This is a genomic window from Kocuria palustris (genome assembly GCF_007666205.1).
Classification (GTDB): domain Bacteria; phylum Actinomycetota; class Actinomycetes; order Actinomycetales; family Micrococcaceae; genus Kocuria; species Kocuria palustris_A.
In genome coordinates this window covers 196,722-254,392 of sequence record NZ_VDOR01000003.1, presented here as the reverse complement: position 1 = coordinate 254,392, position 57,671 = coordinate 196,722, and the positions used below count along the sequence as shown (strand labels likewise).

The following is a 57,671-nucleotide window of genomic DNA, read 5'->3' as shown; positions in this document are numbered from 1 at the left end:
AAGGACGCGCAGGTCGGCGAGACCACGTTCTCCTGGCCGCCGGCCCTCGATCTGGCCGGCTATCGCCCGATCGCCCGCGGGCACGCCAAGCAGATCCGCGAGGCCGCCCGCCTGATCCGCGAGTCGACCCGACCGGTCATCTACGCCGGCGGCGGCACGATCAAGGCCGAGGCCGCGCAGCAGCTCGCCGAGCTGGCCGAGCTCACGGGCGCACCGGTGGTCACCACGCTCACCGCCCGCGGCGTGTTCCCCGACTCCCACCGCCAGAACCTCGGCATGCCCGGCATGCACGGCACGGTCCCCGCGGTCTACGCGATGCAGCAGGCGGACCTGCTCATCACGCTGGGCGCGCGCTTCGACGACCGCGTCACAGGGGTGCTCGAGTCCTTCGCGCCGAACGCCCGGGTGATCCACGCCGACGTCGACCCCGCGGAGATCTCCAAGAACCGCGCCGCCGACGTCCCGATCGTGGGCGATCTGGCCACGGTGATCCCGGACCTGACGGAGGCGCTGCGCCTCGACGTCGAGAGCCTGCCGGACCTCTCCGACTGGTGGACCCTGCTCGACGGCGTGCGCGAGACGTACCCGCTGGGCTGGACGCAGACCGACGACGGCCTGCTGTCCCCGCAGTACGTGATCCAGAAGATCTCCGAGATCAGCGGCCCCGAGGCGGTCTACGCCGCCGGCGTGGGCCAGCACCAGATGTGGTCCTCGCAGTTCATCCGCCACGACCGCCCGCGCCAGTGGCTGAACTCCGCCGGCCTGGGCACCATGGGCTTCGCCGTGCCGGCGGCCATGGGCGCCAAGGTCGCCGAGCCGCAGCGCACGGTCTGGGCCATCGACGGCGACGGCTGCTTCCAGATGACCAATCAGGAGCTGGCCACGTGCACGCTCAACGACATCAACATCAAGGTCGCGGTCATCAACAACTCGTCGCTGGGGATGGTGCGGCAGTGGCAGACCCTGTTCTACGACGGGCGCTACTCGAACACGAGCCTGAACACGGGCCACGAGTCGCGGCGGGTCCCCGACTTCCTGAAGCTCGGGGAGGCCTACGGCTGCGCGGTCTTCCGCTGCGCCCGGGCGGAGGACGTCGAGGACACCATCCGCGCGGCCATGGAGGTGGACGACCGCCCCGTCGTGATCGACTTCGTGGTCTCCGCCGATGCCATGGTCTGGCCCATGGTGCCCTCGGGCGTGCCGAACGACCTCATCCAGATCGCCCAGAACATGACCCCGGATTGGAACGAGGACGATGCCTGAGACCTCCCGCCACACCCTCTCGGTCCTCGTCGAGGACAAGCCGGGCGTGCTGACCCGCGTCTCGGCCCTGTTCGCCCGCCGCGCGTTCAACATCGACCAGCTCGCCGTGGGCGGCACGGACCAGGAGGGGCTCTCGCGCATCACGGTCGTCGTCGACGCCGATGCCCACGCCCTCGAGCAGGTGACCAAGCAGCTCAACAAGCTCGTGAACGTCATCAAGATCGTGGAGCTGGTCCCCGAGGCCTCGGTCTCCCGCGAGCACGTCATGATCAAGGTCCGGGCCGACGCCGCCACGCGGCTGCAGGTCACCCAGGCCGCCGATCTCTTCCGCGCCTCGATCATCGACGTGTCCCCGGACTCGGTCGTCATCGAGGCCACGGGCTCGTCGAACAAGCTCGACGCGCTGCTCGAGGTCCTCCAGCCCTTCGGCATCCGCGAAATCGCCCGCGCCGGTACGCTGGCGCTCGGGCGCGGATCGAAGTCCATCACCGACCGCGCGCTGCGCCACTGACGGCCGCCGCGAGCCGCTCGCCGGCCCGCGGGGCCCTCGGCCCGCCGCAGACGCGGCCCCGAACCGCCCGCACCCACCCTGCGGGACACCCACCAAGGAGATGCGAACAACCATGGCAGCAGAGATCTTCTACGAGGACGACGCGGACCTCTCGATCATCCAGGGCCGCAAGGTGGCCGTCATCGGCTACGGCTCCCAGGGCCACGCCCACGCGCTGAACCTGCGCGACTCGGGGGTCGACGTCCGCATCGGCCTGGCCGAGGGCTCGACGTCCCGCGCCAAGGCCGAGGCCGAGGGCCTGAAGGTCCTGACGGTGGCCGAGGCGGCCGCGGAGGCCGACGTCATCATGATCCTGACCCCGGACCAGGTGCAGCGCACGGTCTACGCCGAGTCGATCCAGCCGCACCTCGGTGACGGCGACGCGATCCTCTTCGCCCACGGCTTCAACATCCGCTTCGACTACATCGAGGCCCCGCAGGGCGTCGACGTGGCCATGGTCGCCCCCAAGGGCCCGGGCCACACCGTGCGCCGCGAGTTCGAGGCCGGCCGCGGCGTCCCGTGCCTGGTCGCCGTCGAGGTGGATGCCTCGGGCGCGGCCCAGGACCTGGCGCTGTCCTATGCGAAGGCCATCGGCGGTGCGCGGGCGGGCGTCATCAAGACGACGTTCACGGAGGAGACGGAGTCCGACCTGTTCGGCGAGCAGGCCGTGCTCTGCGGCGGCATGTCCCAGCTGGTCCAGTACGGCTTCGAGACCCTGACCGAGGCCGGCTACCAGCCCGAGATCGCGTACTTCGAGGTCCTGCACGAGCTGAAGCTGATCGTCGACCTCATGGTCGAGGGCGGCATCTCCAAGCAGCGCTGGTCCATCTCCGACACCGCCGAGTACGGCGACTACGTCTCGGGCCCGCGCGTGATCGACCCGTCCGTGAAGGAGAACATGAAGGCCGTGCTCTCCGACATCCAGGACGGCACCTTCGCCCGGCGGTTCATCGAGGACCAGGACAACGGCGCGAAGGAGTTCCAGCAGCTGCGCGAGAAGGGCCAGGGCCACGAGATCGAGTCGGTCGGCCGCGAGCTGCGCAAGCTCTTCGTCTGGTCGGACAGCGACTCCGACTACAACGAGGGCTCGGCCGCGCGCTGATCCCCGGGCGCGCACCGCGCGACGACGGCCGCCCTCCTCCCGCTCGGGGCGGAGGGCGGCCGTCGTCGCCGCCCGGGCTGGGCCCGGGCCGCCGCCGCGGGAGTGCTCAGCTGCTCGTCGTGATGACCGGGACGCCCTCGGAGGGCTGGACCACGACGAAGCCCGGGCCGTGGAAGGCCAGCTGGAAGGCCTCGCCCGAGCCGCCCCGGAACATGCCCGAGAAGTTGAAGTCGTTCTTGATGCTCGGCGAGAGGTTGGTGGACCAGCACACCGCTGCCTGGGGATCCACGAAGGTCGGCTGCGTCGAGGCGTCGAGGACCATCGGCTCGCCGTCGCAGCACACCGCGATGAAGCCGTGCCCGCTGAGCTCGAGGTTGAACAGGCCGCCGGCCATGAAGCCCGCCCCCTGGATGCGCCTGATGTCCCACGACAGGGAGCTGTCGAAGGCCAGCAGGGAGTCCGAGTCGACCGTGATGGACTCGCCCTCGAGCTGCACCAGGAAGATGTTGCGGGCCTGGCGGGCGAAGAACACCTCGCCGCGGCCGGAGACCCGCATCATGGCCCCGCCCTCGCTGGTCATGGCCTTCTTGAGGAACTTGGCCACCGAGCCGGAGCCCTCGTGGCTGAAGGACATCTCCCCCTGATAGGCGACCATGGCGCCCTTGGTCGCGATGATGTCCTGGGTCATGTTGACGCGGAGCATCTTGGAGGACTGGAGGGCCCACTGGTCCTGGGTCTGGCGCTCCATGTGGTCCGGGGCGAACAGTTCGCTGCGCATCGCGTGCCTTTCGTGACGAGGGGCGCCCGGTGAGGTCCCGGGCACGCACAGAGTCTCATATGCAGTTGCTTATGTGAACACTGTGCCGCGGCATGTCGAGCGCGGTCCGTCGGCGGCTGGGGCGGGGCCCCGATCCGCGCCGCTACGATGGTCCGCGTGACTTCCGATCAGACCGCCGACCCGAGCGCCGAGATCCCCGAGCCCGAGACCGTGACGAGCGAGCGCCCGGCGTTCTACCTCACGACCGCCATCTCGTACCCCAACGGCGTCCCCCACATCGGCCACGCCTACGAGGCGGTCGCCGCCGACGTCCTGGCCCGGTTCAAGCGCCTGGACGGCTTCGACGTCCGCTTCCTCACCGGGACCGACGAGCACGGCCAGAAGATGCAGCAGACGGCCGACCGGGAGGGCATCGCGCCCAAGGCCCTGGCGGACCGCAATGCCGCTGCGTTCCGGGCGATGGACGACGAGCTGCAGGTCTCGTACGACCGCTTCATCCGCACCACCGATCCGGATCACCGCGAGGCCTGCCAGGAGATCTGGCGGCGCATGCAGGCCCGGGGCGACATCTACCTGGACTCCTACTCGGGCTGGTACTCGGTGCGCGACGAGGCGTACTACGCCGAGGACGAGACGGAGGTCGTCGACGGGGTCCGGCTCTCCAAGGGCACCGGCACGGAGCTGACCTGGACCGAGGAGTCCTCGTACTTCTTCCGGCTCTCCGCCTACCAGGACCGCCTCCTCGCCCTGTACGACGAGGGCCTCGTGGGCCCGGAGACGCGGCGCAACGAGGTCGCGGAGTTCGTGCGCGGCGGCCTGCGCGACCTGTCGATCTCGCGCACCACGTTCGACTGGGGCGTCCCGGTCCCGGACGATCCCGACCACGTCATGTACGTGTGGGTCGACGCCCTGACCAATTACCTCACGGGCGTGGGGTACCCGGACGTCGACGGCGAGCTGTTCCGCAAGTTCTGGCCGGCCGACGTCCACGTCATCGGCAAGGACATCATCCGCTTCCACTCCGTGTACTGGCCCGCGTTCCTGATGTCGGCCGGCCTGCCGGTCCCGCGCACGGTCTTCGGCCACGGCTTCCTGTTCAACCAGGGCGAGAAGATGTCCAAGTCCATCGGCAACGTCATCGATCCGCACGCGCTGATCGGCGCCTACGGCCTGGACGCCCTGCGGTTCTTCCTCATGCGCGAGGTCCCCTTCGGCCAGGACGGCTCGTACTCGCACGACGCGATCGTCTCGCGCATCAACTCGGACCTGTCGAACGACCTCGGCAACCTGGCCCAGCGCTCGCTGTCGATGGTCGCCAAGAACCTCGAGGGCCGGGCGCCGCAGCCCGGCGAGCTCACCGACGAGGACCGGCGGATCCTCGAGGCGGCCCACGGCCTGCTGCCGATCGTGCGCGAGGCCTTCGACGGGCTGCAGTTCCACCGCGGGCTCGAGAGCATCTGGCGCGTCGTCGCGGACTGCAACCGCTACTTCAGCTCCCAGGAGCCCTGGGTCCTGCGCCGCAGCGACCCGGCGCGCATGGCCACCGTGCTGTGGACCGCGCTCGAGGTCGTGCGCGTCGTGGCCCTGCTGGTCCAGCCGGTCATGCCCGACTCCGCGGCCCGGCTGCTCGACGTCCTCGGCCAGGCGGCCGAGGACCGGGAGTTCACGGCGATCGGGAAGCGGCTCGAGCCGGGGACCTCGCTGCCCAAGCCCACCCCCGTCTTCCCGCGCTACGAGGAGCCGGCCCAGGGGTGACCGGTCGAGGCCCCTCCGGATCATGGACATCGCGTCCGCATGGTGAGACGGGGGGCGCGACCCGGGAATCCGCACCCGCTCGGTCGTATCGTGAGGGCATGACCGCGCAGAACACCGCCTCCGCCCCGACCGCCGCGTCCGCCGAGGGAGCCGCCCATCGCATCGCCGTGATCCCCGGCGACGGGATCGGCCCCGAGGTCGTCGCCGAGTCCCGGAAGGTGCTCGCGGCCGTGTGCGCACCGGCCGGCATCGACCTGCAGGAGCAGCACTTCCCGCTCGGGGCCCAGCACTGGCTGGCCACGGGGGAGGCCCTGCCCGACGAGACGCTCGAGCAGCTGCGCGGGTTCGACGCGATCCTCTTCGGAGCGGTCGGCGCGGCCCCCGGGGACCGGCGGATCCCGTCCGGGATCATCGAGCGCGAGCTGCTGCTGAAGATGCGCTTCGGCCTGGACCACTACATCAACCTGCGCCCCTCCGAGCTGCTCCCGGGCGCGGTCTCGCCGCTGCGCGAGCCCGGCGAGATCGACTTCGTCGTGGTCCGGGAGGGCACGGAGGGCCCGTACGCCGGCAACGGCGGCGTGCTGCGCGAGGGCACCGGCCAGGAGATCGCCACGGAGGTCTCGGTCAACACCGCCCACGGGGTCCGCCGCCTGGTCCGGTACGCGTTCGAGCTGGCCGCCGGGCGCGAGCGCCGGAGGCTGACGCTGGTGCACAAGCACAACGTGCTGGTCAACGCCGGTCGGCTCTACCAGCGCATGGTCGACGAGCTCGCCGCCGAGTACCCGCAGGTCGAGGTCGACTACCTGCACATCGACGCCGCGACCATCTTCATGACCACGGATCCGGCGCGCTTCGACGTCATCGTCACCGACAACCTCTTCGGCGACATCATCACCGACCTCGCCGGCGCCGTCTCCGGCGGCATCGGCCTGGCGCCGTGCGGCAACATCAATGCCGATCGCACCGCGCCGTCCATGTTCGAGCCGGTCCACGGATCGGCCCCGGACATCGCCGGCCAGGGCGTCGCCGACCCGACCGCCTCGATCCTGGCGGGCGCCATGATGCTGGAGCACCTGGGACACCCCGACCAGGCCCGGCAGATCCGCGACGCCGTGCGGGCCGACCTGGCCGCCGCCGGCTCGCTGTCCCGCAGCACGCAGGAGATCGGCGACGCCGTCGTCGCCGCGCTGGCCTGACCCCCGGCCCGCCCCGACCCACGACCCGCTCCCGGGACCAGCCCGGGACGCACGCCGCGCGCGCAGCCGCGGCAGAATCGAAGAGCCCCATGAGCACCGAGTTCCAGCGCACGCCGAATCCGAGCCCCGCGACCCCGCAGCAGCGCGAGGAGATCCTGGCGGATCCCGGCTTCGGGCAGCACTTCACCGATCACATGGTCACGATCGAGTGGACCGGGGACGTCGAGACGGGGACGGGCTCATGGGGCCGGCCGCAGCTGCGCCCGTACGGCCCGCTCAGCCTCGCCCCCGCCGCGGCCGTGCTGCACTACGGCCAGGAGATCTTCGAGGGCCTGAAGGCCTACCGCCATGACGACGGCTCGGTGTGGACCTTCCGCCCCGAGCGCAACGCCCGGCGCCTGCAGGCCTCGGCCGATCGCCTCGTCATGCCGCAGCTGCCCGAGGAGCTCTTCCTGGACTCGCTGCGCGAGCTCGTGGCCGCGGACGCCGAATGGGTGCCCTCGGGCGCCGGGCAGTCGCTGTACCTGCGCCCGTTCATGATCGCGACCGAGTCCTACCTGGGGGTCCGGCCCTCGCGCGGATACCAGTACTGCGTGATCGCCTCCCCGGCCGGCACCTACTTCGGGACCGTGGACACCGTCGACATCTGGCTCTCCGAGCACTACGCCCGAGCCGGCGTCGGCGGCACCGGGGCGGCCAAGTGCGGAGGCAACTACGCCGCGTCGCTGATCGCCCAGATGGAGGGCGAGTCCCACGGCTGCGCGCAGGTGCTGTTCACCGACCCGAACCGCGATCACGCGATCGAGGAGCTCGGCGGCATGAACGTGTTCTTCGTCTTCGACGACGGCCGCCTGGTCACTCCCGCCCTCACCGGCACCATCCTCGAGGGGGTGACCCGCTCGTCGGTGATCGAGCTGGCGCAGGCGCGCGGGCTCACGGTCGAGGAGCGGCGCTTCACGCTCGACGAGTGGCGCGAGGGCGTGCGCAGCGGGCACCTGACCGAGGTCTTCGCGTGCGGCACCGCCGCCGTGATCTCCCCGGTCGGCCGGCTCATCTCCTCGACCGAGACGATCGGCCCGGACGACGCCCGCCCCGGCGAGGTCACGATGGCCCTGCGCGAGGAGCTGCTCGGCATCCAGACCGGCGCGGTCCCGGACGCCCGCGGCTGGCTCACCCGTCTGGCCTGAGGCCCTGCCGTGGCGCGGCGGCCGCCGCGCGGGCTTAGGGTGGTCGCATGCGCATCAGCCGATTCACCGTCGACAACGAGATCCACTACGGCGTCGTCCAGGGCGAGGGGGCGGACCAGGTGGTCGTCCCGATCGCCGGCGACCCCTTCTACAACGGGATCCAGCCCATCGAGGGGACGTCGTGGAAGGTCGAGGACGTGCGCCTGCTGGCACCCGTGATCCCCCGCTCCAAGATCGTGTGCGTGGGGCGCAACTACGCCGATCACGCCGCGGAGATGGGCAATGAGGTCCCGGCCAGCCCCATGCTGTTCTTCAAGCCGAACACCTCGGTCGTCGGCCCGGGCGATCCCGTGACCCTGCCGTCGTGGACCGAGCGCGTCTCCTACGAGGCGGAGCTCGCCGTGGTGATCGGGCGGATCTGCAAGGACGTCCCCGCGGAGAAGGCCGACGACGTGATCTTCGGCTACACGGCGGCCAACGACCTGACCGCCCGAGACGCCCAGGAGACGGACGGCCAGTGGGCCCGTGCCAAGGGCTTCGACGGCTCCTGCCCCCTGGGGCCGTGGATCGAGACCGAGCTGGATCCCTCCGACCTGCGCATCGCCTCGCGGGTCGGAGGGCAGACCAAGCAGGACTCCTCGACCGCGCAGATGGTCTTCTCCGTCGCGGATCTCATCGCCTTCGCCTCCTCGGCGTTTACGCTGCTGCCCGGCGACGTCCTGCTCACCGGCACGCCCGCCGGCGTCGGCCAGGTGGACGAGGGCGATCGCATCGAGGTCGAGATCGAGGGCATCGGCACGCTGGCCACCCTGCTGCGCCGCTGAGGGCCCGGCCGCCGCCTCGCCCTAGACTGGCGTCATCATGACTGACGCATCCACGGACGCCCCTGAGGGCGCAGCAGAGATCACCCCCAGTGCACCCGCGACCGGAACCGACATCCGGGTGCGGTTCTGCCCGTCGCCCACCGGCACCCCGCACGTCGGCCTGGTGCGCACCGCCCTGTTCAACTGGGCGTGGGCCCGGCACACCGGCGGGAAGCTGATCTTCCGGATCGAGGACACCGACGCCTCCCGCGACTCCCAGGAGTCCCTCGACCAGCTCGTCGAGGCCCTGCAGTGGCTCGGCATCGACTGGGACGAGGGCTACGGCGTCGGCGGCCCCCACGGGCCGTACCGGCAGTCCGAGCGCGGCGGCATCTACCAGGACGTCATCGCCCGGCTCAAGGACTCCGGGGCGATCTACGAATCCTTCTCGAGCCCGGAGGAGGTCGAGCAGCGCCACCGGGAGGCCGGACGCGATCCCAAGCTCGGCTACGACAACTTCGACCGGGACCTGAGCGACTGGCAGATCGCGGCCTTCCGGGCCGAGGGTCGCGAGCCGGTCCTGCGCCTGCGGATGCCGGACGAGGACATCACCTTCACGGACCTGGTGCGCGGGGAGATCACCTTCGCCGCCGGCTCCGTCCCGGACTACGTGGTGGTCCGCGCCAACGGGCAGCCGCTCTACACCCTGGTCAATCCCGTCGACGACGCCCTCATGGGCATCACCCACGTCCTGCGCGGCGAGGATCTGCTGTCGTCGACCCCGCGACAGATCGCACTCTACGACGCCCTCGTCAAGGCCGGCGTCGCTTCCCGGATCCCCGAGTTCGGCCACCTGCCCTACGTGATGGGGGAGGGGAGCAAGAAGCTGTCCAAGCGGGATCCCGAGTCCAACCTCTTCCACCACCGCGACGCCGGCTTCATCCCCGAGGGCCTGCTGAACTACCTGGCGCTGCTGGGCTGGTCGCTGTCGGCCGACGAGGACGTGTTCACGACGCGGCAGTTCGTCGAGGCCTTCGACATCCGCGACGTCCTGGCCAACCCGGCGCGCTTCGACGTGAAGAAGGCGACCGCGATCAACGCCGATCACATCCGGATGCTCGATCCGCAGGACTTCCGGGATCGGCTGGTCCCGTACCTGCAGGCCGGGGCAGTGCTGGGCGAGAGCCTCACCGAGCGCCAGGAGCAGATCCTGGACGAGGCCGCCCCCCTCGTGCAGACCCGCATGGACCTGCTCGGCGATGCGGTCGAGCTGCTGGACTTCCTCTTCGCCGAGGACGCCGCGCTGGTGCACGACGAGAAGGCCGTGGCCAAGCTCAAGGACTCCGCGCCGCAGGTCCTCGCCGCCGCGCGCTCGGCGCTCGAACGGGTGGAGGACTTCACCGCCGAGCCCATCGAGGCCGCGCTGCGCGAGGCCATCGTGGACGGCCTCGAGATCAAGCCCCGCCTGGCGTTCGGCCCGGTGCGCGTGGCGGTCTCGGGGCGGCAGGTCAGCCCGCCGCTGTTCGAATCGCTCGAGATCCTCGGTCGGGAGTCATCGCTGGCGCGCATCGACGCGCTGGCCGCGCGACTGGCCTGAGCGGCGCAGGCCGGCGCCGCGGGGGATTTGCTGCGGGGGTCGGCCTCGGGTATAGTTTCAGCCTGTTGCGCGCAGGAATGCGGGGCGGACCGAGAGGAACGCGTCACGGACTTGCGCGAACAGTGGGGTATGGTGTAATTGGCAACACAGCGGTTTCTGGTACCGTCGTTCTAGGTTCGAGTCCTGGTACCCCAGCGGCCCCATCGTATAGCGGCCTAGTACTCCGCCCTCTCACGGCGGCAACACCGGTTCGAATCCGGTTGGGGTCACGTCCGCTCATGTGCTCCGCTGCGTCGACGCGCAGCGGAGCACATGCACGAAGAACCTGCCGACGCCCGTCGTCGGCGCACCGCTCGCGGCTTCTCCGAGGCCGCGGCACCTGCTCGGCAGCGAGCATCTCGGCCCCATCGTATAGCGGCCTAGTACTCCGCCCTCTCACGGCGGCAACACCGGTTCGAATCCGGTTGGGGTCACACCGAGGCGAAGGCCCCGGACCGCACGGTCCGGGGCCTTCCTGCATCTGCCGGGCCAGGTCGGCTCCGGCTCCGGTGCCGCCTCAGGCCCGCACGGCTCGTCGTGCGGCATGATGGGGCTTCGTGAGCATCCCCCGAGAGCCCGCCCCCGAGACGCCCGGTCCGCTCGGCGGCGACGACCGCCCCGCCGATCCCGTCTCGGCGCCGTGGTCCGCACCAGCACCGGCACCCGCACCGACCCGCGCCCCGGCCGAGGCCGAGGCACCCGATGAGATCGCGTCCGCGCGGTCCGCCGGCCCGAGACCGTCCGCCGGCACGCGGCCGTCCGCGGGCTCGACGCCGGCGGGGAAGACCGACGGCGAGCGGGCATCCGCCGCGGTCGACGCGCTGCGCGATGTCCTCTCGCAGCTGCATCTGCCTCTGGACACGCCCCCGGCCGTCGCCGGGCGCGAGACGACGCGGCAGGCGCTGAACCAGATCGACGACTACATCCTCCCGCGCGTGCGCCATCTCGATGCCCCGCTGCTCGCGGTGGTCGGCGGCTCGACGGGTGCGGGCAAGTCCACCGTGGTCAACTCCCTCGTGGGACGGCCCGTCACCCGCTCGGGAGTCGTGCGCCCCACCACACGGCAGCCGATGCTCATCCATCACCCCGACGATGCCGCCGCCTTCGAGGGGACCCGCGTGCTGCCGCACCTGGCGAGGGTGCGCGGCCGCCTCGCGCGGCCGTCGGAAGCCGACGGCTCGGCCGAAGCGCGGCCGGAGGACCGCACGGCGGAGGACCGCGGCGCCCCGGAGACCGCGATGGCGGGCTCGAGCCTGGTGCTGCTGGCCGACCGCGGCGTGGACAGCGGCATCGCGCTGCTGGACGCCCCCGACATCGACTCCGTCTCCGAGGACAACCGCAGGCTGGCCGGGCAGCTGCTGGCCGCAGCCGATCTCTGGCTGTTCACGACCACCGCGAACCGCTATGCCGACGCCGCGGCCTGGGAGCTGCTCGTCGAGGCCGGCCGGCGCTCGATCACGGTGGCCGTGATCCTGGACCGGGTCCCGCCGGGAGCCGCGGGAGAGATCGAGCCCGATCTGCGCCGCATGCTCGCCGAGAAGGGCCTGGGCGAGGCGCCGATCTTCGTCATCCCGGAGTCCCCGCTCAATGCCGCCGGGATGCTCCCGGCGGGGACCGTGGACCCGCTGCGCACCTGGCTGGGGGACCTGGCGGCCGATGCCCAGGGCCGCTCGGACGTCGCCCGGCGCACCCTGGGCGGGGCCCTGCGCCAGATCAGCGACCGCACCGACGAGGTCGCCGCAGCCGTGGCCGCGCAGGACGAGGTCCTGACCCAGCTGCGCACCGACGTCGAGGAGGCGTACCGAAAGGCCCTCGAGGCCATCGACGACGCGACCCGCGACGGCTCCCTCCTGCGCGACGAGGTGCTCTCGCGCTGGCAGGACTACGTGGGCACCGGCGAGTTCTTCCGCTCGCTCGAGAGCACCATCGGCCGCTGGCGGGACCGGGCCGGCGCCGCGCTGCGCGGCAGGCCGGCGCCGGAGATCCAGGTCGAGCAGGCCCTGGAGACCGGGCTGCAGGCCGTGATCATCGAGGAGCTGGCCAAGGCCGGCGAGGAGGTCCAGCGCCGCTGGCGCGCCGATGCCGCGGGCCGGGGGCTGCTGCGCGGCGACGACCTCGGTCGTCTGCCCGAGGGCACGGCAGATCGCTCCGCCGAGGTGATCCGCGCCTGGCAGGGCGATGTGATGGGGCTGATCCAGCAGGAGGGCGCGGGCAAGCGCACCCAGGCGCGGCTGATGTCGATCGGGCTGAACATCGTGACGGTCGGCCTGATGGTCGTCGTCTTCTCGATGTCCGCGGGCCTCACGGGAGCCGAGGTCGGCATCGCCGGGGCCTCGGGCGTCGTGGGCACCCGGCTGCTCGAGGCGGTCTTCGGCGAGGACGCCGTCCGCCGGATGGCGGAGCAGGCCCGCAGGGATCTCGAGCAGAGGATGAGGACTTTCGTGGACGAGCTGAAGCACCCGTGGACGCAGCGGCTGGACGCCGTCCACGACCCCCGGGCGAGCGAGCTGCGCGACGCGGCCGCCGCCGTCCGCACGGCGGGGGAGAACCTGTGATGCGGCTGGGGCGCCGCCCCCGGCGCGATCCGGACGCGGATCTCGACGAACGGCTGCAGGCGCTGAGCCAGGCCGCGGACCTCGGCCGCGGCCGGCTGGACGAGGACGCGCTGCAGCGGGCCGACGACGTCCTGGCCCGAGCCTCCGGACGCCGCGCCCTGTCGGCGGATCACACCGTCGTCGGATTCTTCGGCGCGACGGGCTCGGGGAAGTCCTCCCTGCTCAACACCGTGCTCGGCCGCCAGATCGCCCGGGCCGCGGTGCAGCGGCCGACGACCTCCGAGCCGCTCGCGGTGCTCGGCGGCCTGCCCGGCGCCGACCCGCTGCTCGACTGGCTCGAGGTGAAGGACCGCCGCGTGGTCGAGGACCTCTCGCTCGAGCCGTGGTCCCAGGGGCCCGCGGGCGTCTGGAGCCCGGTCCCGGAGGGGCTGATCCTGCTGGACCTGCCGGACGTGGACTCGGTCGCGCGCGAGCACCGGGAGATCGCCGCGCGGCTGGCCGGGATGGTCGACGTCGTCGTGTGGGTCGTCGACCCGCAGAAGTACGCCGATGCGGTGCTGCACGACCACTTCATCGCCCCGCTGTCGCGCCACGCCTCCACCACGCTCGTGGTGCTCAACCAGGCCGATCGGCTGGCCGCGGGCGAGGTGCCGCGGGTGCTCGCCTCGCTGCGCGACGTCCTGGCCCAGGACGGGCTGCGCACCGAGGGCCGGTCGGCGCCGATCGCCGCCTCCGCCGCGCTCGGCACGGGGATCGGCGAGGTCCGCGCCGCGATCACGGAGGTCGTCGAGGCGAAGGCCGCCGCCTCCGAGCGGCTGGCCGGGGACATCGACGACGCCGTCGACGCGCTGGAGGCCTCCCACGGCGAGGGCCGGGCGGAGGGCGTCACCCCGTTCGCCCGGGAGTCCCTGGTGGACGGGCTGAGCACCGCGGCCGCCGCCGACGGGATCGCCGACGCCGCGGCGCGCAGCTACGTGCTCAGCGCGTCGAAGCGCACGGGGTGGCTGCCGGTGCGCTGGGTCGGCTCCTTCCGCAAGGACCCCCTCAAGCGCCTGCATCTGCAGGGGGCGGACAGCGGAAGCCAGGGCCGGGACGGCGACCCGTCGCTGCATCGGTCCTCCCTGCCGCCCATGAATGCCGCGCAGCGCGCCGCGAGCGACACCGCGGTCCGCCGCTTCGCGGAGGAGGCCGCCCAGGGAGCGGCCCCCGCGTGGGAGCGCTCGATCCGCGATGCCGCCCGATCGCACCAGGACGTGCTGCCGGACGCGCTCGACCAGGCCCTGGCGCGCACCGATCTGCGGCGCGGGGCGCGGTCGTGGTGGTGGACCCCGTTCGGCATCGCGCAGTGGCTGCTGCTGCTCATGGCCGTGGCCGGGCTGCTGTGGCTCACCGGGGTCTTCGCGCTCGACTACCTGCAGATCCCGGTGCCGCCCGTCCCGACCGTCGAGGGGACCGACATCCCGGTGCCGACCCTGCTGGTGGTCACGGGTCTGGTCGCCGGACTGGTCCTCGGGCTGCTCTCGACCGTGCTGGCCCGGCTGTCGGCCTCGCGACGGCGGGCGGCCGTGCGGCGGCGGCTGCGCGAGGAGATCGCCCGGACCGCGCAGTCCCACGTGATCGAGCCGGTCGAGGACGAGCTCTCCCAGCAGGAGCGGATCACCGAGGCGCTGCACCGGGCGAGAGCCTGAGCAGAGGCGGCGCGGACGGGGCCGCATCCGACCCGGAGCACGGGCGGATGCGGCCCCGTCGTCCGTCCGCTCCCGGGGCGCACCGGGCGCGCCCAGCCTCCGGAGGGCCGGGGCCTCAGGCCCCGGGGCGGATGGCCTGCGTGAGCTGCCGGGCGGCCGCGACCACGGTCTCGGCATGCAGGCGGCCAGGCTGCCGGGTGAGCCGCTCGATCGGGCCCGAGATGGACACGGCGGCGATGACCCGCCCCGATGGCCCTCGCACCGGCGCGGAGACGGACGCGATGCCGGTCTCCCGCTCGCCGATCGACTGCGACCAGCCGCGCCGCCGGACCCCCGCGAGCATCGTCGCGGTGAAGCGGGCCCCGTGCAGGCCCTCGAGCAGGCGGCCGTGATCCTCCCACGCGATGAGCACCTGCGCGGCCGATCCGGCCTTCATGGACAGCTGCGTGCCCACCGGGATCGTGTCCCGCAGTCCGATCGGGCGCTCCGAGGAGGCCACGCACACGCGCCACTCGCCCTGCCGGCGGAAGATCTGCGCCGATTCTCCCGTGGCGTCGCGCAGCTGGACCAGGGTCGGGCCGGCGGCCGCGATCAGCCGGTCCTCCCCGGCGGCCGACGAGAGCTCGACGAGCCGCGGCCCGAGCACGAAGCGGCCCTGCATGTCCCGGCCCAGCAGCCGGTGGTGCGCCAGCGCGGAGGCCAGCCGATGGACGGTCGGGCGCGAGTACCCGGTGGCCGAGACGAGCTGGGCCAGCGATGCGGGGCCGGCCTCGAGCACGTCGAGGATCTCGGAGGCCTTGTCGATCACGCCGACCCCGCTGGGGGAGAACGAGGATCCGGCCTCTGCGGGCGGGAGGGCGGCGTGCCGGCCGGTGAGCGGAGTGCTGTCCATGTTGCGATACTACGTCTCAGAATCCGAGATGACCGCCAGGACTGTGGCGGGATGGGGGCCGCGGGCGGATCCTGGAGTCACGACGCGCCGCGACCCGGAGGCCGCCGAAGCCGCCCGCGGGCTCTGACCGGGAGCCGCGGACCCTCCTGCCGGAAGGACCACCATGTCGACCGAGACCCCGTCAGCACCTCGCACCCTGGCCGAGAAGGTCTGGGAGCAGCACCTCGTGCGCCGCGGCGAGAACGGGCAGCCGGATCTGCTCTACATCGACCTGCACCTGATCCACGAGGTCACCTCGCCGCAGGCCTTCGAGGGGCTGCGCCTGGCCGGGCGCCCGCTGCGGCGCACGGACCTCACGCTCGGCACCGAGGACCACAACACCCCCACCGAGGACATCTTCTCCACGATCGCCGACGCGACCTCGCGCAAGCAGATCGAGGCCCTGCGCTCGAACGCCCGGGAGTTCGGCGTCCGCCTGCACCCGCTCGGCGACGACGAGCAGGGCATCGTCCACGTCGTCGGGCCGCAGCTCGGACTGACCATGCCCGGCATGACGGTCGTGTGCGGGGACTCGCACACCTCGACCCACGGCGCGTTCGGCTCGCTGGCCCTGGGCATCGGCACCTCCGAGGTGGAGCACGTGATGGCCACCCAGACCCTGCCCCTGGCCCCGTTCAAGACCATGTCGATCCGCGTGGACGGCCGCCTGCGCCCCGGCGTCTCCTCGAAGGACATCATCCTGGCCGTGATCGCCGAGATCGGCACGGGCGGCGGCCAGGGCTACGTGCTGGAGTACCGCGGCAGCGCCATCGAGGAGCTGTCGATGGAGGCCCGCATGACGATCTGCAACATGTCGATCGAGGCCGGGGCCCGCGCGGGGATGATCGCCCCGGACGAGACCACCTTCGACTACGTCAGGGGCCGCCCGCACGCGCCCGAGGGCGAGCTGTGGGACCAGGCGGTCGAGCACTGGCGCAGCCTGCGCACCGACGACGACGCCGTGTTCGACGCGGAGGTGGTCATCGACGCCGATCGGCTCGAGCCGTTCGTGACCTGGGGGACCAACCCGGGCCAGGGCACCTCGCTGTCCGGGTCCGTCCCGGATCCCGAGGACTTCGCCGACGACAGCGCGAAGGACGCGGCGCGGCGCGCCCTGCACTACATGGACCTGACCCCGGGGACGCCGCTGAAGGAGGTGCCCGTGGACGTCGTCTTCCTCGGCTCGTGCACGAACTCGCGCATCGAGGACCTGCGCCTGGCCGCGGAGGTCGTCCGCGGCCGCACCAAGGCCGAGGGCGTCGAGATGATGGTGGTCCCCGGCTCCCAGAAGGTCCGGCTGCAGGCCCAGGAGGAGGGGCTGGACCAGGTCTTCCGGGACTTCGGCGCGGACTGGCGCTTCGCCGGCTGCTCGATGTGCCTGGGCATGAACCCCGATCAGCTCGCCCCCGGCCAGCGCTGCGCCTCGACCTCCAACCGCAACTTCGAGGGCCGCCAGGGCAAGGGCGGGCGCACCCATCTGGTCTCGCCCGTCGTCGCCGCCGCCACCGCGGTGCGCGGGACGCTCTCGGCGCCGTCGGACCTCGAGCCGATCACCGCCTGAGCCCGGCTCCCGACGGAACCCGCCCCGACCATCGCCTCCGGCACGTCCCGGAGCCCCCAGGAGGACACCGTGGAGAAGTTCACCACCCACACCGGCATCGCGGCCCCGCTGCGCGAGTCCAACGTCGACACCGACCAGATCATCCCCGCCGTCTACCTCAAGCGGATCACCAAGACCGGCTTCGAGGACGCGCTGTTCGCCCAGTGGCGCACGCACGACGACTTCGTGCTCAACCAGGACGAGTACCGCGACGCCAGCATCCTGGTGGCCGGGCCCGACTTCGGCACGGGCTCCTCCCGAGAGCACGCCGTCTGGGCGCTGCGCGACTACGGCTTCCGGGTCGTGGTCTCCTCGCGGTTCGCGGACATCTTCCGCGGCAACGCGGGCAAGCAGGGCCTGCTGGCCGCGCAGGTCGAGCAGTCCGACATCGACCTGCTGTGGAAGCAGATCGAGGCCGAGCCGGCCGTGCCCACCACGGTCGACCTGCAGGCCCGCACGGTCTCGGTCGGGACGGTCACGGTGCCGTTCCGGATCGACGAGTACACGGCCTGGCGGCTGGCCGAGGGCCTCGACGACATCGGGCTGACGCTGCAGCACGAGGACGCCATCCGCTCCTTCGAGGCCGGTCGACCGGCTTGGCTGCCCACGACGCTGCCCGCCCGGACCTGAAGCCTCGCCGCCGGGCGCGACAGTCCCGGGCATCGCGGCGATCCTGGGAATTCGCGCACAGGCGCCTCCCGGCGGGCTCGTCGACGGGACCGCGGGCGCCTCCGGCGGCAGACTGGGCGGACGAGCTCCGAGGGGCCCGTCCGCCGGTGCGCCCGCCTGCCGCGCCGAGCGCCCCTCGGCCCGGAGAAGATGAAATGTCCATGAGCGTCCGGTGAATCCGGGGTGCCGTCCTCTCGTAGGATGGTCCCTCGCAGAGCGCGACCGCTCTGCGCCGCGAGCAATGCCGTACGGACTCGGCAGATCGGGAGACCATGTCCAGCGCACTGACCATCACGGGCGGAGTGCCCCTGCAGGGGACCATCAGGGTCCGAGGAGCCAAGAACCTCGTTCCCAAGGCCATGGTGGCCGCGCTGCTGGGCTCCACGCCCTCGACCCTGCAGAACGTCCCGCACATCAAGGACGTCCAGGTCGTCACCGATCTGCTGGCCCTGCACGGGGTCGAGGTCGACAACGACGGCCAGGGGACGCTGACCCTGGACCCCTCGAACGTGGTCCGCGCCCAGCACGCCGACATCGACGCCCACGCCGGCGACTCCCGGATCCCGATCCTGCTGTGCGGCCCGCTGCTGCACACGCTGGGCGAGGCCTTCATCCCGGATCTCGGCGGGTGCAAGATCGGCGACCGGCCGATCAACTACCACCTGGACGTGCTGCGCCACTTCGGCGCGAAGGTCGAGAAGCTCGACTCCGGCATCCGCATGTCGGCGCCGAACGGGCTGCACGGTGCCAAGGTCGAGCTGCCCTACCCGTCGGTGGGCGCGACCGAGCAGGTCCTGCTCTCGGCGACCCGGGCCCGCGGGCGGACCGAGCTGCGCGGGGCGGCCACCGAGCCGGAGATCATGGACCTGATCGCGATCCTGCAGAAGATGGGCGCGATCATCACGGTCCAGACGGACCGCGTGATCCACATCGAGGGCGTCGAGATCCTGTCCGGCTACCGGCACCGGGCCATGTCCGACCGCATCGAGGCCGCCTCCTGGGGCTCGGCCGCACTGGCCACCGGCGGCGACATCCTCGTCGAGGGCGCCGCCCAGGCCGACATGATGACGTTCCTCAACACCTTCCGGAAGGTCGGCGGCGACCTGGACATCCGCGAGGACGGCATCCGCTTCTCGCATCCGGGCCGCGCCCTGAAGCCGATCGTCGTCGAGACCGACGTCCACCCCGGGTTCATGACCGACTGGCAGCAACCGCTCGTCGTGGCCCTGACGCAGGCGGAGGGCGTCTCGATCGTCCACGAGACCGTCTACGAGAACCGCTTCGGCTTCACCCACGCGCTGCAGCGCATGGGTGCGAACATCCAGCTGCACCGCGACTGCCTGGGCTCGACCCCCTGCCGGTTCGGGCAGTCGAACTTCGTGCACTCCGCGATCATCTCCGGACGGACCGAGCTGCGGGCCCAGGACATCCACGTCCCGGACCTGCGCGGCGGCTTCTCCCACCTGATCGCGGCGCTGAGCGCCGAGGGGCAGTCGCACGTGACCGGCGTCGAGCTGATCGAGCGCGGCTACGAGCACTTCACCCGGAAGCTCGAGGCCCTCGGCGCGACCTTCGACGTGACCGCCTCCTGAGCGTCGGGCAGCAGCAGATGAGCCGCACCCGCGTCGAGGGCAGGACCTCCGAGCTCACGCTCGAGATGAAGGCGCTGCATGCGCTGGTGCGGGCTCCGTACCGGTGCCTGGCCCGGCGCACCGTCGAGCACGCCGAGCGCATCCCGGCCGAGGGCGCATGCCTGATCGTGGCGAACCACGTCACCGAGATCGACCCGGTGACCGTCGGCCTCACGGTCGTCGACGCCGGGCGGGTGCCCCGGTTCCTGGCCAAGGAGTCGCTGTTCCGCATCCCGGTCCTGGGGCATCTGCTGCGGCGGATCGGGCAGGTGCCCGTGCACCGCGGCACCAGGGACTCGGTCCGCGCCCTGGGCACCGCGCGGGAGCGGCTGGCCGAGGGCGGGGCCGTCGTCATCTATCCGGAGGGGACGCTGACCCGCGATCCCGAGCGGTGGCCCATGCACTCGTACCCGGGGGCGGCGCGGCTGGCCCTGGGGCTCGGCATCCCCGTGATCCCCGTGGCGCACTGGGGGGACCAGGAGATCCTGGGCCGGGACCGCGACTGGAGACCGCACGCGAGCCTCTGGCCGCCCAAGCGCGTGCGGGTGCGCGTGGGGGAGCCGGTGGACCTGAGCCGCTTCGACCACCCGGACACGCGCACCCCGTCCGCCGAGGGGGACCGTCCGGGCGTGCTCGGCCGCGATGCCCGCGTGGCGGCCGTCCCGCACGCGGCCGCCGCGGCGGCCACCGAGGCCATCCTCGACGCGATCTCCGCGGAGCTCTCCGTGCTGCGCGGGGAGCCCGCGCCGGAGACCCGATGGGACACCCGGATCGAGGGGCGACGATGACGCAGCGCAGCAGCCGGGCGGGCGCCGCGCCCTCCGAGCTCGCCGGGGCCGAGTGGTCACCGCGCCGCGCCGCCGTGCTCGGGGCCGGGTCCTGGGGCACGACCTTCGCCAAGGTCCTCGCGGATGCGGGGCTGCAGACGCCGGGCACGGCGCCCGAGGTGGTCCTGTGGGGCCGCGACGAGGAGGCGATGTCCCGCACGGCCCGGACCCGGGTCAACGAGCGCTATGTGCCGGGCACGCACCTGCCCGACCCGCTGCGGATCACCGCGGACCTCGCCGAGGCGCTGCGCGGCGCGGATCTCGTGGTGCTCGCCCTGCCGGCGCAGGCCCTGCGCTCGCAGCTCGACGCGGTGTCCGAGCATCTGGAGGCCGAGGCCGTGCTCGTCTCGCTGGCCAAGGGGCTCGAACGGGGGACCGGCCTGCGGATGAGCGAGGTCGTCGCCGAGGTCCTGGCCGAGCGGCGCCCCGCAGGCCACCCGCGCGGCGGGCGGGACCGGGAGGGGTGGCTGCGGCGGCTGTGCATCGTCTCGGGACCGAACCTCGCCATGGAGATCGCCGACGAGCAGCCCACGGCCTCGGTCGTCGCCGCCGCCGACCCCCAGCTGGCCGCCGATGTGGCGCGCGCGATCGCGGCTCCCTACTTCCGGCCGTACACCAACAACGACGCGGTGGGCACGGAGATCGCGGGGCTGACGAAGAACGTCATCGCCGTGTCCGTCGGCATCTGCGACGGGCGCCACTACGGCGACAACTCGAAGGCCTCCGTCATCACCCGCGGTCTCGCCGAGTCCACGCGGCTGGCCCTGGCCCTCGGTGCGCGCGGCGAGACGATGGCCGGGCTGGCGGGGATCGGCGATCTGGTGGCGACCTGCTCGTCGCCGCTGTCGCGCAATCGCACCGCGGGCCGCCTGCTGGGCCAGGGCCGCACCCTCGAGCAGATCGAGCGGGAGATGACCCAGACCGCCGAGGGGCTCAAGTCGGCTCCCGCCGTGCTGCAGCTCGCACGCGAGCACGGGGTCGACATGCCGATCACCGAGGCCGTCGTCGCTATCCTGGACGGCCGCATCACCGTCGACCACCTCGCCCCGCTGCTGCTGGGCCGCGAACTGAAAGCGGAGGGAACCACCGCATGAGCACCACCGATCCCGGCACGGCCCCGACGGGCGCCCCGGCCTCCCGCCCTCGCGTGGCGGTGCTCTTCGGCGGCCGCTCCGCCGAGCACAGCATCTCCCTGATCACCGCCCGCAGCGTGCTGGGAGCGATCGACCGGAAGCGCTGGGACGTCGTGACCATCGGGATCGCCCGCACCGGGGAGTGGTTCCTGGTGTCCCAGGAGCAGCTCGACGCGCTGCTCGACGAGAACCCCATCACGGAGCTGCCCGTCGGCCACGAGATGGTCTCGCTGCCCATGGGATCGGGCGACACGGAGCTGCTCATCCGCGACATCAGCGGCGAGGGCCCGGCCGACGAGCGCCACGAGCACATCGACGTGGTGCTGCCGCTGCTGCACGGGCCCTACGGCGAGGACGGCACCCTCCAGGGCATGCTCGAGCTCGCGGACCTGCGCTACGTCGGCTGCGGCGTGACGTCCTCGGCCGTGGCCATGGACAAGCACTTCATGAAGGTCGCCTTCGAATCCGCAGGCCTCGAGGTCGGGCCGTACATCGTGGCCCGGGACCGGCGGTGGCGCAGCGAGCCGGAGGCGGTGCTCGACGACGTGGCCGGGCTCGCGGCCCCGGTGTTCGTCAAGCCGGCCCGCGGCGGCTCGTCGTTCGGGATCACGCAGGTCGACGATCCCGCGGACCGCGACGCCGTCACGGCCGCGATGGAGGAGGCCCGCCGCTTCGACCGCAAGGTCGTCGTGGAGGCCGGCATCCGCGGCCGGGAGATCGAGTGCGCGGTGCTCGAGGGCCGCGGCCAGCAGCCGCCCCGGGTCTCGCAGCCCGGCGAGATCGAGGTCGTGGACGAGCATTCCTTCTACGACTTCGAGGCCAAGTACGTCGCCCAGGACTCGGCGCAGCTCAGCTGCCCCGCGCGCATCCCCGAGCCCGCCGCGGAGGCCATCCGCTCCGCGGCCGCCCGCGCGTTCGAGGCGGTCGACGGGGAGGGGCTCTCCCGCGCGGACTTCTTCCTGACCGACGACGGCCGGGCGATCATCAACGAGGTCAACACCATGCCGGGCTTCACCTCGATCTCGATGTACCCGCGCATGTGGGAGGCATCCGGGCTGCCCTACGCGCAGCTGCTCGACGAGCTGCTGATGCTCGCGCTCGAGCGCTCCGTCGGTCTGCGCTGACCCCGGGCTCAGGCCTGCGGCGCCTCCTCGACCGAGAGGCACTGCGTCGTCTGCGGGACCGTGGAGACGGCGCTGCCGATGTCCACCAGTGCGGTCGACGACGGCACGACCGTCGTGTCGAAGGTGACCTCGAAGGCCGGCTCCCGCCCGTAGGTCGTCGCCTGCCACTGGTTCTCCGCCCCGAGATCGCGGATCAGCCAGTCCACGCCGTTGACGCGGGTGCACAGATCGGTCGTGGGCTCCGGAGGGGTCACACCGCAGCGCACGACCGCCGCCGAGGGATCGCCGAAGGCCGCGGTGCCCTGGCTCGAGGTCTGCCGCTGATCCTGCTCGCCGAGCTGCTCGGGCATGGCCAGCATGGCCGGCGCGCAGTCCGGGTTCGCCGCATCCTCGGCGGGCTCGACCTGCACGGCGCCCGCGCCGCAGCCGGTCAGCAGGAGGCCTCCGGCCGCCGCCATGACGGCGGCCGCACGGCCCCTGCGCCGGGTCGCCCGCGGCGAGGGACGCACTGCGGACCGCCCGCGGAAGCGGTCGGCGACGGGGGCGGGGAGACCGATTCGCATGGCCGTGATCCTATCGCCGGGGCTGCACGGGCCCCGAATCGCCCCCCCCCGCTCCGCCCCGCCGGGTGCGGGGCGCGGCGCGGCACGGCCTGTCGGGAGGCACGGCTACCGTGTCCGCATGCACAGGACGGACAGCGGGGCAGGCAGCGTATCGAGCGACGGCGCGGACGCGGCCGGCGCCGACGGGTCGGCGGGCGCGTGCGCGCCGATGCCGGCGCCCAGGACGGTGGGGGAGACCTCGGAGGCCGAGCTGCTCGCGGCCTTCCTGCCCCTGCTGCGCGGCGAGGCGTCCCCGCACCTCGAGCTCGGGCCCGGTGACGACTGCGCCGTGATCAGCGCCCCGGATGCGCGGTTCGTGATCACCACCGACACCCAGGTCCAGGGCCAGGACTTCCTCCCGGTCTGGCCGAGCGGGACGGTGACCCGCGGGGCGGACACCGGCGCCAAGGCCGCCGCGCAGAACCTCGCCGATGCCGCGGCCATGGGCGCGGTGCCGTCGTCGATGGTCGTATCCCTGACGCTGCCCCGGCAGACCGAGCTCGAGTGGGTCAGGGACTTCGCCCGCGGGCTGCGCCGGGGCGCCGACGCCTGCGGCGCGCCGCGCGTCGCCGTGGCCGGCGGCGACCTGGGCGGCGGCGAGCAGATCGTCGTGACGGTCGCGGTCACCGGCGACCTCGAGGGCCGCCGGCCGGTCCTGCGCTCGGGCGCGAGGCCCGGGGATCGCATCGTCCTGGCCGGGACGGTCGGGCGGGCGGCGGCCGGTCTGGCGCTGCTGACGTCGACGGCGTACCGGCCGGGGGAGGACCCCGCGCTCGACGAGATCGCCGGCGCCCAGCTGCGGCCCGTGGCCCCGGTGCCGGTCGGACCCGAGCTGGCCCGCGCCGGCGCCACGGCCATGATCGACGTCTCCGACGGCCTGCACCGCGACGCCGGCAGGATCGCGACGGCCTCCGGTGCGGATCTGGATCTGGATCCTGCGGCCCTGCGGGAGCTGGCCGCCCCGCTGCGCCCGGCGGGCGATCTGCTGGGCGCGGACCCGCTGGAATGGGTGCTCACGGGGGGCGAGGACCACGGTCTGCTGGCCTGCCTCCCGGCGGACGCTCAGCTGCCCCGCGGCGTCCGTGCGATAGGATCTGTGCGCCTTCCGGGACCCGCCTCCGGCGCGGAGGAAGCCGGCCCTCCCGGGCAGGCGCCTCGATCGGCGCCCCGCGTGGGCGGCATCGTGCGCGTCTCAGGCGAGGATGCGAGCGAGCTGATCGGCCCAGGCCGCAGCGGAGGATGGGACCACTTTGAACGTGCGCAGCGCAGCGAACACGGACCTCGTGAGGCGGTGGCTGAGCCTCGCCGTCCGTGAGCTGCGATCCTCCGCCGATCTGCTGGACGCGCTCAACGTCTTCCCGGTGGCCGACTCGGACACCGGCACGAACCTGGTGATCACCGTCGCCACGGCGGCCGAGGCCGTCGAGGTCCTGGAGACCCCCGATGCCGGCGAGCTCATCATGCTGGCCGGGCAGGCCGCCCTCGACGACGCCCGCGGCAACTCCGGCTCGCTGTTCGCCGTGTGGCTCACGGCCGTCGGCGTCTCCCTGCAGGGCACCGGCCTCACCGCGGAGTCCCTGTCCCAGGCGCTGGCCTCGGGCGACCTGCGCTGCTGGTCCGCGCTGACGGATCCGGTCCCCGGCACCATGCTCTCGGTCATCCGCGACATCGCGGGCGCGCCGGTCCCGGAGACCGAGGATCCCGGGTCCAAGCGCACCCTGCTGCACCTGCTCGAGCGCGTCGTCGCGATCGCGCAGGAGGCCGTGCTCGGCTCGACCGATCAGCTCGAGGTCCTGCAGGGGACCCGCCGGGTCGATGCCGGGGCGCTCGGGATGCTGATCGTCGTGGATGCCCTGCGGCGCGCGGCCGCCGGGGAGGGCGCCGGGCGGCCCGTGCTGTGGGCCGGGGCCCCCGAGGGCTCCGCCGAGCCGACCGGCCAGGAGACCGGGGCCCGGGTCCAGGACCTGCTGACGCGGATGCGCAGCGTGGTCGCCCGGCTCGACCCGGAGACCGACATGGCCCCGGCGGCGGGCGAGCACGACACGGGCGTCGAGGTCGTCGCCACGGTCGAGCTGACCGCGCTCGAGGCCGCGACCGTGCGCTACGAGCTCACCGAGATCGGCCGCTCCGTGATCACCTCCCCGATCTCCCAGATCGATGGCGAGCTGTGGCGCTGGCGGGTCCACGTCCACGTGGACGACCAGCAGGAGGCGCTCGAGCTCCTGCGCACCCACGGCACGCCGCGCAACGTCGCCGTCACCGGGCTGAGCCCCGAGGACGCCGGCCGGCAGAGCCGGGTCAACGTCTCGGACCTCGACTGATGAGCCCGCGGAAGACGCCCGGGCCGTCGTCGCGGCCGGCCGAAGGCCCGGCAGGGGGCGTGGCCGTCGAGCGCGGGGATCTGGACCGCCCGCTGAGCGAGGTGCTCGGCGGGAGCACCGCGAGCGCGTTCTCGAAGCATCTGGGGGTCACCTCGATCGGGCAGCTGCTCGAGCACTTCCCGCGCCGGCTCGTGCCGCGCGGGGAGCTCACGTCGTTCGACGAGCTGCGCCTGGACGAGCACGCCACGCTCGTGGCCGAGGTGCTGCGCGTGTCCACCCGGCGGATGCGCTCGCGCAGCGGCTCGATCACCGAGGTCGTGATCACGGACCGGTCCTCGCAGGAGGAGGCCGAGCTCCTGGCCGGGGCCACCGGCGCGACCATGACGCTGAGCTTCTTCAACGCGTGGACGGCCGCGCGCGATCTGCTCACCGGGACCCACGCCCTGTTCTCGGGGAAGGTCACGCAGTACCGCGGCGAGCTGACCATGACCAATCCGCACTATGCGCCGCTGGATCCCGGCGACGACGCGGACGCCGCCGATGCCCTGAGCAGCGCCGGGCGCCCGGTGCCGGTCTACCCGGCCGTCGCGAAGCTCACGGGCGATCGGATCGCCCAGGCCGTCCAGCTGAGCCTGGCCGCCGTGGATTGGTCGACCGTGCCGGACCCGCTGCCGCCCGAGATCGCTCGCGCCCACGGGTACTCCGATCTGCGCACTGCGTACGGGGCCATGCACCGCCCGGCCGATGAGCAGGAGTGGCACCGGGCCAAGGCCCGCTTCCGGCACACCGAGGCGCTGATCCTGCAGGCGGCGCTGCTGCGCCGGCGCCGGGCCGTCGCCCAGCGAGCGGCTCCCGTGCTCACCGGGGCCGGGGGCCGACTGCTCGCGGGGTTCGGAGCGCGCCTTCCGTTCGCCCTGACGGCGTCCCAGCAGGCGGTCGGCGAGCAGATCGCCCGGGACCTGGCCGCCGAGCACCCCATGAACCGGCTCCTGCAGGGCGATGTCGGCTCCGGCAAGACCGTCGTGGCGCTGCGGGCCATGCTCCAGGCCGTCGACTCCGGAGCGCAGGCCGTGCTGCTCGCGCCCACCGAGGTGCTGGCCGCCCAGCACCACGCCTCGATCACCCGCGCCCTGGGCCCGCTCGGCGCGGCCGGGACCCTGGACGGGGACCCCGACGGCACCCGGGTGGTGCTGCTGACCGGATCGATGCCCGCCGCGGCCCGCAAGCGGGCGATGCTCGAGATCATCACGGGCGAGGCCGGGATCGTGATCGGCACGCACGCCCTGCTCTCGGACACGGTGGAGTTCTCGCGCCTCGGGCTCGTGGTGATCGACGAGCAGCACCGCTTCGGCGTCGAGCAGCGCGACCGCCTGCGCGAGTCGGGCACCGACGAGGTGCCGCACCTGCTCGTCATGACGGCCACCCCGATCCCGCGCACGGTGGCCATGACGGTCTTCGGCGACCTCGACGTCTCCGTGCTCGAGGGCCTGCCCGCCGGCCGGCGCCCGATCGAGACCCACGTGGTGGGGCTGCTCGAGCACCCCGCGTGGGAGCGTCGGATCATGGCCAGGGCCGCCGAGGAGATCGCGCAGGGCCGGCAGGTCTACGTCGTGGCGCCCAAGATCGGCGCCGACGACGAGATCCCGCCCTTCTCCCTGTCAGGATCCGCGCTCGACGACCGGGCGGCGGAGACCATGGTCTCCACGAGCTGGCTCGAGCAGATCGTCGATGCGGCGCCCGAGCTGGCCTCCGTGCGCACGGCCGTGCTGCACGGGCGGCTCGACGGAGCCGAGAAGTCCGCCGTCATGGAGGGCTTCGCGGCCGGGGAGATCGACCTGCTGATCTGCACCACGGTCGTGGAGGTGGGCGTCGACGTCCCCAATGCGACCCTGATGGTCATCGCCGACGCGGACCGCTTCGGGATCTCCCAGCTGCACCAGCTGCGCGGGCGCATCGGGCGCGGGGGGCATGCGAGCACGTGCCTGCTGGTCACCCGGAGGGGCGCGGAGCACCCCTCGCGCGAGCGGATCGCCGCGGTGGCCGCCACGACGGACGGCTTCGAGCTCGCCCAGGCCGACCTGGCGCAGCGCCGCGAGGGCGACATCCTCGGCGACGCGCAGTCCGGGGGCCGATCGACCCTGCGGCTGCTGCGGGCCGTGGACGATGCCGCGGTGATCGAGAAGGCTCGTTCGGAGGCGCAGTCCGTGCTCGATGCCGACCCGGACCTGCAGCGGCATCCCGAGCTGCTGGCCGCCATCCGCGCGGCCCTCGACGAGGACACCGAGAAGTACCTGGAGCGAGGCTGATCCGTCATGAGCCGCATCATCGCCGGAGCCGCCGGCGGCATCCGCCTGGCCTCCGTGCCCGGCAGCGGGACCCGCCCGAGCACCGACCGCCTCAAGGAATCCCTGTTCTCCAGGCTCGAGGCGTGGGGGATGCTCGACGACGCCCGGGTCCTGGACCTGTACGCCGGGTCCGGGGCGCTGGGCTGCGAGTCCGCGAGCCGGGGGGCGCGCGCCGTCGTCCTGGTCGAGAAGCACCCGAAGGCGCTGGGGGTCTGCCGCGCGAATGCCGAGACGGTGAACCGGGCGCTGGACGCGCAGGTCGTGCGGGCCGAGCGGGGCACGGCACTGACCTACGTCCAGGACCATGACGGGCCCTGGGATCTCGTGCTCGCGGATCCGCCCTACCCGCTCGGGGAAGCGGAGGTCACGGAGGTCCTAGCGGGCCTGGCCGGCAGGCTCGGACCCGGGGGCGTCGTCGTGATCGAACGCTCGTCCCGCTCGCCCGAGCCGACCTGGCCCGCCGGACTGCGCCTGCTGGATCGGTCCAAGCACGGGGAGTCGATGCTCTGGTACGCGGAGGCGGACGAGCCCGGGGACGCCTCGGATGCGGAAGCCGACGCGGAACCGGGCGCCGGCGGCGGGCCCGGCCGCCGTGATCACGGGGCCTGAGACGCCGGCCGCCGCCGAAGCATCACCAGAAGTTCATCCGACACATCCGGGGATCCGGGCCGGGGCGCTGTCCCGCATGCGACCGTCATGCGCAGGACCCGCGGATCAGCCCCGATCCCGCGGCAGCACGAGGCGAGGAGCACGCACCACATGCGCATCACCGTTCTGGGGACCGGCTACCTGGGGGCCACGCACGCGGCATCGCTGGCGGAGATGGGGTACGAGGTCCTGGGCGTGGACGTCGACCCCGCCAAGCTCGAGGCGCTGTCGGCGGGCGTGCTCCCGTTCCACGAGCCCGAGCTGCCGGAGCTGCTGCGCCGGCACGTCGACTCGGGCCGGCTGCGCTTCACCGCCGACTACGAGGAGGCCGGGGCCTTCGGCGACGTCCACTTCATCGGCGTGGGCACCCCGCAGCGCCCCGGGGCCTTCGCCGCGGACCTGACCCACGTCGACGCCGCGGTCACCCGGATCTCGCAGCACCTCACGCGCGACGCCGTGATCGCCGGCAAGTCCACCGTCCCCGTCGGCACCGCGCGCCGGCTGCGCGAGCTGGCGCGCACTCACGCTCCGGAGGGCATCGACGTCGACCTCGTGTGGAATCCCGAGTTCCTGCGCGAGGGCCACGCGGTCGAGGACACCCTGCACCCGGACCGCATGGTCCTGGGCCTGCCCGGCCATGGCAGCGAGGACCCGGGCGAGCGGGAGCAGGCGCAGCGGCTCGAGCGGATCATGCGCGACGTCTACGCGCCGCAGCTGGCCGAGCAGATCCCCCTGATCGTGACCGACTACGAGACCTCCGAGCTCGTGAAGGTCGCGGCCAACTCCTTCCTGGCCACCAAGATCAGCTTCATCAACTCGCTGTCCGAGCTGACCGAGGCCGTGGGCGGTGACATCCGCACCCTGGCCGATGCGATCGGCATGGACGAGCGGATCGGCCGCAAGTTCCTCAACGCCGGCGTCGGCTTCGGCGGCGGCTGCCTGCCCAAGGACATCCGTGCGCTGCGGGCCCGGGCCTCCGAGCTGGGGCTGGATCAGTCGGTGCGCTTCCTGGCCGAGGTCGACGACATCAACATCCGCCGCCGCGAGCACACGGTCGGGGTCATCACCGAGATGCTCGGCGGCTCGGTCATGGGCCGGGAGATCGCCGTGCTCGGCGCGGCCTTCAAGCCGGAGTCCGATGACGTCCGGGACTCGCCGGCCCTCGACATCGCCGCCCGGCTGCACTCCGTCGGCGCCGACGTGCACGTGTACGACCCGAAGGCCAACGAGAACGCCGCGAAGCGCTATCCCCGCGTCGACTACGCGAGCTCCCTCATCCAGGCCGTCGCCCGCGCCGAGGTCGTCGTGCTGCTGACCGAGTGGGACGAGTTCCGGCGGATGACCCCGGAGCAGCTCGCCCCGCTCGTGCGCAGCCGGCAGATCCTCGACGGCCGCAATGTCCTGGACCCGCAGCAGTGGATCGACGCGGGCTGGACCTACCGCGCCCTCGGCCGCCGCGCCTGAGCACGGCCCGCGGGCGTCGTCGACCCCCGGCCCCGCCCGGACCGGGGGCTCCCTGCCTCTCCTGCTCTCCCTGCATTGCCCCTGTCGAAGCGCCCCCCTCGCATCACACCCCGCTGAGCTCGATGGCCGCGCCCGCGACCGGCCGATTCCTCACCTCACGCACCGCGAGCGGCCGATTCCTTACCTCATGTGCCCCGAGTGGCCGATTTCTCACCGCTTCGACGTCGAAACGGTGAGAAATCGGCCACTCGCGCGGGGTTGGGTGGAAATGCGGCCGCTCGCGGTCGAGGGGCGCGGCCGACGCCCGCCGTGACGGGGGAGCGGCGGCGACGCCGGCGGCGGAGGTCAGCGCAGCGCCGCGGCCAGCCGCCTCATGCCCTCCTGCAGAGTGGGGGGTGCTCTTGCACGCGGCCACCCGCATCCAGCCCTCGTAGAGCTCCCGGCTGCCGGGGGAGGCGAACGCCGACAGCGGCAGCAGCGCCACCCCGGCCTGCTCGATCAGCGCGACGGACAGCTGCGCCGACGTCGTCGCCCCGAAGCGCTCGAGCACCGGGGAGAAGTCGGCCACGACGTAGTACGAGCCCGACGGCTGCGCCACGGCGAGCCCCATGCCGCGCAGGGCCCGGGCGACCAGGGCGCTGCGCTCGCCCTGCTCGGCCGCCAGGGACTCGGCCCAGGGATGCAGATTCCGCAGGCCGACGGCGACCGCGTGCTGCAGCGGGGCCGGAGCCGAGTGGGACAGATAGGTCTTGACCACGGCGACCCCGCGGATGAGCTCGGCGGGCCCGCTCACCCAGCCGATCCGCCAGCCGGTTGCGCGCAGCGTCTTGGAGGCCGAGGACACCACGAGGGTGCGGGCTCGGACCCGGTCGGCCAGCTCGGCGTCGAGCAGGCTCGACGGGGAGGCAGAGGAGCCCGCGGCCAGGGACACGTGATCGCCGTCGTGGCGCAGGTGCTCGTAGACCTCGTCGGTGAGGATGATCGCCTCGTGCTCGACGGCCAGCTCCCCGATCAAGCGGGCGGTCTGCCGGTCGAGGACCATCCCGGTCGGATTGTGGGGGTCGTTCACGAGCACCGCGGCGGTGCGCTCGCCGAAGGCGGCGCGCAGCTCGTCGGGATCCGCGCGGAACTCCGGCGGGCGCAGCGGCACCGTGCGCAGGATGCCCCCGGCGAAGGCCACGACGGCGGCGTACAGGTCGTAGTGCGGCTCGAGCACCACGACCTCGTCGCCGGGCCGCAGCACCGACAGCAGCGAGGCGGCCAGGCCCTCCGCGGCGCCGGCCGAGACGATGACCTCGGTCTCGGGGTCGAGCTCCCGCCCCTGGGTCTCGAGCTGCTGGGCGGCCACGGCCTCGCGCAGCGCCGGCAGCCCCCGGTCGGGCGTGTACTGATTGGCACCGCCGCGGATCGCGTCGACGGCGGCGGCGAGCATGGGCTCGGGGCCATCGGCGTCGGGGAAGCCCTGGCCCAGGTTGACGGCGTCGTGGCGACGGGCCAGCGCCGAGGTCTCGTCGAAGATCGTCGATCGCAGGGCGCCGGCCTCGTCCATCAGCCCGGCCCCGCGGGCCATGGCGTGCCAGGGAGGGGTGCGGCGGTCGGCAGGGGAGCGGCTCATGGGCTCGAGTCTAGGCAGGGCCTCGGCCGCCCCCCCTGCCCCTCATCCGCCCGCGGCCGCTGACGTGCGCGGCCGTCCGCCCCGCGCGGGCGCCCCGAGCCGCGATACCGTGTCCGGCATGACCGAGAGCCCCCTGCCGACCACCCGTCCCGAGTCCCCGGATGCCGGCGCGCCGCGAGGTCCGCGCCGCGCCGTGTGCGTCGGGTCCTTCGATCCCGTCCATCTGGGCCACGTCGGCATCATCGAGCGCGCCGCGGCGCTGTTCGACGAGGTGATCGTCGCGGTCGCCGACAACCCCTCCAAGCAGCACCGCTTCCCGATCGAGCGTCGCGTGCAGCTGGTCGAGGACTCGCTGCGGGACTCGCCCGGACGGGCCGAGCAGCGGGTGAGCGTCGAGCCGCTGGGCGGCGGGCTGCTGGCGCAGTACGTGCAGCGCCGCGGCGCCGTGGCCGTCGTGAAGGGGCTGCGCTCCGGGCAGGACTTCGACTACGAGCTGCCGATGGAGGCCATGAACCGCTCGCAGACCGGCATGGAGACGGTGTTCCTGGCCGCCGCGCCCGAGCTGGCGCACGTGTCGTCGTCGCTCGTCAAGGAGGTCCACGGCTTCGGCGGCGACGTCGCGGCCTTCGTCCCCGCCCCTGTTCTGGCGGCCCTCGACGAGACCCGCGAGCGGTGAGCGGCGGGCCGCCTCGGTTGAGCATCCCCGCCGCGGCGTCTAGACTGGCGAGCTGGCATTGAACCCACAGGAGATCATCATCAGTCGAGACAACGTTTCACCGCTGACGCTGGACGTCGCGGATCTGGAACACCGTCCCGGGACGATGCGTCTCTGGCAGGAGACGGTGCCCGCGCCGGAGGACTTCGGCAACGCGATCATCGGGGTCCCCGAGGGCTCCGACATGGCGGCCGACCTCAGGCTGGAATCCGTCGTGGACGGTATCCTGGTCTCCGGCACGGTGACGGCACGCCTCCACGGCGAGTGCAGTCGGTGCCTCGACCCGGTCGAAGAGGACATGACCGCAGAGGTGCAGGAGCTCTTCCTGTTCGACGCCCCCTCCGATGCTCCGGAGGAGGACGACGACGCCGACGAGATGTACGCCGTCCAGGACGAGCACATCGACCTGGAGCCGATGCTCCGGGACGCGGCAATCACCAAGCTGCCGTTCCAACCAGTGTGTCGGGAGGACTGCCCCGGCCTGTGCGCCCAGTGCGGCGTGCGGCTGGCGGATCACCCCGATCATGTACATGAAGTGCTCGATCCCCGCTGGAGCGCCCTCGAGGGCCTGTTCGAGCAGGGGGACGAGCCCCCGAGAGAAGAGAGATAGCAGTGGCTGTTCCGAAGAGGAAGCTCTCGCGAGCCAACACCCGCGCCCGCCGTTCGCAGTGGAAGGCGAAGGCCCCCAAGCTGGTCCGCACCGTGGAGAACGGCAAGACCGTCTACTCCCTGCCGCACCAGGCCAAGCTGGTCACCGACTCCGCCGGCACCGCCCTGTACTACGAGTACAAGGGCCGCAAGGTGGCGGACGCCTGAGTTGGCGTCGGATCATCAGGACCTCCTGCAGCGTCTCGGCGTCGACATCGACGCCGAGACGCTGCTCATTGCGCTGACGCATCGCTCGTACGCGTACGAGCACGCCGGGCAGACCCACAACGAGCGCCTTGAGTTCCTGGGGGACTCGGTGCTCGGCCTGACCGTCACCGATGAGATCTACCGCCGCTACCCCGAGCGCACCGAGGGCGAGCTGGCCAAGATCCGCGCCTCCGTGGTCTCCACCCGCACCCTGGCGCAGCTGGCGCGCGAGCGCTCGCTGGGTCGGCACATCCGCCTGGGCCGCGGCGAGGTCCGCACCGACGGCCACGACAAGGCCTCGATCCTCGCCGACACCATGGAGGCGGTCATCGGCGCCCTCTACCTCTCGCAGGGCCTCGATGCGGCCCGGGAGTTCGTGCTGGGGATGATCGTCCCGCTGCTCGAGGACGACTTCGTGATCCGCGAGGGCCGGGACTGGAAGACCGAGATCCAGGAGCTCGCCGCCCTGCGCGCCCTGGGCATCGTGACCTACGAGGTCGAGGGGACCGGGCCCGATCACAGCCGCTCGTTCACGGCCTCCTGCCTGCTGGGCGGGACCGTGCGCGGCACGGGCCTGGGGACCTCCAAGAAGGAGGCCGAGCGCCGCGCGGCCGAGAGCGCGTACTCCGCCATCACGGGCACCACGCGCACGGACGGCCACGGCCGCCCGCTGGCGGACAGGGCCTGACGTGCCCGAGCTGCCCGAGGCCGAGGTCGTGCGCCGCGGCCTCGAGCGCTGGGCCGTGGGCCGCGGCATCGACTCCGCCGAGGTCCTGGACGCCCGCTCGCTGCGGCGGCACCCGGGCGGGCCCGGCGACTTCGTCGAGAGGGTGCGCGGCGCCCGCATCCTCGACGCGGTGCGCCGCGGCAAGTTCCTCTGGCTGCCGATCGCACCCGCCGACGGGAGCGGCGAGATCGCGCTGATGGTGCACCTCGGCATGTCCGGGCAGATCCTCGTCCAGGACGACGGCCGGCCCGACGAGCGCCACCTCCGGGTGCGCCTGCGCCTGTCCCGCGCCGGGGCCGACCGCCCCGGGCAGCTGCGCTTCGTGGACCAGCGGATCTTCGGCGGCATGTTCCTGGACCCCCTGGAGCCCACCGCAGATGGCCATCCCGGCGGCTGCGGAGCCTCGGGCCTGCCGCTGATCCCGGCCCACGCCGCGCACATCGCGCGCGATCCGCTGGACCCGGCCTTCGACGCGGCCGCCTTCCACGCGGCACTGCGCCGCCGGAGGACCGGGATCAAGCGCGCCCTGCTGGATCAGGGCCTGATCTCCGGGATCGGCAACATCTACGCCGACGAGGCCCTGTGGGCCGCGCGCCTGCACTACGCCCGGCCGACCGAGACGCTGACCCGCCCGGAGACGCAGCGGGTGCTCGAGGCGACCCGGGACGTGATGACCCGGGCGCTGGCGGCCGGGGGCACGAGCTTCGACTCCCTCTACGTGAACATCGACGGGGAGTCCGGCTATTTCGCCCGGTCCCTCAACGCGTACGGGCGAGCGGGGCAGCCGTGCCCGCGCTGCCGGGCCGCGGGCCGCGACGGGGTGATCGTGCGCGAGCAGTTCATGAACCGGTCGTCGTACCGGTGCTCGGTCTGCCAGCGCCGTCCGCGGCGCGCCCGCTTCTGACGGGTCCCGGATCCGGGGACGACGACGGCCCCGCCTCATCCGATGAGGCGGGGCCGTCGCCGCGCTGCCCGGGGGCCCGGCGTCGGGTCAGGGCCTCAGCCCTGCGCGTCGGCCGAGGTCGAACCGCCCCGGTGGCCACGCGGCTGCTGAGCCTGCTCGCGCTCCCGGCGCTGCTGCTCGCGCCGTTCGCGCTGCTCGACCACGACGGGCAGGGGATGCCGGTCGTAGTGCTGCTTGAGCCGGCGCATGCCTTCCTCGATCGAGACCGACGGCTCCCAGCCCAGGACCTCGTGGGTGCGCTTCTGGGAGAACCAGTGCGCGGTCGAGAGCTGCTCGGCCAGGAACTCGGTCATGGGCGGCTCGTCCTCGCCCGGGAACCTGGCCCAGACCTTCTCGATCACCCGCCCGGCGAAGCGCGCCAGCTTGGCCGGCACCTTGCGCTGGGGCGGGGGGACCGAGCCGGCGCGGCACATCATCCCGATCAGCTCGCCGACCGGGCGCGGCTGGCCGTTGGTCACCACGAACGGCTCGCCGTGGGAGACCTCGATCCGCTCGAGGGCGCGCACGATGGCCTCGGCGGCGTTGTCGATGTACGTGGTGTCGATCAGGGCGGTGCCGTCGTCGAGCAGCGGCATCCGACCCCGCGCCGCCCGATCCACGATGCGCTCGACGAGCTGGGTGTCGCCGGGGCCCCACACGATGTGCGGGCGCACCGCGGTCACGCGCAGGGCCTCGGAATCGGCCTCGAGGGCCAGCAGCTCGGCAGCCGCCTTGGAGCGCGCGTAGTTCCCGCGCGCCTTGTACGGATTCGCGGGGCCGGCGCCGTCGCCCGAGATCGAGACGCCGGCGTGCGCGACGGAGGGGCTCGAGACGAACACGAAGTTCTCCGCCCCTGCCTTGCGCGCCGATTCGAGCAGGATGTGGGTGCCCGTGATGTTGGTGAACACGAATTCGTCCCACTCGCCGGCGAAGGAGACCTTGGCCGCCAGGTGGACGACGTCGTCGACGCCCTGGAGCGCCTTGTGCACCGCGTCCATGTCCGTGATCGAGCCGAGGACCTGCTCGACGCCGTCCTCGGCGGCGATCGCGGCCGGGCGGCGCTGGAGCACGCGCACGGTCCATCCGCGATCACGCAGGAGCCGCGCCACGGCCCCGCCGAGCATGCCGGAGGCGCCGGTCACCAGGACGGTGCGGCCGCTTCCGCGGAGCTCGTCGACGTTCTGCAGCTCCTCCTGCGTGGCGCGATGCGCCCTGCGGGGAGCGTGGGACCTGCTGGGAATGCCTGGAGTGGTGCTCACGGGTTCCTGATCCTTCCCCCGCTCAGGGCGTCGTCTGCCCAGGCGGCGAGGCGCGTGCGGTCGACCTTGGAGTTGTGGCGGATGTCCGTGGGGTGCTCCGGCACCACGAGGACAGCCGCGACATCCAGGCCGGTGGCGTCGTGGACTGCACTGCGCACGCGCCCGGCCAGACCCGCTCGCGCGGGGCCGGATCGGCGTGCTGGAGGCTCAGTCTCGCACACGACGACAGGGACCTGAGCACCTTCTGCGCCGACACCCACAAGTGCCGCGCGGCGGACCTCGTCGACGGTCTGGGCGGCGTGCTCGCCAGCCACCGGCGCGACCGGCCCGTCGTCCGTGAGCAGCAGGTGATGCAGCCGACCGGAGACCCACAGCCGGCCCTTGGCGTCGAGCTGGCCGACGTCGCCGGTCGCGTGCCAGCCGGGGATCCTGGTGGAGGCCTGCTCCGTCATCCAGAGGCGGTCGTAGCGGTCCTTGACGTGCGGGGCCTGCAGGACGATCTCGCCCAGCACGCCCGCGGTGTCCACGAGCTCGTCCGACGGCGTGCCGTCCTCGCCCAGCGGTGCGATCCGCACGGCGGCTCCGGGGACCGGCGTGCCCACGCACACGCCCTCGCCCGCGCCCGGGACGCGCGCCGGGGAGCGGCGGCCCTGCTCGGAGGCGGAGGTCTGGGAGTCGGCGGCGGCCTCGCGGATCGCCTCGAGGCTGATGTCGGTCATCGGCAGCGCCTCGGTCATGCCGTACGGCGTGTGCAGCTCCGCGGAGGGCAGCAGCCGCTGCAGCTGCTCGAGCAGCGGGGGCGGCAGCGGCGCACCGGCCGAGAGCATGAGCCGCACGCGGCCCAGCGCCTCGCGCTGATGCGGCGCCAGGTCGTCCTGCGTGGCGAGCACGTTGACGATCGCGGCGGGGGAGGCGAAGACCGTGGTCGCGTCGATCGCGGCGGCCGCATCCGCCAGGGCGCGCGCCGTGAGCGTGCGCGGCTTGGTGACGTCCATGTCCGGGGTCACGGAGGAGGCCCCCATGGCCGGGGCCAGCAGGGCGAACGGCGCGAAGGCGGCCACGAGGCCGGTCCCCGGGCGCAGGTCGCACACCGCGGCGACGGCATCGCGCATGGCGGCCATCTGGCGCTGGGTGTAGACGACGCCCTTGGCGGGTCCGGTCGATCCCGAGGTGAACAGCACGGCGGCATCGGCATCCGGATCGATCTCCGGAAGGCGCCGCGGCGCGCTGCGCTCGAGCTCGGGCACCGTGGCCTCGACGCCCAGCAGGCGCCGGCGCACGGGGTCCATGGAGCGCAGCGAGATCCGACGGCCGGGCCAGCCCAGCGCCCTGGCGGCGGTCAGCGCCGTGGGGATGCCTGCGAGCCACTGCGGGGACGCCCCCTTGAGCGCACGGGTCATCCCCGGGACGCCCAGGCCGGTGTCGGCCACCACGATGACCGCGCCCACGCGCAGCGAGGCGTAGATCAGCGAGGTGAGGTCGGACCCCGGCGGGACCATGAGGTTGATGCGGTCCCCGGGCTTCACGCCGAGCTCGACCAGGCCCGCGGCGATCCGCGCGACCCGCTCCTCGAGCTGCGCCCAGGTCAGGCTGCGCTCGATCGAGGGGCCGCGGTCGTCGTCGGCGCGGCCCATGTCGACCGTGGCGATCGCCGTGCCGGCCTCGGAGAGCTCGGCCCGGCGGGTCAGCCCCGAGGCGAAGGGGACGAACTCCCCCTGGGAGCGGGGCCGGGCCTCCTGATGCCGGGTCCGGCGATCCTGCGGATCGACGAGGTTCTGCTGCAGCCAGGCCATGATCGGCGCGGCGATGTCCCGGTCCTCGGGCAGCAGGTGGTTCGCGCCCTCGAACCGGTGGACGTCCGCGTGCGGCATGCGCCGGCGGAAGTCCTGCAGATAGCGCTCCAGGAACACGGGGTCCTTGGGGCCCCACAGGAACAGGGCCGGGACGGTCGAGGTGGCCATCCAGGCGCTCGTGCGCTCGTAGCGGTGATGCGACGGGTGGTCCTCGAACACCGGGATGTCGGCCACGAAGTGCTCGATGCCCTGGCGTCGCTCCGGGGTGTCGTAGGGGGCCTTGAAGGCGGCCTTCACGTCCGGATCGAGCCGCGGGGAGACCAGCGACAGGGAGATGTCCAGGAAGGCGGTGGTCCTCGTCGTCACGGCCCCGTGGACCGCCGGTGCCAGCGCCAGGCGCAGCGGATCGGGCAGCGGCCCGAACTCGGGGTCGTGGTAGACGGCCGAGTTGGTCATGATCGTGCCGGCATGCGCCTTCGGGTGCTGCTCGGCCCAGCCCATCGACACCAGGCCGCCCCAGTCGTGGGCCAGCGTGACGACGCGCTCGTCGTCCAGCCCGATCGCGGCGGTGAGGTCGCCGAGGTCCTGGATGCGGTCGTCGTAGCGCCGGAACAGCCCGGTGCGCTCGGACCAGCCCATGTCCAGCTGATCCACCGCGACGACCCGCCACGGCGTCTGCGCCTCGGTGGCCGCGCGCAGCACGGAGCGCCAGAGGTAGGACCAGGTGGGGTTTCCGTGCACTGCCAGGATCGTGCCGGCCGGGGTCCTGCCCTGCTCCTGGAGCACCGCGAGGTTGTCCAGCAGATGCCAGGTCCGCTCGGTGCCCGGGCGGGGCTCGCAGGCGGCGTTCGAGGCGACCCGGACGGTCCGCGACCAGCGCGGATCGAGGCCCGGGAAGCCCTCCGGATCGAACGGGGCCTGTGCTGTCTGCTCTTGTGTCGTGCTCACCAGTCGATCTCCATGAAGGTCGCATTCAGACCGGAGCCCACTCCCATGGCCAGCACGCGCTGGCCGTCCTGGAAGGAGCCGTTCTCGGCCTGCAGGGCCAGGGTCATGGGCAGCGCGGCCGATGCCACGTTGCCCCAGAACGGGAAGGTCCGCGGCAGCTTGTGCGCCGGGATCCCGATGTCCGCCTCGGTCTTGTCGGTGTGGGACGTCGAGACCTGGTGGGCGACGACCCAGTCGAAGTCGTCCCACTCGAAGCCCTGGGTGCGGGCCTCCTCCCACGTGTCCGTGAGCAGTCCGACGCCGTGCTTGAGCAGCCCGCCGGCATCCGTGTACATGCCGTCGAAGCTGCCGATGCACAGCTCGTGGTGCTGCGTGGCGGAGCGGGCCACCGAGGTGCGGATGCGGTGGCCGTCGGGGTGGGCATCGGCCTTGCCGACGACCGCCGCCGCCGCGCCGCAGCCCAGGGTCAGGGTCGCGAACTCGCGGATGACCTCGGCGCGGGTGACGTCGGGGCTGCTCAGGCGGCGGAACGCCTCGCGGTGCCAGGGGGTGGGATCCTCCCCGGCCAGCACGACGGCGTAGTCGATGGCTCCGGAGTCGATCATCGAGGAGGCGACGGTCAGGCCGTTGATGAAGCCCAGGCACGCGTTCGTGATGTCGAAGCTCAGGGCCGAGGTGGGCAGTCCCAGACGGGCGTGCTCACCCGAGGCCAGGGAGGGCTCGTAGCCGTCGCGGGTCACGGAGCAGTTGACGAGCAGCCCGACCTGGTCGGGGCTGACACCCGCCTCGGACATCGCGGCCTGGGCCGCCTCGACGGCGCCGTCGGTGTAGTGCCGGCCCTCGGACCAGACCCGGTGCTCCTTCACGCCGGCCAGGCGCTCCAGGAGTCCCTTGGGCAGCTTGAGGCGTTCGAAGGTCTCCGCGAGCTGCTCGTCCGCGCGGGTCGAGGAGACGACGACGTCCGCCTCGACCTTCTGGATCGACAGCAGCGAGGCATTGCTGTGGCGAATGATGGAGTTTCCGGACAAGGCGATGCTTTCGACGAAGGTGCGAGAAGTCTCTGGGCAGTCTATCGACGTGGCCGGATGTCGCGTGACGGAGCGCTGAAATGTCCACGGTGCCCCCGAGGCGCCGCCCGATGGGCCACCATGGGCGCATGAACAATCGCTTCCTCATGGCCGGGGCCGTCGTCACCCTGGCCTTCGTCCTGCTCGTGGCCTATCTCGTGGGTCTGTGGGCCTGGATCTTCCTGGGCGTCGTGGCCCTGCTGCTGCTCGGCCTCGGCATCTGGGACGCCGTGCAGCCGCGCCACTCGATCCTGCGCAACTTCCCGGTGCTGGGCCACGCCCGCTACCTCCTGGAGTCCATCCGCCCCGAGATCCAGCAGTACTTCATCGAGAAGAACACCGAGGGCAAGCCGTTCAGCCGGGACCAGCGCTCGATCGTCTACGCGCGCTCGAAGGGCCAGGACGACCACAAGGCCTTCGGCACCGAGCGCTCGACCGACGAGATCGGCTACGAGTTCCTGCTGCACTCGACCGCCCCCGTCGCCCCGGCGGAGGAGCCCCCGACCGTGCGGGTGGGCGGCCCGGACTGCACGCAGCCCTACGACCTGGCGCTGATGAGCATCTCGTCGATGTCCTTCGGATCGCTGTCGAAGAACGCGGTGCTGGCCATGAACAAGGGCGCCGCGCTCGGCGGCTTCGTGCACGAGACCGGCGAGGGCGGACTGACCAAGTACCACCGCGGCAACGGCGCGGACCTGTTCTGGGAGATCGGCTCCGGCTACTTCGGCTGCCGCGACGACGACGGCCGCTTCCACCCCGAGCGCTTCGCGGAGAAGGCCCGTCTCGAGGAGGTCAAGGGCATCACGATCAAGCTCTCCCAGGGCGCCAAGCCCGGGCTGGGCGGCGTCCTGCCCGGCTCCAAGGTCACCCCCGAGATCGCCGAGGCCCGCGAGGTGCCCGAGGGCGTGGACTGCATCTCCCCGGCCTCCCACTCCGCGTTCGCGACCCCGCGCGAGATGGTCCGTTTCATCGGCCGGCTGCGCGAGCTCTCGGGCGGCAAGCCGATCGGCATCAAGCTCTGCGTCGGCTCGCGCACCGACGTCCTGGCGATGTGCAAGGCGATGTGGGAGGAGCGCATCGCCCCGGACTACATCATCGTGGACGGCTCGGAGGGCGGCACGGGCGCCGCCCCGCTCGAGTACTCGGACCACGTGGGCACCCCGCTCACGGAAGGGCTCATGCTCGTGCACAACGCGCTGGTCGGCACCGGGCTGCGGCACATGGTCCGCATCGGGGCCGCCGGCAAGGTCGTCTCCGGCTCGGACATCGTCAAGCGCCTGATCCAGGGCGCGGACTTCACCATGTCCGCCCGCGGCATGATGATGGCCACCGGCTGCATCCAGGCCCAGAAGTGCCACACCAACCACTGCCCCGTGGGCGTGGCCACGCAGGACGCCCGCCTCATGCGGGGCCTGGACGTGGAGGACAAGGCCAAGCGCGTGCACAACTACCAGAAGCTCACCGTGCGCGAGGCCGTGCAGATCATGGCCTCGATGGGCGTCACGAGCCCGTCGCAGCTCAATGCGCGGATGCTGCGGCGCCGCGTGGACCACCTCAGCACCCGCTCCTACGCCTCGATCTACAACTGGCTGCGCGAGGGGGAGCTGCTCGAGCAGCCGCCGCGCGGCTGGGCGGCCGACTGGGCCGAGGCCGACGCCGATCACTTCGGCGAGCACGCCCCGCTCGAGCACCTGGGCGACGGCGACCCCCGCTGGAACGACGAGCTCGCCGCGCAGACGGGCGTCCTGGCGCCCGTCGGATCGGGCAGCACCCTGGCGTCCTCGGCCGGCAGCCGCACGCCCGGCGGCCCCCGCCCGCAGCGCCCGGCGGCCCGGCAGCAGGACTCCGATCGGGTCGCCACGGCCCACGACGCGCAGGAGCAGGGCACCCAGCCGGCGCGCAGCGACGGCGACGAGGTCATCGGGCGCCCGGCGGCCAGCCGCTCGACGGTCACCGGCTCCACCCCCGTGATCGGCGACGGGACGCGTCCGGAGGGCCGCCCGGCCGACTGAGCCGAGGCGGTGTCCCGGCCGGGCGGGGGCGGGGGTCGGGGCTAGGCTCGTCGGGTGCATCTCAAGACCCTCACCGTGCGCGGCTTCAAGTCGTTCGCCTCGGCCACGAGCTTCGAGTTCGAGCCCGGCGTCACCTGCGTGGTGGGGCCGAACGGGTCGGGGAAGTCCAATGTCGTCGACGCCCTGTCGTGGGTCATGGGGGAGCAGGGCGCCAAGTCGCTGCGCGGCGGCAAGATGGAGGACGTCATCTTCGCGGGCACGTCCGGGCGCGCGGCCCTGGGCCGGGCCCACGTGGCGCTGACCATCGACAACACCGACGGCGCCCTGCCGATCGAGTACACCGAGGTCACGATCTCGCGCACCCTGTTCCGCACGGGCGGGTCCGAGTACGCGATCAACGGGCAGTCCTGCCGGCTGCTCGACATCCAGGAGCTGCTCTCGGACTCGGGCCTCGGCCGGGAGATGCACGTCGTCGTCGGGCAGGGCCAGCTGGACCGCATCCTGCATGCGACCCCCGAGGAGCGCCGCGGCTTCATCGAGGAGGCCGCCGGGATCCTCAAGCACCGGCGGCGCAAGGAGCGCACGATCCGCAAGCTCGAGGGCATGCAGGCCAACCTCGACCGCCTGGACGACCTGCTCTCCGAGATCCGCCGCCAGCTCACGCCGCTGGGCCGCCAGGCCAAGGTCGCCCGCCGCGCGCAGCGCATCCAGTTCGACGTCCGCGACGCCCGCTCCCGCCTGCTGGCCGACGATCTCGTGCAGGCCCGGTCCGCCCTGGCCGTCGACGAGCAGACGGAGCAGCGGCTGGCGGCGGAGAAGGAGGAGGCCGAGCGGCGGCTGGGCACCGGGCGGGCTCGGCAGAACGACCTCGAGACCCGCGCCGCACGGGCCGCCCCGGCGGTGACCGCGGCGCGCGAGACCTGGTACGAGCTCACCGCCGTGCGGGAGCGGCACCGCTCGCTGCAGCAGCTCGCGGGGGAGCGCCAACGGCTGCTGGGAGCCGCCGAGCCGACGCCGTCGACCGAGCGCGATCCGGACCGGCTGGCCGAGCAGGCGGCGCGCACCCGCGATGAGGAGCGGGAGGCGCTGGAGAAGGTCGAGGCGGCCGTCGACGCGCTGGCCGAGGCCATCCAGGACCGCGAGGACATCGAGTCCGAGGCCCGCGAGGCCGACAGAGCCGTGACCGCGATCCTGCAGGCGGCCGCCGATCGGCGCGAGGGCGTGGCCAGGCTCTCCGGCGGCGTGGGCGCTGCGCGCTCGCGGGTCGAGGCCGCCGAGAACGAGCTCGAGCGCCTGCGCGGCACCGAGCAGCAGGCCGCACAGCGCCGCATGGGCGCGCTGAGCCAGGTGGAGGCGCTGCGGGCCGCCGCCGAGGAGGCCGCCGAGGCCTCGCGCCGGGCCGCGTCCGAGCGCGACGAGGCGGTCGAGGCCTTCGATGCCGCCCGCGAGCTGCACCGGCAGGCAGAGGCCGCGCGCACCGAGGCGGTGCGCGCGCACGACGCCCAGGCCGCTCGCGCCGAGACGCTGCGGGCCTCGGTGCGCCAGCCCGACGGCACCGAGGCCGTCAAAGCGCAGTCCGCCGATGCCGTGGTGGCCGCCGTGGCCGAGGTCCTCACGATCTCCGCAGGCTGGGAGCGTGCGCTCACGGCGGCCCTGGGTCCGCTGGCCGAGGCGCTCGCGGTGCGCTCGCACGCCGCCGCGGCAGGCATCCTCGAATCCCTGCGCCAGGCGGACGCCGGGCGCGTGCACATGCTCGTGGCGGGCGGTCCTGATGCACCGGTGTCACAGCTGCCGGACGAGATCCGCGGCTATGCGGGCGTCGTGCCTGCTGCCGAGGCCGTCGACGCGGGGATGGGCGCGGGGGAGGCGGCGGCCGTCGTCGTCCAGCGCGTGCGCGCGGAGCTGGCGGGGACGGTGCTGGTCTCGGACGCGGCCACCGCCGTGCGCCTGACCGGCGATCACCCGCAGGTGCGCGCCGTGACCCGCGACGGCGACGTCTTCGCCCCGAACAGCGCGTGGGGCGGTGCGCGCGAGGCCGCCGGCTCGCTGGAGATCCGGGCGCAGGCCGAGGCCGCCGAGGCCGAGCTGGCGTCGCTGCGGGACACGCTGGATCGGGCCACGGAGGCCGCCGGGTCGGCCGCCGCGGAGCGGGATCGGCTGCGTCCGCTGGCCGAGGCCGCCCGCAAGGCGGCACAGGAGGCCGAGAAGGCCGAGCGCGAGGCCTCCGGCGCATCGTCGCGCACCGAGGCCGTGCTGGACTCCGCGCAGGCCGAGTCCGATCGCTTCCAGCGCCAGGTGGCCCAGGCCCAGGACCAGGTGGCCGCGCATCAGCGCGCTCTCACGGAGGCGGTCACGCGGCTGGAGGCCGCCCAAGAGGACCACGACGACGACGAGTCCGAGCGCGCCCATCTGGAAGCCGTGGCGCGGCGGGACTCCTCGCAGCGCGAGGCGTCGCAGGCGCGGCAGGCCGAGACCGAGGCCCGGCTGGCCCTGCGCTCGCTCGAGGAGCAGGCCCGGGCCCTGGGCAATCGAGCGCATTCGCAGGAGCGCGCCGCGGCGACCGAGCGGCGCGCCCGGGAGGAGGCGGCCCGTCGCGCCGAGCGGCGCCGGCAGCAGGCCCGCAGCGCCCAGGCCGTGCTGGCCGCGGTGGGCCAGATCCTCGTGCGCATCGACGCCTCCGTGGAGCGCGCCGAGGCCGAGCGCCAGGACGCCGAGCAGATCCGCCAGCGCCTGGACGCCGAGCTGCAGGAGGTGCGCACCGCCAACGACGCCCTGGCCTCCCGGCTGGCCCAGCTCACCGACGAGGTGCACCGCGACGAGGTCGCCCGGGCTCAGAAGCGCGCGCGCATCGAGACCCTCGAGCAGCGCTCGCTGGACGAGCTCGGCCTGACGCCCGACGCCCTGATCGACAACTGCGGACCGCACCTGCCCATCCCGGACGCCGACGCGATCCTGGAGGCCTCGCAGCGCCGCGACGAGCGCGTCGCCGCCGCTGCTGCACGCCGTGAGCTGGAGGCCGAGCAGCACGGGATCACCCCGGAGGAGCTGGCGCAGGCGCAGGGGGCGCCGCAGCCGTCGTCGGGAACCTCGGATGCTGCGGACGTCGAGGATCCCCAGGAGTCCGACGACGAGCCCGCGGGCATCCCCTTCGTGCGGGAGCAGCAGGAGAAGCGCCTGGCCGCCGCGGAGCGGGACCTCGCGAAGCTCGGCAAGGTCAACCCGCTGGCCCTCGAGGAGTTCGCCGCGCTCGAGGAGCGGCACGCCTTCCTCTCGGAGCAGCTCGAGGACCTGCACCGCTCGCGGGCCGACCTGCGGCAGATCATCCGCGACGTCGACGAGCACGTGGAGCAGGTCTTCACCGAGGCCTGGCACGACGTCGAGCGCGAGTTCGTGACGGTCTTCGCGACGCTGTTCCCGGGCGGCGAGGGGCGGCTGCGGCTCACGGACCCGTCGGACATGCTCGGCACGGGCATCGACGTGGAGGCGCGCCCGGCCGGGAAGAAGATCAAGCGGCTGTCGCTGCTCTCGGGCGGCGAGCGGTCGCTGACGGCGATCGCGATGCTGGTGGCGATCTTCCGGGCCAGGCCCTCGCCGTTCTACATCATGGACGAGGTCGAGGCGGCCCTCGACGACCGGAACCTGGGCCGGCTGCTCACGATCTTCCAGCAGCTGCAGGAGACCTCCCAGCTGATCGTCATCACGCACCAGAAGCGCACGATGGAGATCGCCGATGCCGTCTACGGCGTGGCCATGCGCGACGGCGTCACCACCGTGCTGGGCCAGCGCCTGAAGGAGATGCGCTGAGCGGACCCGTCAGTCCTGGCCCTCGTCCTTGCGCACGCGGGGCACGGAGCCGGTGGGGACGGCCTCCACATCGGGGCGCCTGAGGGTGTCGGCGACGGGAGCCCAGGCCAGGGCGGCCACGGCCATCAGCGCGCCCGAGACCAGGAAGGCCGGGCCGAAGCCCGCAGCATCCACGAGCGCGCCGGCGAGGATCGGGCCCAGGATCTGCCCGGCGTCCTGGCTCATCTGGAACCGGGAGAGCACGGTGCCCCCGGATCGCTCGGGGCCGATGACGTCGGCCACCGCCGCCTGCTGGCCCGGGTTCAGGGTGCCCGAGCCCACGCCGGAGAGGAACGAGGCGGCGGCGAAGACCCACACGCTCTCGGTGAGCCCGATGACGGCCGTCATGACTCCGGCGAGCAGGAGGCCGCCGATCACGAGGGGCTTGCGGCCCATGGTGTCGGCGACGCGCCCGGAGAACATGAGCGCCAGCGCGGATCCTGCCGCGAACACCGTGAGAGCGATGCCGGACAGCGCGGGGCCCGCCCCGAACACGGCGGAGGCGATCAGCGGGATCAGCGCGACCCGGATGCCCATCGAGGTCCAGCCGTTGGCGAAGCCCGAGACCAGGGCCGCGCGGTAGGCGCCGAACCCCCAGGCCTCGCGGAACGTCATCCGCACCTGGTTCTTCTGGGCGCGGCGGTCGCTCAGGGACTCGGGGGAGATCAGCCGCAGCACGACGCCGGCGGCCAGCAGGATCGCCGCGCCGTAGATGATGAAGGGCGCCTGCATGCCCAGCCCGGCCAGCAGCCCGCCGATCACGGGCCCCAGGATGCCGCCGATCAGGAAGGTCGAGGCGTACATCCCCGAGATGCGCCCGCGCGAGTCCGGGGGAGCCAGCCGCACGATCAGCCCCATGGCCGAGACGGTGAACATCGTGGAGCCCAGCCCGCCGAGTCCGCGGAAGAGCAGCAGCTGCCAGTAGGTCTGGGCGAAGGCCGTGGCGAACGACGACAGCGCGACGATCACCAGCCCGATGATGTAGGTCCGGCGCTCTCCGATGGAGTCCAGGATCCGCCCGCCGGCGGGGGCGAAGATCAGCCGGCAGAACGCGAACGCGGACACCACGGCCGAGGCCGCCGCCACCCCGACGCCGAAGCTGGCCGCGTACTGCGGGAGCACGGGCGCCACGAGCCCGTAGCCGACCGCGATCGCGAACGCCGCGGCGATCAGCACGAGGATCTCGCGGGGGACGGGGGTCTTGGCGGGCTTCGGGGCGCGGGCGGAGGACGAGGAGGAGGCCATCACCCGCGCAGTCTAGGAGAGCCCTCGGACGGGGCAGGGCCCCCGGGGCGGGCGACCCCGAATCGTGGTGCAATGGGGCACGTGGACCAGATACTCGCTCAGATTCCCGTCTTCGTGTACGTGCTGATCGCCGTCGTGGTGCTGGCGCTGCTGGGCTTCGTGCTCCTGCGCGGCCCCAAGGCGCCCCCCGGCGGCTATGACTCGACCCGCGACGCCGACGACCCGGTCCCCGGGGCCCCCGACGGCTCCGAGGGCGGTGCGGCGTCCGGCGGCTCCGGCTCCGCGGCCCGGACCAGGACCCCGGAGCTGGACACCCCCGAGTCCGCCGGCTCCCGCATGGCGCGGCTGCGCGGCCGCCTGGCCAAGTCCAACAACGTGTTCGGCCGCGGGCTGCTCGCGCTGCTGTCGCGCGACGACATCGATCAGGACGTCTGGGACGAGATCGAAGAGACCCTGCTCATGGCGGATCTCGGCACCGATGCCTCGATGGAGCTCGTGGAGAACCTCCAGGTGCGGGTCAAGGCCGAGGGCACCCAGGATCCCCAGCACGTCCGGAGGATGCTGCGCGAGGAGCTGCTCAAGCTGGTCGACCCGGGCATGGACCGCTCGCTGGCCGTGACCCGCAAGGGCGAGACCCCCGCGGTGATGCTGGTCGTGGGCGTCAACGGCGTGGGCAAGACCACGACCGTGGGCAAGCTCGCCCGGGTGCTCGTGGCCGAGGACAAGGACGTCATGCTGGGCGCGGCCGACACGTTCCGCGCCGCGGCCGCCGATCAGCTGCAGACCTGGGGCAACCGCGTGGGGGTGCCCACGGTGCGCTCGGAGGTCGAGGGCGCGGATCCCGCGTCGGTGGCCTTCGACGCGGTGCGGACCGGGATCGACTCCGAGGTCGACGTCGTGATGATCGACACCGCCGGGCGCCTGCAGAACAAGGCCGGGCTGATGGACCAGCTCGGCAAGATCAAGCGCGTGGTCGGCAAGGCCGCCGAGGTCGACGAGGTCCTGCTCGTCATCGACGCCACGACCGGGCAGAACGGCATGACCCAGGCCAAGGTCTTCTCGGAGGCCGTGGACGTCACCGGCATCGTGCTGACCAAGCTCGACGGCACCGCCAAGGGCGGCATCGTGGTCGCGATCCAGCGCGAGCTGGGCGCCCCCGTGAAGCTCATCGGCCTGGGCGAGGGTCCCGACGACCTGGCGCCGTTCGACGCCGAGCAGTTCGTGGACGCCCTGCTCGAGTGAGCCTCCGGCCGCCCGCGCCCCGGCGGCGGATCGCATGACGGGCCCGGCCCCTCCCGCTCGCGGCGGAGGGGCCGGGCCCTTCGTCGTCCCCGCCGCGCGCCGAGGCGGCGGCAGGCATTGCTACCCTGGAGCACTGATCCCGTGCATGGCCCGCCATGCACCCTCGGGGGCGACGACGGCGCGAGCGCCCGGCCGCGCCGTCGTCGCACGGCCGCAGCGGCGCGCCCCCGGACCATCGAAGATCCACAGCGAGGACCACGTGTTCAACTCCCTCTCCGACCGCTTGACCGCGACGTTCAAGAACCTGCGCGGGAAGGGCAAGCTCTCCGAGGCCGATGTCGACGCCACCGTGCGCGAGATCCGCCGCGCCCTGCTCGACGCCGACGTCGCCGTGCCCGTGGTCCGCGAGTTCACCGCTGCGATCAAGGAGCGGGCGCTGTCGGCCGAGGTCAACGAGGCCCTCAACCCGGGCCAGCAGGTCGTCAAGATCGTCGACGAGCAGCTCCGGGAGATCCTGGGCGGGCAGACCCGCCGGATCCGCATGGCCAAGAGCGGACCCACGATCATCATGCTCGCGGGCCTGCAGGGCGCGGGCAAGACCACTCTGGCCGGCAAGCTGGGCCACTGGCTCAAGGGCCAGGGGCACCGCCCCCTGCTCGTGGCCTCCGACCTCCAGCGCCCGAACGCGGTGACCCAGCTGCAGGTCGTGGGCGAGCGGGCCGGGGTCCCCGTCTGGGCCCCGCACCCGGGCACGACCTCCGAGTCCGACGACCCCACGGGCGATCCCGTGGCCGTGGCCCGGGACGGCGTGGAGCACGCCCGCGCCAAGCTCTACGACGTCGTCATCGTGGACACCGCCGGCCGCCTGGGCGTCGATCAGCCGCTCATGCGCCAGGCCCGCGACATCCGCGACGCTGTCCAGCCCGACGAGGTCCTCTACGTCATCGACGCCATGATCGGCCAGGACGCGGTCCAGACCGCCCAGGCCTTCAACGAGGGCGTGGACTTCACGGGCGTGGTGCTCTCCAAGCTCGACGGCGACGCCCGCGGCGGCGCGGCCCTGTCGGTGGCCTCGGTGACCGGCAAGCCCATCATGTTCGCCTCGACCGGCGAGGGCGTGAAGGACTTCGAGCAGTTCCACCCGGACCGCATGGCCTCGCGCATCCTGGACATGGGCGATGTCATGACCCTGATCGAGCAGGCCGAGAAGACCTGGGATCAGGCCGAGGCCCAGAAGATGGCCAAGAAGTTCGCCGATCAGGAGGACTTCACCTTCGAGGACTTCCTGGCCCAGATGCAGCAGCTCAAGAAGATGGGCTCCATGAAGAAGCTGCTCGGCATGATGCCGGGCATGGCGGGCATGCGCGAGCAGCTCGAGAACTTCGACGAGTCCGCGCTGACCCGCATCGAGGCCATCATCCAGTCCATGACCCCGCACGAGCGCGTGGCCCCCAAGATCATGAACGGCTCGCGCCGCGCGCGCATCGCCAAGGGCTCGGGCGCCACGGTGCAGGAGGTCAACCAGCTCATGGAGCGGTTCGGCCAGGCCCAGAAGATGATGCGCAAGATGTCCCAGGGCAAAGGCATGCCGAACCTCGGCGCCATGGGCGGCGGCTCCCCGGGCATGGGCCCGCAGGGCGGCGGCAATCCGATGGCCGGCATGCAGGGGATGCAGGGCATGCAGGGGATGGGCGGCATGCAGGGCCTGCCCGGCGGCGCCGGCGGCGGCTCCAGGTCGTCCAAGGGCAAGGCCAAGAAGAAGGGCTCGCGCTCGGGCAACCCGGCCAAGCGCGCCCAGGAGGCCGCGGCCGCCCAGAACCGCAGCAAGACGCCCCAGGGATCGGCGTTCGGGCAGCAGAAGAGCGCCGAGCCGGATCTGAAGGATCTGCCCAAGGGCTTCGAGAAGTTCCTCAAGTGATCCCGCGCCCCTGACCGAAAGGCCTCCGATGTCCTCGTACCTGCCCGAGAACGAGCTCAAGGCGTTCATCGCCTCCCTCCCCACGCGCCGGCTGGCGTCCTCGGCGCTGATCCGCGATCCGCGCGGGCGCGTGCTCATCGTCGAGCCCAACTACAAGGACGGCTGGACGCTGCCCGGGGGCACGGTCGAGGCCGGCGAGGATCCCCGCACGGGGTGCTTCCGCGAGGTCGTCGAGGAGGTCGGGCTGCATCTGCCGGAGGGGCGGCTGCTCGTGGTCGCCCACGGCGTCGCCGCCGGCATCTGGGGCGATTCGGCCACGTTCCTCTACGACGGCGGCGTCATCCCCGAGGACACCGAGATCACGGTCCAGGAGGAGGAGCTGCTCAGCCACCGCTGGGCCGCCCCCGACGAGATCCTCGGCCTGCTGGGGGAGCGCATGGGGCGCATCATCCTCAGCGGCCTCGAGCAGCTCGAGACCGGGACGGTCTCGGAGTTCGTGCTCGACGGGCGCCGCTGAGGCTCTCGGCGGAATCCCGGGATGCGACCGGTGGGCCCAGGGGCCCGCGGGTAGCATGGCGCGCATGACCACCCCCTCTTCCGGACCCCAGAATCCTTCGTCCGCCGGACCCGACGGCCCCGGAGATCCCGGCGCGGCGCCCGGCGGCGGCTCCGGCGCGCCGTCCGGCCACGGCCGGTCCGCGCTGGACGGCTGGTCGGTGCTGCCGCTGGCCGTGCGCATCAGCGGGCGCACGTCCGTCCCCGACGTCGACGCCGCCGATCTGCTCGGCCCGGACACGCCGGAGGCCGACCCCGTGGGGGGCTTCGTGCCCACGGCCCAGGGCATCCGCAAGGTCCTCGGGCATCACCGCGCCGTCGCGGCCTCCGCCGAGGGGCCCGACTACCTGCAGATCGCCGTCCTGATCGACGAGGACGGCCGCGCCGCCACCGTCGGCGAGCACGGCGCGGTCGTGGCGGGCGAGGGCGTCGAGGAGATCGCCGCCTCGGTCCACCGCATCACCGGGCAGGTCCTGGAGCCGCAGCACCCCCGCCTGCGGCGGGCCCTGATCGTGCACGCCGACGCCCCCGAGATGCCGCTGCTGGCCAGCAGCGCGGGCGTGGGATTCCGCGCCGCGAGCCGCGACGGCTGGTCCGTGGTCGTGGCCGACGACGACGCCGCGTGGTGGGCCCTGCGCACCGGCATCACCGGAACGGCCGTCGCGCTGGCCTCCGACGGCGCGGCGCGCTCGCTCGAGGTCCTGCTCGACGGCGACGGCGTGGGACGCGCGGATGCGGCCCGGACGCAGTCGCCGGGGCGGGTCTCGGCGGAGGCCCCGGGCCCCGACTCGGGGGCGGCGTGCGGCCTGTCCTGGGTGCCCGCGTGGACCGCCGTGTCGATCGACGACGACGGCACCCCGGCGGCTCGCCTCACCCGCGAGGTGATCGAGCTGTGCGACGGGCAGACCCCGCAGGTCCACATCGAGTCCGTGGCCTCGGTCTTCGACCTCGATCCGGTGCAGACCACCCGGCTGCGCAACTACGTCGAGGGGGAGTCGTCCTCCCTGGTCCTGGAGTCGGTCCTGCAGCTGCTCGAGCTCCCGGTCCTGGGCGCCAAGATCGTCGAGGGGCAGAAGCCGCTCGAGGAGATCGAGGGGCTGCAGCGCTATGAGCCGGCGAGCGTCCGGGAGGCGCTGGTCCAGGGTCTCGCGCAGCAGCCCACGGGCGGGGGCAGCCTCTCCGCGCTGCAGGCCCGCCTGGCCAGGCACCCGGAGCTCCTGCTGGCCATCGCCGGCACGGAGACCGCCGCCGGCCTCGGGCTCGCGGCCCTGGCCCGCCGCGGCGGACGCGCAGGGAGGGTGCTCGGCTCGCTGTCGGGACTGGCGTTCGCCGATGCGGCCACGGTCTCGGCGCTCTACGCCGCCGTGCGCCGGCAGCGCCGCGGGCAGGGCGGCGCCCAGGACTGAACGGCGCCCGGCTCCGTCGCACGGCGGATCCGCAGGCCGCCCGCGGCCGATAGCCTGCCGGACGTGGACGACGACACTCGGAGGCAGAGGACCCGGCGCGGCGGGCCGCGCCCCGTCGAGCCGCGGCGATCGCTCGGCGAGCGCATCGACCGGCTGCTGACGGATCCGTCGGAGCCCGACTGGCGCCGGCCGCGCCCCGGGCCTGCGAGTCTGCGGGCCGACGTGCTCGGGGCCGCGGCCCTGCTGGGCCTGTCGATGCTGCTGCTGGCGCTCATCGAGAGCTTCGCCGGCACCGATGACGACAGCCCCCGCTGGCTCGGCTACCTGATGGTCGCCCTGCAGATCCTGCCGCTGGCCGCGCGCCGGCTGCGGCCCGGAGCGGTCATGGTCTGCAGCACGGCCGTGTACGTGACCGGCTACTACCTCGCGCCCCAGGCGGCGGGCCAGTCCGGCACCGTGCTCGGGCTCTACATCGCCGTCTACAGTCTCGTGGCATGGGGCCGATCCCGGCAGGCCGTTCGGGTGCTGGTGGTGCTGTTCGTCGTCTTCCTGCTCGTGTGGGTCGCGATCGACCTGGCGGTGACGAGCTCGTACTCGGAGATGGTCGAGGAGCTCGACTCCCAGGCCGGGCCGTTCGAGCCCATGACGGCCTTCTCGGTCTACACGTTCGCGATCAACGTCCTGGGCTTCGGCTTCACGATCCACCTCGGCCAGACGGCGTGGCGCTCGGCGCTGCGCGATTACCAGAACCGCGCGCAGGCCGAGCAGATCCGCTGCCAGTCCGAGCGCCTCGCCCGCCAGGCGGTCGTGGACGAGCGGCTGCGCATCGCCCGCGAGCTGCACGACGTGATCGCCCATCACGTCTCCGCGATCGGCATCCAGGCCGGCGCGGCCCGCAAGGTCCTGCGCCGGGATGCCGAGCTCGCCGAGGAGGCTCTGCGCACGGTCGAGGCCTCGAGCCGGCAGGCCGTCTCGGAGACGCGCCAGCTGCTCGGAGTCCTGCGCGAGGAGACCGGGCCCGAGGACGATCCGCCGGCAGGGGCGGCGGGCATCGCGGCCAGTCCGGGCCCGCGGCTCGACGACGTCGAGGAGCTCGTGGCCGAGCACGCCCGCCGCGGTCTGGAGGTCACCCTGACCTGGGCGCTGGCCGAGGACCTCGACCCGCAGGCCCTCCCGCCCGCGCTGAGCCTGTCGATGTACCGCTGCGTGCAGGAGGCGCTGTCCAATGTCGCGCGCCATTCCAGCGCGGTGCGCGCCGCCGTGGTGATCCGCTCGATCGGCTCCGCGGACGGCTCGGGGGAGTCGATCGAGCTCGAGGTGCTCGACGCGGGCCGGCCCCGCCCCGGCACGGCCGGCTCCGGGTTCGGTCTCACCGGGCTGCGGGAGCGCGTCCAGCTGCACGGCGGCAGCACCGAGATCGGCCCGCGCGAGCCCGGACCGGGTTGGCGCGTGCGGGCGAGGCTCCCCCTGGCGCGGACCGCGGACCGGCCCGAGCCGGGGACGGCCCGGGCGCGTCCCGAGCGGCCTTCGGCAGGAGTGAGAGGATCGAGGCCATGATCTCCGTGCTGCTGGCCGACGACCACGCCCTCGTGCGCTCCGGCTTCGCGATGGTCCTGTCCGTCGAGGAGGACATCGAGGTGCTCGGCCAGGCCGCGGACGGCGCGCAGGCCGTGGAGCGGGTCCGCGACGGAGACGTGGACATCGTGCTGATGGACGTGCAGATGCCCGTCATGGACGGCCTCGAGGCCACCCGGCGCATCGTGGCCGCCGGCGGGGCCAAGGTCATCATCCTGACGACCTTCGACCGCGACGACTACCTGTTCGAGGCGCTGCGCGCCGGGGCGTCGGGATTCCTGCTCAAGAACGCCGACCCCGATGCCCTGGTGGAGGCCGTGCGCTCGGTGGCCGAGGGCCACGCCCTGCTCGCCCCCGAGGCGACCGTCCGCGTCATCCGGCGCTGGGCGGCCTGGGATGCCCGCGGCAAGGAGCCGGCGCGCGGTGCCGCCGCCCCGGGGACTCCGGAGGCCCCGGGGCCCGCGGCGACCGGAGGACCGCGGTCCCACCCGGAGCACGACCGGATCCTGGGCAGCCTCACCGAGCGCGAGTCCGAGATCCTGATCCTGATGGCCGACGGCCTGTCGAACGCCGAGATCGCCCAGCGGCTCGTCGTCGGGGCCGCCACGGTCAAGACGCACGTGTCCAACGTGCTGGCCAAGACGGGCAGCCGGGATCGGGTGCAGGCGGTCGTGTTCGCGCACCGGGCCGGGGTGGCCGACCGCGGCTGAGCAGGGCTCGTCGGCTCCGCCCCGCGGGGGAGCGGGAGCCTGCCGCGGGAGCCGGGGCCGGTGGCGGATCAGCCCCTGGGCGGAGGCCTCGGGCCCCGGGCGCTCCTAGCCTGGGAGCAGACCGGCCGCGGGATCCCCGCGGCGCCGCACAGAGACCGGGGGCCCGATGTGAGCACCGCGCACCGCCCATCTGATCCGGCCGCGGAGGCGCGCACTGCCGCCCCGGACCGGACCGCCACCTACTCCCCGCCGCGGACGGGGCACCGGCTGGAGGTGCGCGGGCTGACCCGCACCTTCGGGCAGAAGAGGGCCGTCGACGACGTGGGCTTCACGGTCGAGCCCGGCGGGATGACCGGCTTCATCGGCGCCAACGGCGCCGGCAAGACCACGACCATGCGCATGATGATGGGCGTGCTGCGCATCCACGGCGGCGAGGTGCTGTGGGACGGCCGACCGATCACGGCGGCGGATCGCGCCGGCTTCGGCTACATGCCCGAGGAGCGGGGCCTGTACCCCAAGCAGGGGATCCTGGACCAGCTCGGCTACCTCGGCCAGCTCCACGGCATGCAGCGCAGCGAGGCGCTGCGAGAGGCCGGCGAGCTGCTCGAGCGCTTCGACCTCGCCGATCGCGCCAAGGACAGGCTCGAGACGCTGTCGCTCGGCAATCAGCAGCGCGTCCAGGTGGCAGCGGCCCTGCTGCACCGCCCCGATGCGCTGATCCTGGACGAGCCGTTCTCCGGGCTGGACCCGGCGGCCGTCGACTCGATGGTGGATCTGCTGCGCGAGCACATGGCCCGCGGCGTGCCCGTCCTGTTCTCCTCGCACCAGCTCGACCTCGTCGACCGGCTGTGCGACTCCATGGTCATCCTCGCGGACGGCCGCGTGCTCGAGCACGGCACCGCCGAGCAGCTGCGGGCCGCGCGTCCGCTGAGCCACCTGCTGCGCTGCAGCCAGGACGTCGGCTGGGTGCGCGAGGTCCCCGGCGTCCGGGTCGAGGACCTCGACGGCAGCCGCGCGACCGTCCGGCTCGACGACGACCGGGCGCGCACCGAGCTGCTGGGCCGGGCGCTCGAGCGCGGTCTCCTGGAGTTCACCGACCTGGCTCCCTCCCTGTCCGAGATCTACCGCGAGGTGACCCGATGAGCCCCCGGACCCCTGAGACCGCGTCCCCGCAGACCGCTTCGCAGCAGAGCGGCGAGCCCGCGCCCGCCCCGGAGCAGCGGGCCGTGCAGCGGCCCTGGCTGGTCGTGCTGCTGCGCGAGCTCGGCGTGAAGGCCCGCGACCGCTCCGTGCTGATCTCGACCGCCGTGACGCTCGCGCTGATCGTCGGCGGGCTGGTGCTGTCCTCGGTCCTCTCCGAGCGCAGCGCCGGGACCGCCTACGACCTGGCGGCCGTCGGCGACGGGGCCGCCGCCATGGCCGAGGCCGCCGAGCAGAGCCTGGGCGACGAGGACACGGTCGAGGCCCGGGAGGCCTCACGGGCCGAGGCCGAGGGGCTGCTGGCCGACGACGAGGTCGATGCGGCCCTGGTCCACGAGGACGGCTCCTGGCTCCTGCTCGGCGGCGACGAGCTGAGCGGGACGCTCGAGCAGGCGGTCACGCAGTCGGTGTCCGCGGCGACCATCGGGCAGAACGCACAGGCCGCGGGGACCTCGATGGAGGAGCTCTCCCGGGGCTCCGAGGTGCGCGTCGAGCACCTCGGCGGGGAGGACCGCGCGGCGGCCTCGTTCATCCTGCGCTACGCCTTCGCCTTCCTCTTCTACATGGCCGCCATCATGTTCGGCGTGGCGATCGCCAACTCGGTCCTCGAGGAGAAGCAGAACCGGGTCGTCGAGATCCTGGCCACGGCGATCCCGGTGCGCCAGATCCTCTACGGGAAGGTGCTCGGCAACTGCGTCATGGCCTTCGTGCAGATGGGCCTCTACGCCGGCGTCGGCCTGCTCGTCGCCACGGCGCTCGGCCTGAGCGACGGGCTCGGCTGGGCGATGTCCGCCTCGGGGTGGTTCATCGCGTTCTTCGTCGTGGGCTTCGCCGCCCAGGCCGCCATCTGGGCGGCCCTCGGCTCGCTGGCCTCGCGCAGCGAGGACCTCAGCACGTCCATGACGCCCATCATGACCGTGCTCGTCGCGGCCATGATGGTGGGCATGTTCGCGAGCGGGCCCTGGCTGGCGATCGCCTCCTACATCCCCATCATGTCCTCGATCGCCATGCCGGTCCGTCTGCTCGAGGGCGAGGCCGCTGCCTGGGAGCCCATCGCCTCCCTTGCGGTGTGCCTGGTCTTCGGGTGGGTCATGCTGCGGATCGGGGAGAAGGTCTACCAGCGCGCCGTGTTCCAGGGCGGCCGCTCGCTCTCGTGGCGCCAGGCCCTGCAGCTCGAGGACTGAGCGGGGGCTCTCGGGAGCCGCGCGCACGGTGAGCAGGATCGCACGGCGGGCCGCGCCGTCGTCGGGGGCCGTGCTTGACAGGTCTGGCACAATAGCGGGGTACCCGAATCGGTCGGACCCTCTCTCCGTCCGGATTCGCGTCCACAGGGTGCACCCACAGATCGGCCCGCCCCACGGGAGCGTGACCGGTGCGCCCGTCTCTGAACACCAAGGAGAGATTGCACAAGTGGCAGTCAAGATTCGTCTGAAGCGCATGGGCAAGATCCGCGATCCGCGCTACCGCGTCGTGGTCGTGGACTCCCGCAAGAAGCGCGATGGCCGCGTGATCGAGGAGGTCGGCATCTACCAGCCGACCGAGAACCCCTCGCTCATCCGCATCACCTCGGACCGCGTCCAGTACTGGCTCGGCGTCGGCGCGCAGCCGTCCGAGACCGTCATGGCGCTGCTCAAGGTCACCGGCGACTGGCAGAAGTTCAAGGGCCTGCCGGGCTCCGAGGGCACGCTGAAGCAGCCCAAGGCCAAGGCCGAGTTCGTGGCCGAGGACAAGGGATCGGTCATCATCCCCGAGGCGATCACCCCCAAGGTCGAGCAGACCGAGGACTCCGGCGAGGCCGAGTCCGCGGAGGCTCCGGCCGAGGGCGCCGCGGAGGAGACCGCCGAGGCCGAGAAGGCCGAGTGACCATGCTCGCCGACGCGTTGGAGCACCTCGTCCGCGGCATCGTGGACAACCCGGAGGACGTCGACGTCAGCGCCAAGAACGGCCGGCGGGGGGAGACCCTCGAGGTGCGCGTGCACCCGGACGATCTCGGCCGCGTGATCGGGCGCCACGGCCGCACGGCGGCTTCGCTGCGCACCGTGATCAGCGCCCTGTCGGACTCCGAGGGCGTCCGGGTCGACGTCGTCGACACCGACCGCCGACGCTGAGGCGAGCGGGTCATCCGACCCTGCACGACGCGTCGTGCCGCACTGCGGCCCCCGCCCCCCCCCCCGGGGGGGGGGGCGGGGGGGGGCCCCCCCCCCCCCCCCCCCCCGGGGGGGGGGGGGGGGGGGG

The 57,671-nt window shown here is 73.1% G+C and carries 46 protein-coding genes and 3 tRNA genes (1 of these 49 only partly in view); 41 read left to right on the top strand and 8 right to left on the bottom strand.

Going from position 1 to position 57,671, the window contains the following annotated elements:
• The 3 genes from FSY66_RS05365 to ilvC all read left to right on the top strand — a co-directional run.
• Window positions 1-1,263, top strand: the 3' portion of a protein-coding gene (locus FSY66_RS05365) for an acetolactate synthase large subunit (protein ID WP_144791956.1). The gene continues 615 nt to the left of window position 1, outside the view; 1,263 of the gene's 1,878 nt are visible here — the last part of the coding sequence; its start codon lies beyond the left edge, outside the window; the stop codon is at window positions 1,261-1,263.
• Window positions 1,256-1,774, top strand: a complete 519-nt coding sequence (gene ilvN / locus FSY66_RS05360) for an acetolactate synthase small subunit (protein ID WP_144791954.1) — start codon at window positions 1,256-1,258, stop codon at window positions 1,772-1,774. The genes FSY66_RS05365 and ilvN overlap by 8 nt, the downstream gene beginning before the upstream one ends.
• Before the next feature lie 112 nt (window positions 1,775-1,886).
• The gene (gene ilvC / locus FSY66_RS05355; RefSeq protein ID WP_144791953.1) at window positions 1,887-2,915 is read left to right on the top strand and encodes a ketol-acid reductoisomerase; all 1,029 of its coding nucleotides are present in this window, start codon (window positions 1,887-1,889) and stop codon (window positions 2,913-2,915) included.
• A 106-nt stretch (window positions 2,916-3,021) separates the two neighbouring features.
• On the opposite strand, the gene FSY66_RS05350 is transcribed toward ilvC, so the two are convergent.
• Complete coding sequence (locus tag FSY66_RS05350) at window positions 3,022-3,693, bottom strand: AIM24 family protein (RefSeq protein ID WP_144791951.1); 672 nt, start codon at window positions 3,691-3,693, stop codon at window positions 3,022-3,024.
• Between the two features lie 210 nt (window positions 3,694-3,903).
• On the opposite strand from FSY66_RS05350, the gene metG reads away from it, so the two are divergent.
• The 10 genes from metG to FSY66_RS05300 all read left to right on the top strand — a co-directional run bounded on the left by metG (window position 3,904) and on the right by FSY66_RS05300 (window position 14,513).
• Window positions 3,904-5,448 carry a methionine--tRNA ligase gene (gene metG, locus FSY66_RS05345; RefSeq protein ID WP_260853509.1) on the top strand — a complete coding sequence of 515 codons (1,545 nt, stop codon included), beginning with the start codon at window positions 3,904-3,906 and terminating at the stop codon, window positions 5,446-5,448.
• A gap of 98 nt (window positions 5,449-5,546) precedes the next feature.
• On the top strand, window positions 5,547-6,644 hold the full coding sequence (locus FSY66_RS05340; RefSeq protein ID WP_144791946.1) for a 3-isopropylmalate dehydrogenase: 1,098 nt from the start codon (window positions 5,547-5,549) through the stop codon (window positions 6,642-6,644).
• Window positions 6,645-6,733: 89 nt separating this feature from the next.
• A complete protein-coding gene (locus tag FSY66_RS05335) occupies window positions 6,734-7,831 on the top strand; it encodes a branched-chain amino acid aminotransferase (RefSeq protein ID WP_144791944.1) in 1,098 nt (365 codons plus the stop codon).
• A 47-nt stretch (window positions 7,832-7,878) separates the two neighbouring features.
• A complete protein-coding gene (locus FSY66_RS05330) occupies window positions 7,879-8,655 on the top strand; it encodes a fumarylacetoacetate hydrolase family protein (RefSeq protein ID WP_144791942.1) in 777 nt (258 codons plus the stop codon).
• Between the two features lie 37 nt (window positions 8,656-8,692).
• A complete protein-coding gene (gltX, locus tag FSY66_RS05325) occupies window positions 8,693-10,231 on the top strand; it encodes a glutamate--tRNA ligase (RefSeq protein WP_260853479.1) in 1,539 nt (512 codons plus the stop codon).
• Between the two features lie 123 nt (window positions 10,232-10,354).
• Window positions 10,355-10,426 (top strand) — tRNA-Gln (locus FSY66_RS05320).
• Window position 10,427: 1 nt separating this feature from the next.
• Window positions 10,428-10,500, top strand: a tRNA-Glu gene (locus FSY66_RS05315).
• 131 nt (window positions 10,501-10,631) lie between these two features.
• Window positions 10,632-10,704: transfer RNA gene (locus tag FSY66_RS05310), tRNA-Glu, on the top strand.
• A gap of 387 nt (window positions 10,705-11,091) precedes the next feature.
• A complete protein-coding gene (locus FSY66_RS05305) occupies window positions 11,092-12,825 on the top strand; it encodes a dynamin family protein (protein ID WP_144792195.1) in 1,734 nt (577 codons plus the stop codon).
• Window positions 12,825-14,513, top strand: a complete 1,689-nt coding sequence (locus FSY66_RS05300) for a GTPase (RefSeq protein WP_144791940.1) — start codon at window positions 12,825-12,827, stop codon at window positions 14,511-14,513. Before FSY66_RS05305 ends, FSY66_RS05300 begins: the two co-directional genes overlap by 1 nt.
• A 115-nt stretch (window positions 14,514-14,628) precedes the next feature.
• On the opposite strand, the gene FSY66_RS05295 is transcribed toward FSY66_RS05300, so the two are convergent.
• Entirely contained in the window at window positions 14,629-15,405 is a 777-nt protein-coding gene (locus tag FSY66_RS05295; protein WP_260853477.1) for an IclR family transcriptional regulator, read from the bottom strand.
• 163 nt (window positions 15,406-15,568) lie between these two features.
• On the opposite strand from FSY66_RS05295, the gene leuC reads away from it, so the two are divergent.
• The 6 genes from leuC to FSY66_RS05265 all read left to right on the top strand — a co-directional run bounded on the left by leuC (window position 15,569) and on the right by FSY66_RS05265 (window position 22,428).
• The gene (gene leuC, locus FSY66_RS05290; protein WP_144791938.1) at window positions 15,569-17,005 is read left to right on the top strand and encodes a 3-isopropylmalate dehydratase large subunit; all 1,437 of its coding nucleotides are present in this window, start codon (window positions 15,569-15,571) and stop codon (window positions 17,003-17,005) included.
• A 69-nt stretch (window positions 17,006-17,074) separates the two neighbouring features.
• Window positions 17,075-17,674, top strand: a complete 600-nt coding sequence (leuD, locus tag FSY66_RS05285; RefSeq protein ID WP_144791936.1) for a 3-isopropylmalate dehydratase small subunit — start codon at window positions 17,075-17,077, stop codon at window positions 17,672-17,674.
• A gap of 311 nt (window positions 17,675-17,985) precedes the next feature.
• Window positions 17,986-19,305 carry a UDP-N-acetylglucosamine 1-carboxyvinyltransferase gene (murA, locus tag FSY66_RS05280; RefSeq protein ID WP_144791934.1) on the top strand — a complete coding sequence of 440 codons (1,320 nt, stop codon included), beginning with the start codon at window positions 17,986-17,988 and terminating at the stop codon, window positions 19,303-19,305.
• 17 nt (window positions 19,306-19,322) lie between these two features.
• Window positions 19,323-20,132, top strand: coding sequence for a lysophospholipid acyltransferase family protein (locus FSY66_RS05275; RefSeq protein WP_260853476.1), 810 nt, complete (start codon window positions 19,323-19,325; stop codon window positions 20,130-20,132).
• Window positions 20,129-21,265, top strand: a complete 1,137-nt coding sequence (locus tag FSY66_RS05270) for an NAD(P)H-dependent glycerol-3-phosphate dehydrogenase (RefSeq protein ID WP_144791932.1) — start codon at window positions 20,129-20,131, stop codon at window positions 21,263-21,265. The genes FSY66_RS05275 and FSY66_RS05270 overlap by 4 nt, the downstream gene beginning before the upstream one ends.
• The gene (locus tag FSY66_RS05265) at window positions 21,262-22,428 is read left to right on the top strand and encodes a D-alanine--D-alanine ligase family protein (protein WP_144791930.1); all 1,167 of its coding nucleotides are present in this window, start codon (window positions 21,262-21,264) and stop codon (window positions 22,426-22,428) included. Before FSY66_RS05270 ends, FSY66_RS05265 begins: the two co-directional genes overlap by 4 nt.
• A gap of 8 nt (window positions 22,429-22,436) precedes the next feature.
• Here FSY66_RS05265 and FSY66_RS05260 read toward each other — a convergent pair whose 3' ends face one another.
• Complete coding sequence (locus tag FSY66_RS05260) at window positions 22,437-22,991, bottom strand: DUF3515 family protein (protein ID WP_144791928.1); 555 nt, start codon at window positions 22,989-22,991, stop codon at window positions 22,437-22,439.
• A gap of 118 nt (window positions 22,992-23,109) precedes the next feature.
• Here FSY66_RS05260 and thiL point away from each other — a divergent pair, with 118 nt between their 5' ends.
• From thiL to FSY66_RS05235, 5 genes are all read left to right on the top strand, one after another.
• The gene (gene thiL / locus FSY66_RS05255; RefSeq protein ID WP_144791926.1) at window positions 23,110-24,345 is read left to right on the top strand and encodes a thiamine-phosphate kinase; all 1,236 of its coding nucleotides are present in this window, start codon (window positions 23,110-23,112) and stop codon (window positions 24,343-24,345) included.
• The gene (locus tag FSY66_RS05250) at window positions 24,287-25,351 is read left to right on the top strand and encodes a DAK2 domain-containing protein (protein WP_260853474.1); all 1,065 of its coding nucleotides are present in this window, start codon (window positions 24,287-24,289) and stop codon (window positions 25,349-25,351) included. Before thiL ends, FSY66_RS05250 begins: the two co-directional genes overlap by 59 nt.
• Window positions 25,351-27,657, top strand: a complete 2,307-nt coding sequence (locus FSY66_RS05245) for an ATP-dependent DNA helicase RecG (protein WP_144791922.1) — start codon at window positions 25,351-25,353, stop codon at window positions 27,655-27,657. The genes FSY66_RS05250 and FSY66_RS05245 overlap by 1 nt, the downstream gene beginning before the upstream one ends.
• A gap of 6 nt (window positions 27,658-27,663) precedes the next feature.
• Window positions 27,664-28,305 (top strand): 16S rRNA (guanine(966)-N(2))-methyltransferase RsmD, encoded by a 642-nt coding sequence (rsmD, locus tag FSY66_RS05240; protein WP_144791920.1) that lies wholly within the window; start codon window positions 27,664-27,666, stop codon window positions 28,303-28,305.
• A 150-nt stretch (window positions 28,306-28,455) separates the two neighbouring features.
• Complete coding sequence (locus FSY66_RS05235) at window positions 28,456-29,808, top strand: UDP-glucose dehydrogenase family protein (protein ID WP_144791918.1); 1,353 nt, start codon at window positions 28,456-28,458, stop codon at window positions 29,806-29,808.
• A gap of 103 nt (window positions 29,809-29,911) precedes the next feature.
• Here FSY66_RS05235 and FSY66_RS05230 read toward each other — a convergent pair whose 3' ends face one another.
• Entirely contained in the window at window positions 29,912-31,423 is a 1,512-nt protein-coding gene (locus FSY66_RS05230) for an aminotransferase class I/II-fold pyridoxal phosphate-dependent enzyme (protein ID WP_260853473.1), read from the bottom strand.
• A gap of 109 nt (window positions 31,424-31,532) precedes the next feature.
• On the opposite strand from FSY66_RS05230, the gene coaD reads away from it, so the two are divergent.
• The 5 genes from coaD to mutM all read left to right on the top strand — a co-directional run bounded on the left by coaD (window position 31,533) and on the right by mutM (window position 34,624).
• The gene (coaD, locus tag FSY66_RS05225) at window positions 31,533-32,099 is read left to right on the top strand and encodes a pantetheine-phosphate adenylyltransferase (RefSeq protein WP_260853471.1); all 567 of its coding nucleotides are present in this window, start codon (window positions 31,533-31,535) and stop codon (window positions 32,097-32,099) included.
• Window positions 32,100-32,178: 79 nt separating this feature from the next.
• Entirely contained in the window at window positions 32,179-32,748 is a 570-nt protein-coding gene (locus FSY66_RS05220; RefSeq protein ID WP_144792185.1) for a YceD family protein, read from the top strand.
• Between the two features lie 2 nt (window positions 32,749-32,750).
• Window positions 32,751-32,954, top strand: a complete 204-nt coding sequence (rpmF, locus tag FSY66_RS05215; protein ID WP_144791915.1) for a 50S ribosomal protein L32 — start codon at window positions 32,751-32,753, stop codon at window positions 32,952-32,954.
• Between the two features lies 1 nt (window position 32,955).
• Window positions 32,956-33,681, top strand: coding sequence for a ribonuclease III (gene rnc, locus FSY66_RS05210; protein WP_144791914.1), 726 nt, complete (start codon window positions 32,956-32,958; stop codon window positions 33,679-33,681).
• A gap of 1 nt (window position 33,682) precedes the next feature.
• Window positions 33,683-34,624, top strand: a complete 942-nt coding sequence (gene mutM / locus FSY66_RS05205) for a bifunctional DNA-formamidopyrimidine glycosylase/DNA-(apurinic or apyrimidinic site) lyase (protein WP_144791912.1) — start codon at window positions 33,683-33,685, stop codon at window positions 34,622-34,624.
• 95 nt (window positions 34,625-34,719) lie between these two features.
• Here mutM and FSY66_RS05200 read toward each other — a convergent pair whose 3' ends face one another.
• Genes FSY66_RS05200 through FSY66_RS05190 form a run of 3 tightly spaced genes read right to left on the bottom strand, consistent with a single transcriptional unit; the run spans window position 34,720 to window position 39,691 of the window.
• The gene (locus FSY66_RS05200; RefSeq protein WP_144791911.1) at window positions 34,720-35,922 is read right to left on the bottom strand and encodes an NAD-dependent epimerase/dehydratase family protein; all 1,203 of its coding nucleotides are present in this window, start codon (window positions 35,920-35,922) and stop codon (window positions 34,720-34,722) included.
• Window positions 35,919-38,663 (bottom strand): alpha/beta fold hydrolase, encoded by a 2,745-nt coding sequence (locus FSY66_RS05195; RefSeq protein WP_144791910.1) that lies wholly within the window; start codon window positions 38,661-38,663, stop codon window positions 35,919-35,921. The genes FSY66_RS05200 and FSY66_RS05195 overlap by 4 nt, the downstream gene beginning before the upstream one ends.
• Complete coding sequence (locus FSY66_RS05190) at window positions 38,660-39,691, bottom strand: 3-oxoacyl-ACP synthase III (protein WP_144791909.1); 1,032 nt, start codon at window positions 39,689-39,691, stop codon at window positions 38,660-38,662. The genes FSY66_RS05195 and FSY66_RS05190 overlap by 4 nt, the downstream gene beginning before the upstream one ends.
• Window positions 39,692-39,819: 128 nt before the next feature.
• Here FSY66_RS05190 and FSY66_RS05185 point away from each other — a divergent pair, with 128 nt between their 5' ends.
• Together FSY66_RS05185 and FSY66_RS05180 are read left to right on the top strand one after the other, a co-directional pair.
• Window positions 39,820-41,742 (top strand): FMN-binding glutamate synthase family protein, encoded by a 1,923-nt coding sequence (locus FSY66_RS05185; protein ID WP_144791907.1) that lies wholly within the window; start codon window positions 39,820-39,822, stop codon window positions 41,740-41,742.
• Between the two features lie 54 nt (window positions 41,743-41,796).
• Entirely contained in the window at window positions 41,797-45,546 is a 3,750-nt protein-coding gene (locus FSY66_RS05180) for an AAA family ATPase (RefSeq protein WP_144791905.1), read from the top strand.
• A gap of 9 nt (window positions 45,547-45,555) precedes the next feature.
• On the opposite strand, the gene FSY66_RS05175 is transcribed toward FSY66_RS05180, so the two are convergent.
• Entirely contained in the window at window positions 45,556-46,830 is a 1,275-nt protein-coding gene (locus FSY66_RS05175) for an MFS transporter (RefSeq protein ID WP_144791904.1), read from the bottom strand.
• Window positions 46,831-46,902: 72 nt separating this feature from the next.
• Here FSY66_RS05175 and ftsY point away from each other — a divergent pair, with 72 nt between their 5' ends.
• The 10 genes from ftsY (at window position 46,903) to FSY66_RS05125 (ending at window position 57,544) form a co-directional block, all read left to right on the top strand.
• Window positions 46,903-48,072, top strand: a complete 1,170-nt coding sequence (gene ftsY, locus FSY66_RS05170; protein WP_144791901.1) for a signal recognition particle-docking protein FtsY — start codon at window positions 46,903-46,905, stop codon at window positions 48,070-48,072.
• Between the two features lie 259 nt (window positions 48,073-48,331).
• On the top strand, window positions 48,332-49,990 hold the full coding sequence (ffh, locus tag FSY66_RS05165) for a signal recognition particle protein (protein WP_144792183.1): 1,659 nt from the start codon (window positions 48,332-48,334) through the stop codon (window positions 49,988-49,990).
• Window positions 49,991-50,018: 28 nt separating this feature from the next.
• Window positions 50,019-50,507: an NUDIX domain-containing protein gene (locus FSY66_RS05160; RefSeq protein ID WP_144791899.1), complete on the top strand. Its 489-nt coding sequence runs from the start codon at window positions 50,019-50,021 to the stop codon at window positions 50,505-50,507.
• Between the two features lie 64 nt (window positions 50,508-50,571).
• On the top strand, window positions 50,572-51,951 hold the full coding sequence (locus FSY66_RS05155) for a hypothetical protein (RefSeq protein WP_144791897.1): 1,380 nt from the start codon (window positions 50,572-50,574) through the stop codon (window positions 51,949-51,951).
• A gap of 63 nt (window positions 51,952-52,014) precedes the next feature.
• Window positions 52,015-53,508, top strand: a complete 1,494-nt coding sequence (locus tag FSY66_RS05150) for a sensor histidine kinase (protein WP_144791895.1) — start codon at window positions 52,015-52,017, stop codon at window positions 53,506-53,508.
• Entirely contained in the window at window positions 53,505-54,236 is a 732-nt protein-coding gene (locus FSY66_RS05145) for a response regulator transcription factor (RefSeq protein WP_144791893.1), read from the top strand. The genes FSY66_RS05150 and FSY66_RS05145 overlap by 4 nt, the downstream gene beginning before the upstream one ends.
• Window positions 54,237-54,404: 168 nt before the next feature.
• Complete coding sequence (locus FSY66_RS05140; protein WP_144791891.1) at window positions 54,405-55,379, top strand: ABC transporter ATP-binding protein; 975 nt, start codon at window positions 54,405-54,407, stop codon at window positions 55,377-55,379.
• Window positions 55,376-56,620: an ABC transporter permease gene (locus FSY66_RS05135; RefSeq protein ID WP_144791889.1), complete on the top strand. Its 1,245-nt coding sequence runs from the start codon at window positions 55,376-55,378 to the stop codon at window positions 56,618-56,620. The genes FSY66_RS05140 and FSY66_RS05135 overlap by 4 nt, the downstream gene beginning before the upstream one ends.
• Before the next feature lie 226 nt (window positions 56,621-56,846).
• Entirely contained in the window at window positions 56,847-57,299 is a 453-nt protein-coding gene (gene rpsP, locus FSY66_RS05130; protein WP_144791887.1) for a 30S ribosomal protein S16, read from the top strand.
• Between the two features lie 2 nt (window positions 57,300-57,301).
• Window positions 57,302-57,544, top strand: a complete 243-nt coding sequence (locus tag FSY66_RS05125; RefSeq protein WP_144792181.1) for an RNA-binding protein — start codon at window positions 57,302-57,304, stop codon at window positions 57,542-57,544.
• The last annotated feature ends 127 nt before the right edge of the window (window positions 57,545-57,671 follow it).

Excerpts from the sequence above, each read along its gene's own strand:
- FSY66_RS05155 (WP_144791897.1), top strand. The coding sequence starts at position 50,572 with ATGACCACCCCCTCTTCCGGACCCCAGAATCCTTCGTCCGCCGGACCC.
- FSY66_RS05270 (WP_144791932.1), top strand. The coding sequence starts at position 20,129 with ATGACGCAGCGCAGCAGCCGGGCGGGCGCCGCGCCCTCCGAGCTCGCC.
- ilvC (WP_144791953.1), top strand. The coding sequence starts at position 1,887 with ATGGCAGCAGAGATCTTCTACGAGGACGACGCGGACCTCTCGATCATC.
- murA (WP_144791934.1), top strand. The coding sequence starts at position 17,986 with ATGTCCAGCGCACTGACCATCACGGGCGGAGTGCCCCTGCAGGGGACC.
- FSY66_RS05340 (WP_144791946.1), top strand. The coding sequence starts at position 5,547 with ATGACCGCGCAGAACACCGCCTCCGCCCCGACCGCCGCGTCCGCCGAG.
- FSY66_RS05175 (WP_144791904.1), bottom strand. The coding sequence starts at position 46,830 with ATGGCCTCCTCCTCGTCCTCCGCCCGCGCCCCGAAGCCCGCCAAGACC.
- gltX (WP_260853479.1), top strand. The coding sequence starts at position 8,693 with ATGACTGACGCATCCACGGACGCCCCTGAGGGCGCAGCAGAGATCACC.
- FSY66_RS05260 (WP_144791928.1), bottom strand. The coding sequence starts at position 22,991 with ATGCGAATCGGTCTCCCCGCCCCCGTCGCCGACCGCTTCCGCGGGCGG.
- FSY66_RS05295 (WP_260853477.1), bottom strand. The coding sequence starts at position 15,405 with ATGGACAGCACTCCGCTCACCGGCCGGCACGCCGCCCTCCCGCCCGCA.
- ilvN (WP_144791954.1), top strand. The coding sequence starts at position 1,256 with ATGCCTGAGACCTCCCGCCACACCCTCTCGGTCCTCGTCGAGGACAAG.
- FSY66_RS05300 (WP_144791940.1), top strand. The coding sequence starts at position 12,825 with ATGCGGCTGGGGCGCCGCCCCCGGCGCGATCCGGACGCGGATCTCGAC.
- FSY66_RS05235 (WP_144791918.1), top strand. The coding sequence starts at position 28,456 with ATGCGCATCACCGTTCTGGGGACCGGCTACCTGGGGGCCACGCACGCG.
- thiL (WP_144791926.1), top strand. The coding sequence starts at position 23,110 with ATGCACAGGACGGACAGCGGGGCAGGCAGCGTATCGAGCGACGGCGCG.
- leuC (WP_144791938.1), top strand. The coding sequence starts at position 15,569 with ATGTCGACCGAGACCCCGTCAGCACCTCGCACCCTGGCCGAGAAGGTC.
- FSY66_RS05125 (WP_144792181.1), top strand. The coding sequence starts at position 57,302 with ATGCTCGCCGACGCGTTGGAGCACCTCGTCCGCGGCATCGTGGACAAC.
- FSY66_RS05275 (WP_260853476.1), top strand. The coding sequence starts at position 19,323 with ATGAGCCGCACCCGCGTCGAGGGCAGGACCTCCGAGCTCACGCTCGAG.
- FSY66_RS05265 (WP_144791930.1), top strand. The coding sequence starts at position 21,262 with ATGAGCACCACCGATCCCGGCACGGCCCCGACGGGCGCCCCGGCCTCC.
- rsmD (WP_144791920.1), top strand. The coding sequence starts at position 27,664 with ATGAGCCGCATCATCGCCGGAGCCGCCGGCGGCATCCGCCTGGCCTCC.
- FSY66_RS05230 (WP_260853473.1), bottom strand. The coding sequence starts at position 31,423 with ATGAGCCGCTCCCCTGCCGACCGCCGCACCCCTCCCTGGCACGCCATG.
- ftsY (WP_144791901.1), top strand. The coding sequence starts at position 46,903 with ATGGGGCACGTGGACCAGATACTCGCTCAGATTCCCGTCTTCGTGTAC.
- FSY66_RS05145 (WP_144791893.1), top strand. The coding sequence starts at position 53,505 with ATGATCTCCGTGCTGCTGGCCGACGACCACGCCCTCGTGCGCTCCGGC.
- FSY66_RS05330 (WP_144791942.1), top strand. The coding sequence starts at position 7,879 with ATGCGCATCAGCCGATTCACCGTCGACAACGAGATCCACTACGGCGTC.
- FSY66_RS05335 (WP_144791944.1), top strand. The coding sequence starts at position 6,734 with ATGAGCACCGAGTTCCAGCGCACGCCGAATCCGAGCCCCGCGACCCCG.
- FSY66_RS05350 (WP_144791951.1), bottom strand. The coding sequence starts at position 3,693 with ATGCGCAGCGAACTGTTCGCCCCGGACCACATGGAGCGCCAGACCCAG.
- FSY66_RS05160 (WP_144791899.1), top strand. The coding sequence starts at position 50,019 with ATGTCCTCGTACCTGCCCGAGAACGAGCTCAAGGCGTTCATCGCCTCC.
- FSY66_RS05135 (WP_144791889.1), top strand. The coding sequence starts at position 55,376 with ATGAGCCCCCGGACCCCTGAGACCGCGTCCCCGCAGACCGCTTCGCAG.
- FSY66_RS05185 (WP_144791907.1), top strand. The coding sequence starts at position 39,820 with ATGAACAATCGCTTCCTCATGGCCGGGGCCGTCGTCACCCTGGCCTTC.
- FSY66_RS05245 (WP_144791922.1), top strand. The coding sequence starts at position 25,351 with ATGAGCCCGCGGAAGACGCCCGGGCCGTCGTCGCGGCCGGCCGAAGGC.